Annotated in this window: 43 protein-coding genes and 2 pseudogenes (2 of these 45 cut by a window edge); 19 read left to right on the top strand and 26 right to left on the bottom strand. The window is 48.1% G+C overall.

The window, feature by feature from the left end; translation table 11 throughout:
• Positions 1 to 2,005, bottom strand: the 5' portion of a protein-coding gene (locus NBH07_RS03350) for an efflux RND transporter permease subunit (protein WP_009017267.1). Its footprint begins 1,037 nt before the window's first position; the window shows 2,005 of its 3,042 coding nt (coding positions 1-2,005); its start codon is at positions 2,003 to 2,005; its stop codon lies beyond the left edge, outside the window.
• Positions 2,006 to 2,010: 5 nt separating this feature from the next.
• Positions 2,011 to 3,051 carry an efflux RND transporter periplasmic adaptor subunit gene (locus NBH07_RS03345; RefSeq protein ID WP_009017268.1) on the bottom strand — a complete coding sequence of 347 codons (1,041 nt, stop codon included), beginning with the start codon at positions 3,049 to 3,051 and terminating at the stop codon, positions 2,011 to 2,013.
• A gap of 305 nt (positions 3,052 to 3,356) precedes the next feature.
• Here NBH07_RS03345 and NBH07_RS03340 point away from each other — a divergent pair, with 305 nt between their 5' ends.
• The 3 genes from NBH07_RS03340 to NBH07_RS03330 are packed head-to-tail and all read left to right on the top strand — an operon-like array spanning position 3,357 to position 5,151.
• Positions 3,357 to 3,947, top strand: a complete 591-nt coding sequence (locus NBH07_RS03340) for a thymidine kinase (RefSeq protein ID WP_009275066.1) — start codon at positions 3,357 to 3,359, stop codon at positions 3,945 to 3,947.
• 49 nt (positions 3,948 to 3,996) lie between these two features.
• Positions 3,997 to 4,743, top strand: coding sequence for a 23S rRNA (guanosine(2251)-2'-O)-methyltransferase RlmB (rlmB, locus tag NBH07_RS03335; RefSeq protein WP_008779732.1), 747 nt, complete (start codon positions 3,997 to 3,999; stop codon positions 4,741 to 4,743).
• Positions 4,744 to 4,770: 27 nt separating this feature from the next.
• Positions 4,771 to 5,151 carry a RidA family protein gene (locus tag NBH07_RS03330; RefSeq protein WP_005862903.1) on the top strand — a complete coding sequence of 127 codons (381 nt, stop codon included), beginning with the start codon at positions 4,771 to 4,773 and terminating at the stop codon, positions 5,149 to 5,151.
• Between the two features lie 126 nt (positions 5,152 to 5,277).
• On the opposite strand, the pseudogene NBH07_RS03325 reads toward NBH07_RS03330, so the two are convergent.
• Positions 5,278 to 7,127, bottom strand: a pseudogene (locus NBH07_RS03325) (YgiQ family radical SAM protein).
• Positions 7,128 to 7,281: 154 nt separating this feature from the next.
• Here NBH07_RS03325 and NBH07_RS03320 point away from each other — a divergent pair.
• Positions 7,282 to 8,283 carry a malate dehydrogenase gene (locus NBH07_RS03320; RefSeq protein ID WP_005857595.1) on the top strand — a complete coding sequence of 334 codons (1,002 nt, stop codon included), beginning with the start codon at positions 7,282 to 7,284 and terminating at the stop codon, positions 8,281 to 8,283.
• Between the two features lie 84 nt (positions 8,284 to 8,367).
• Here NBH07_RS03320 and NBH07_RS03315 read toward each other — a convergent pair whose 3' ends face one another.
• The 5 genes from NBH07_RS03315 to NBH07_RS03295 form a co-directional block, all read right to left on the bottom strand.
• A complete protein-coding gene (locus NBH07_RS03315; protein WP_022192200.1) occupies positions 8,368 to 9,522 on the bottom strand; it encodes a carboxymuconolactone decarboxylase family protein in 1,155 nt (384 codons plus the stop codon).
• 198 nt (positions 9,523 to 9,720) lie between these two features.
• Positions 9,721 to 12,213 (bottom strand): S9 family peptidase, encoded by a 2,493-nt coding sequence (locus NBH07_RS03310; protein WP_009017272.1) that lies wholly within the window; start codon positions 12,211 to 12,213, stop codon positions 9,721 to 9,723.
• Between the two features lie 11 nt (positions 12,214 to 12,224).
• Positions 12,225 to 12,806, bottom strand: coding sequence for a class I SAM-dependent methyltransferase (locus NBH07_RS03305; RefSeq protein ID WP_005857587.1), 582 nt, complete (start codon positions 12,804 to 12,806; stop codon positions 12,225 to 12,227).
• Complete coding sequence (ispE, locus tag NBH07_RS03300; protein WP_008779736.1) at positions 12,803 to 13,618, bottom strand: 4-(cytidine 5'-diphospho)-2-C-methyl-D-erythritol kinase; 816 nt, start codon at positions 13,616 to 13,618, stop codon at positions 12,803 to 12,805. The genes NBH07_RS03305 and ispE overlap by 4 nt, the downstream gene beginning before the upstream one ends.
• A gap of 636 nt (positions 13,619 to 14,254) precedes the next feature.
• The gene (locus NBH07_RS03295; protein WP_009017273.1) at positions 14,255 to 14,647 is read right to left on the bottom strand and encodes a helix-turn-helix domain-containing protein; all 393 of its coding nucleotides are present in this window, start codon (positions 14,645 to 14,647) and stop codon (positions 14,255 to 14,257) included.
• 127 nt (positions 14,648 to 14,774) lie between these two features.
• On the opposite strand from NBH07_RS03295, the gene NBH07_RS03290 reads away from it, so the two are divergent.
• Positions 14,775 to 15,092 (top strand): hypothetical protein, encoded by a 318-nt coding sequence (locus NBH07_RS03290; protein ID WP_172680042.1) that lies wholly within the window; start codon positions 14,775 to 14,777, stop codon positions 15,090 to 15,092.
• Between the two features lie 410 nt (positions 15,093 to 15,502).
• Here NBH07_RS03290 and NBH07_RS03285 read toward each other — a convergent pair whose 3' ends face one another.
• Entirely contained in the window at positions 15,503 to 16,918 is a 1,416-nt protein-coding gene (locus NBH07_RS03285; RefSeq protein WP_005857578.1) for an MFS transporter, read from the bottom strand.
• Between the two features lie 23 nt (positions 16,919 to 16,941).
• On the bottom strand, positions 16,942 to 18,261 hold the full coding sequence (locus NBH07_RS03280; RefSeq protein ID WP_009017275.1) for a bifunctional folylpolyglutamate synthase/dihydrofolate synthase: 1,320 nt from the start codon (positions 18,259 to 18,261) through the stop codon (positions 16,942 to 16,944).
• Between the two features lie 83 nt (positions 18,262 to 18,344).
• On the opposite strand from NBH07_RS03280, the gene NBH07_RS03275 reads away from it, so the two are divergent.
• The gene (locus NBH07_RS03275; RefSeq protein ID WP_005857574.1) at positions 18,345 to 18,602 is read left to right on the top strand and encodes a TIGR03905 family TSCPD domain-containing protein; all 258 of its coding nucleotides are present in this window, start codon (positions 18,345 to 18,347) and stop codon (positions 18,600 to 18,602) included.
• Here the strand turns inward: NBH07_RS03275 and NBH07_RS03270 are convergent.
• The 6 genes and pseudogenes from NBH07_RS03270 to NBH07_RS22555 all read right to left on the bottom strand — a co-directional run.
• Entirely contained in the window at positions 18,592 to 19,275 is a 684-nt protein-coding gene (locus NBH07_RS03270) for a response regulator transcription factor (RefSeq protein ID WP_005857572.1), read from the bottom strand. The two genes, NBH07_RS03275 and NBH07_RS03270, sit on opposite strands and share 11 nt — an antisense overlap.
• Positions 19,276 to 19,299: 24 nt before the next feature.
• Complete coding sequence (locus tag NBH07_RS03265) at positions 19,300 to 20,820, bottom strand: sensor histidine kinase (protein WP_005857570.1); 1,521 nt, start codon at positions 20,818 to 20,820, stop codon at positions 19,300 to 19,302.
• Between the two features lie 83 nt (positions 20,821 to 20,903).
• Positions 20,904 to 23,285 (bottom strand): hybrid sensor histidine kinase/response regulator, encoded by a 2,382-nt coding sequence (locus tag NBH07_RS03260; protein ID WP_005857568.1) that lies wholly within the window; start codon positions 23,283 to 23,285, stop codon positions 20,904 to 20,906.
• 95 nt (positions 23,286 to 23,380) lie between these two features.
• Positions 23,381 to 24,262, bottom strand: coding sequence for a helix-turn-helix domain-containing protein (locus tag NBH07_RS03255; protein ID WP_005857566.1), 882 nt, complete (start codon positions 24,260 to 24,262; stop codon positions 23,381 to 23,383).
• Between the two features lie 99 nt (positions 24,263 to 24,361).
• Positions 24,362 to 25,348, bottom strand: a complete 987-nt coding sequence (locus NBH07_RS03250; RefSeq protein WP_005857563.1) for a linear amide C-N hydrolase — start codon at positions 25,346 to 25,348, stop codon at positions 24,362 to 24,364.
• Between the two features lie 84 nt (positions 25,349 to 25,432).
• Positions 25,433 to 25,513, bottom strand: a pseudogene (locus tag NBH07_RS22555) (cysteine hydrolase); the annotation flags it as partial.
• A gap of 183 nt (positions 25,514 to 25,696) precedes the next feature.
• Here NBH07_RS22555 and NBH07_RS03245 point away from each other — a divergent pair.
• Entirely contained in the window at positions 25,697 to 28,063 is a 2,367-nt protein-coding gene (locus NBH07_RS03245) for an outer membrane beta-barrel family protein (RefSeq protein ID WP_009017276.1), read from the top strand.
• 76 nt (positions 28,064 to 28,139) lie between these two features.
• On the opposite strand, the gene NBH07_RS03240 is transcribed toward NBH07_RS03245, so the two are convergent.
• Entirely contained in the window at positions 28,140 to 28,751 is a 612-nt protein-coding gene (locus NBH07_RS03240; RefSeq protein WP_005857556.1) for a MarC family protein, read from the bottom strand.
• A 167-nt stretch (positions 28,752 to 28,918) separates the two neighbouring features.
• Here NBH07_RS03240 and NBH07_RS03235 point away from each other — a divergent pair, with 167 nt between their 5' ends.
• The gene (locus NBH07_RS03235) at positions 28,919 to 30,244 is read left to right on the top strand and encodes a PhoH family protein (protein WP_005857480.1); all 1,326 of its coding nucleotides are present in this window, start codon (positions 28,919 to 28,921) and stop codon (positions 30,242 to 30,244) included.
• A gap of 73 nt (positions 30,245 to 30,317) precedes the next feature.
• Here the strand turns inward: NBH07_RS03235 and NBH07_RS03230 are convergent, their stop codons facing one another.
• Positions 30,318 to 30,707: a putative quinol monooxygenase gene (locus NBH07_RS03230; protein ID WP_005857478.1), complete on the bottom strand. Its 390-nt coding sequence runs from the start codon at positions 30,705 to 30,707 to the stop codon at positions 30,318 to 30,320.
• Between the two features lie 163 nt (positions 30,708 to 30,870).
• Between NBH07_RS03230 and NBH07_RS03225 the strand changes: the two genes are divergently transcribed.
• Entirely contained in the window at positions 30,871 to 31,875 is a 1,005-nt protein-coding gene (locus tag NBH07_RS03225) for a DUF4925 domain-containing protein (protein WP_005857477.1), read from the top strand.
• A 91-nt stretch (positions 31,876 to 31,966) separates the two neighbouring features.
• Here NBH07_RS03225 and NBH07_RS03220 read toward each other — a convergent pair whose 3' ends face one another.
• Genes NBH07_RS03220 through NBH07_RS03205 form a run of 4 tightly spaced genes read right to left on the bottom strand, consistent with a single transcriptional unit; the run spans position 31,967 to position 36,769 of the window.
• Entirely contained in the window at positions 31,967 to 33,052 is a 1,086-nt protein-coding gene (locus tag NBH07_RS03220) for an LptF/LptG family permease (RefSeq protein ID WP_005857475.1), read from the bottom strand.
• A 12-nt stretch (positions 33,053 to 33,064) separates the two neighbouring features.
• Positions 33,065 to 34,195 carry a tRNA guanosine(34) transglycosylase Tgt gene (gene tgt / locus NBH07_RS03215; RefSeq protein ID WP_005857473.1) on the bottom strand — a complete coding sequence of 377 codons (1,131 nt, stop codon included), beginning with the start codon at positions 34,193 to 34,195 and terminating at the stop codon, positions 33,065 to 33,067.
• Positions 34,196 to 34,231: 36 nt separating this feature from the next.
• Positions 34,232 to 35,830 carry a 4Fe-4S dicluster domain-containing protein gene (locus NBH07_RS03210; protein ID WP_005857471.1) on the bottom strand — a complete coding sequence of 533 codons (1,599 nt, stop codon included), beginning with the start codon at positions 35,828 to 35,830 and terminating at the stop codon, positions 34,232 to 34,234.
• Between the two features lie 6 nt (positions 35,831 to 35,836).
• On the bottom strand, positions 35,837 to 36,769 hold the full coding sequence (locus tag NBH07_RS03205; protein WP_005857469.1) for a DUF362 domain-containing protein: 933 nt from the start codon (positions 36,767 to 36,769) through the stop codon (positions 35,837 to 35,839).
• 236 nt (positions 36,770 to 37,005) lie between these two features.
• Here NBH07_RS03205 and NBH07_RS03200 point away from each other — a divergent pair, with 236 nt between their 5' ends.
• Together NBH07_RS03200 and NBH07_RS03195 are read left to right on the top strand one after the other, a co-directional pair.
• A complete protein-coding gene (locus NBH07_RS03200; protein ID WP_005857467.1) occupies positions 37,006 to 37,785 on the top strand; it encodes a hypothetical protein in 780 nt (259 codons plus the stop codon).
• A 3-nt stretch (positions 37,786 to 37,788) separates the two neighbouring features.
• A complete protein-coding gene (locus tag NBH07_RS03195; protein ID WP_005857465.1) occupies positions 37,789 to 38,670 on the top strand; it encodes an aldose 1-epimerase family protein in 882 nt (293 codons plus the stop codon).
• A 69-nt stretch (positions 38,671 to 38,739) separates the two neighbouring features.
• Here the strand turns inward: NBH07_RS03195 and NBH07_RS03190 are convergent, their stop codons facing one another.
• Together NBH07_RS03190 and NBH07_RS03185 are read right to left on the bottom strand one after the other, a co-directional pair.
• A complete protein-coding gene (locus NBH07_RS03190; RefSeq protein ID WP_005857463.1) occupies positions 38,740 to 39,426 on the bottom strand; it encodes a potassium channel family protein in 687 nt (228 codons plus the stop codon).
• 12 nt (positions 39,427 to 39,438) lie between these two features.
• Positions 39,439 to 41,259, bottom strand: coding sequence for a TrkH family potassium uptake protein (locus NBH07_RS03185; protein ID WP_250833458.1), 1,821 nt, complete (start codon positions 41,257 to 41,259; stop codon positions 39,439 to 39,441).
• Between the two features lie 240 nt (positions 41,260 to 41,499).
• On the opposite strand from NBH07_RS03185, the gene NBH07_RS03180 reads away from it, so the two are divergent.
• The 4 genes from NBH07_RS03180 (at position 41,500) to xylE (ending at position 46,745) form a co-directional block, all read left to right on the top strand.
• Entirely contained in the window at positions 41,500 to 42,240 is a 741-nt protein-coding gene (locus NBH07_RS03180; protein WP_005862814.1) for an NUDIX hydrolase, read from the top strand.
• Between the two features lie 12 nt (positions 42,241 to 42,252).
• Entirely contained in the window at positions 42,253 to 43,737 is a 1,485-nt protein-coding gene (locus tag NBH07_RS03175; RefSeq protein ID WP_005857456.1) for a xylulokinase, read from the top strand.
• 35 nt (positions 43,738 to 43,772) lie between these two features.
• Complete coding sequence (gene xylA / locus NBH07_RS03170) at positions 43,773 to 45,101, top strand: xylose isomerase (protein ID WP_039848599.1); 1,329 nt, start codon at positions 43,773 to 43,775, stop codon at positions 45,099 to 45,101.
• Positions 45,102 to 45,197: 96 nt separating this feature from the next.
• Complete coding sequence (gene xylE, locus NBH07_RS03165; protein ID WP_009017279.1) at positions 45,198 to 46,745, top strand: D-xylose transporter XylE; 1,548 nt, start codon at positions 45,198 to 45,200, stop codon at positions 46,743 to 46,745.
• A 74-nt stretch (positions 46,746 to 46,819) separates the two neighbouring features.
• On the opposite strand, the gene NBH07_RS03160 is transcribed toward xylE, so the two are convergent.
• Positions 46,820 to 49,267: an ABC transporter permease gene (locus tag NBH07_RS03160; protein ID WP_156682373.1), complete on the bottom strand. Its 2,448-nt coding sequence runs from the start codon at positions 49,265 to 49,267 to the stop codon at positions 46,820 to 46,822.
• A gap of 345 nt (positions 49,268 to 49,612) precedes the next feature.
• Between NBH07_RS03160 and hypD the strand changes: the two genes are divergently transcribed.
• Together hypD and NBH07_RS03150 are read left to right on the top strand one after the other, a co-directional pair.
• Positions 49,613 to 52,045, top strand: a complete 2,433-nt coding sequence (gene hypD / locus NBH07_RS03155; protein ID WP_008772354.1) for a trans-4-hydroxy-L-proline dehydratase — start codon at positions 49,613 to 49,615, stop codon at positions 52,043 to 52,045.
• A gap of 3 nt (positions 52,046 to 52,048) precedes the next feature.
• A complete protein-coding gene (locus tag NBH07_RS03150; protein ID WP_009017281.1) occupies positions 52,049 to 52,954 on the top strand; it encodes a glycyl-radical enzyme activating protein in 906 nt (301 codons plus the stop codon).
• A 33-nt stretch (positions 52,955 to 52,987) separates the two neighbouring features.
• Here NBH07_RS03150 and NBH07_RS03145 read toward each other — a convergent pair whose 3' ends face one another.
• Positions 52,988 to 53,866 carry a helix-turn-helix domain-containing protein gene (locus NBH07_RS03145; RefSeq protein WP_005862798.1) on the bottom strand — a complete coding sequence of 293 codons (879 nt, stop codon included), beginning with the start codon at positions 53,864 to 53,866 and terminating at the stop codon, positions 52,988 to 52,990.
• Positions 53,867 to 54,011: 145 nt separating this feature from the next.
• On the opposite strand from NBH07_RS03145, the gene NBH07_RS03140 reads away from it, so the two are divergent.
• Both NBH07_RS03140 and NBH07_RS03135 read left to right on the top strand, forming a co-directional pair.
• Positions 54,012 to 55,043, top strand: a complete 1,032-nt coding sequence (locus NBH07_RS03140; RefSeq protein WP_039848600.1) for an efflux RND transporter periplasmic adaptor subunit — start codon at positions 54,012 to 54,014, stop codon at positions 55,041 to 55,043.
• On the top strand, positions 55,040 to 57,671 hold the 5' portion of the coding sequence (locus NBH07_RS03135) for an efflux RND transporter permease subunit (RefSeq protein WP_250833457.1). 449 nt of this gene lie beyond the right edge of the window; 2,632 of the gene's 3,081 nt are visible here — the first part of the coding sequence; the start codon lies at positions 55,040 to 55,042; its stop codon lies off the right edge, out of view. The genes NBH07_RS03140 and NBH07_RS03135 overlap by 4 nt, the downstream gene beginning before the upstream one ends.

Here is a 57,671-nt window from a genome sequence, read left to right as displayed (position 1 = left end):
GGAAACGGGCTTCTATCAAGGCTTCCGTAAGCGGGCTTAACTCAAACTTGTTCACATTGATGAGCGGTTCCGGATATTTTAAGCGAATTGAGTCTTGTAGCAAGGCATGCAATTCCCGGGCCTCTCCGGATGTCTTGCATTTTACCAATAATTGGGCATAGTTTGGTTGGGGACCGAAGCTAACGTTCGATAGATAATAACGGGGCGGTGTCCGTCCGATATAAGAGGAAACCATTTCCGTCTGCGAATATTCTTGGATGGATTCGGCCATATCGGTAGCGTATCGATCGGTTTCCTCGATGGCTGTACCTTCCGGTAGCCACATATCTAAAGTGAAATACTGCTTATCGAGCGAAGGCACGAACACTTTCGGGATAAACTGGAAACTCCATGCGGAGATAACCAATAGAACGGATAAGCTACCTACTGTAGCGTATCGGTATTTGATGACAAGGCGTAGGGAAGACCGAAAATAATCATAGTATTTTCCAGAGAATAATTCCCCTGTTAACTCGTCCGGTCTGGGGCGCCGTACAAACTCTTGGATGAAGAATGGGGTTTGCGTAAGTGCGAACACCCAGCTGAACATCAAGGATACTCCGATCACGATCACTAAGGATGAAAGTAATTCGCCCGTGATATGCGGTGAATAGTAAATGGGCAAGAACGTGAGGATCGCGATAGCCGTAGCCGCCAGTAGAGGCAGGGCGGTGGATGAGCAAGCCCTCATGATCGCGATACGTTTGCGCATGCCTCGTTGCATATTTACCAAGGCAGAGTCCGATACTACGATGGCGTTATCTACCAACATACCCATCGCGATGATGATAGCGGCAAGAGACATTCGTTGCAAGGCGATCCCGTTGGCGAACATGACAATTAAAGTGGCGAAGATAGAGAAAACCAATCCGCTACCGATCAAAAGGCCGTTTTTGAAACCGATAAAGAACAATAAGATCGCTACTACGGTCACGACGGAGATGATCAAGTTCAAGATAAATCCTTGGTTGGCCACGGCGGACTCATATCCTTGGTCGTATATGGAGGTGAGCTCAAAACCCTTGGGCATGGTCTCCGAAAATGATTGAATACGCTTTTTCACGGCCTTGGCCATATCGACCACGTTCCCGGTCGGTATGGTAGAGATAGCGATACCGACCGCTTGCTTGTTATTGATGCGCATGAAGTTTTGGGGCGGAGTCTGGTAACCCTCTTCGATACGGGCGATATCGCCTAGCCGGAAATGCTCGCCGGAATGAGATACGATCGTAAGGTTACGGATATCATCCAAGGAGTAAAAATTACCGGTGGATTCGATACGTATGCGAGTCTCCCCGTTGCGAATACTCCCGGCGTCTACCACTTTATTCTGTCCGTCGAACGCCCGTTTGATATCAGCTGTCGTAATACCCCGATTGGATAAGATCGTGGGGTTTATCCGGATATCGATTACGGGAGTTTGTATGCCGTAGATCTCTACCTTTGCCACGTCTTTTACTTTCAGTAAATCGTCTTTGATCAGTTTGGCTTGATCTTCCAGTTCCCGGTAGGTATAAGATTCTCCGGTCAATCCGTAGAAAACACCCAATACATCGCCAAAATCATCATTGACGATGGAGGTTCCCGCTCCGGAAGGTAATTTGCCTTGTACGTCGTTTACCTTTCGGCGTAGTTTATCCCATAACTGCTGCATCTCATCAGCCCGGATTTCCTTTTTCACGTAGACCGTGATTTTGGAAAGTCCAGCCCGGTTCTCTGTCTTCAGATAGTATAACTCGCCTAAGGATTGAATGGCTTCTTCCAGCACATCCGTCACTTGGGACTGAACTTCCGAGGGGGAGGCGCCGGGATAAGGGGTAAGTACCAAGGCTTGCTTGATCGTAAACGGGGCATCTTCCAGTTTTCCCATCTTTGCGTAAGAGAACAGCCCCCCTGCCAAGATCAGGACTAGCAGGAGCCATGTAACCGCTTTGTTTTTCAGGAAATATTTGATGAATTTTTGCATCTTACTTATTTTTGGATGGTTACGGTACTATTTTCGGAAAGGAAACGTTGCCTTGTCAATACGACAAGGTCATTTTCCGTGATTCCTTCCACGATCTCTATCTGGTTATTTCTTTGCTCACCGAGTTTGACGGGAACGGAGTTAACCTTGTCTCCTTTAACCACCCATACATAATCTCCTTTTTGGGGGCGATGACAGATAGCCGTTAAGGGAAGCCATAGATTTTGAGACCGCTCTTCTTTGGGTAGGTCGATCGAGAGGATTCCACTCATTCCGCCCAGCCATTCCATATCGGGGTTGGGGATAATGGCGGTCAGTAGATAAGAGAGGTTATTGTTTGTCGTACTTTTAGACACATATAAATCGGAAGGGGTGATTGTCCGTTCGGGAGCCGTATCGAAATGGATTCCTATTTGACATAGCTTCTGTTTTTCTTTATCATATAAGTGTAAGGCGACTTCCTCTGGTATATAGGTCTCGATCTTCAGCCTGTCCAGTTCTATGAAGGTAAGGATTGGCTCGGTCGCTTTCACGTCTTGGAAAGGTTCGATATGGATATTTTGGATATACCCGTCGTAAGGGGCGCTCAGATGGGTATCGCTTAGGGCGTTGACGGCGGTCTCGTAATTGGATTTGGCGACAAGGAAATCCGCTTTCGCCTTCTCATAATTACTTCCGGAGATGTTATTCTTTTTGTAAAGGGCCTCGATCCGTTTATACTCTTGGTTGGTTTGCGAGTAGAGCGCCTCTGTTTGCTGCTTGCGAATCAAGAAGTCACGGTTATCGATCGAGAGGATCGTACTGCCTTTGGAGAACGCTTGTCCGGGCCGTAAGTCGAAATTCAAGACGGGGCCATTGATGCGGAAAGATAGGACTGTCTCATTATAGGGCCTTGATAAAAAGGTGTATTCACGACTTCTGTCGGTCTCTGTCTTTTTTATTGGAGAGATAACCTCGACAGGTAAGTTCGTGCCTTCGGACTTTGTGTTCTTTTGGCATGCCGATAAAAGGATGCCCAGAAGCAGGATGTATGAAATTCTTCTCATAAGATATACCTAGTTATTTGTTACCGGGCAAAAATAGAGGCAATAGGTGAGGGAATAAGGCGGATTTTTACTGAACCGGAAGATACCGTCGCTCAACTGGAAAATAGACCGGCCCAACTTTAATTTATAACGAGGCGTGCGATCGATGCCTTACACCGATGGATTGTAGTCGTAATATTTACTGCAACCTGCCTCGCGGCATTACTGCAACCCGGGTTGCAGTGAAAGACAAACCGGGGATGGGGTGAATAAGCTTCCATGGTTCCGCTTTTTTTATGTACTTTTGCGGACAAAAAGAGAAAGTGATGACATTGCCTTCAGAAGAGCATATATTCCAGTATCCGGGACAAGGGCGGATCGAGGTGATTTGCGGTTCCATGTTTTCCGGTAAGACGGAGGAGCTTATCCGCCGTTTGAAGCGGGCTGAATTCGCCAAGCAGCGGGTGGAGATTTTCAAGCCTGCGATCGATACCCGCTATTCGCAGGATAACGTGGTCTCGCACGATAGTAATTCGATTCCTTCTACTCCGGTGGATTCTTCCTCCAGTATCCTATTGTTCACTTCCGAGATCGATGTGGTGGGGATAGACGAGGCCCAGTTTTTCGACGAGGGATTGGTAAACGTATGCAATCAATTGGCCGCTAACGGTATCCGGGTGATCGTGGCCGGGTTGGACATGGACTATAAGGGAGTTCCTTTCGGTCCTATGCCGGAGTTATGCGCTATCGCCGATGAGGTGACGAAAGTGCATGCCATCTGCGTGAAATGCGGACGTTTGGCTTACGTATCCCATCGTATCGTGGGAAATGATAAACGGGTCTTCTTAGGGGAACAATCCGAATACGAGCCTTTATGCCGGGAATGTTATGCGAAGGCTGAAGGTTTGAAGAATTGATTATTTATCCCTACATTTGTGAAATTAATAGTTTTGCGTTATATAAAGTATGAAAGAAAACGAAATGGTGTTCGGCATTCGTGCCGTGATTGAGGCTATACAGGCTGATAAGGAGGTAGATAAGATCCTTGTGAAAAGGGATTTACAAGGGGATCTATCCAAAGAGTTATTTGAGGTACTGAGAGGCCGTGAGATACCGGTACAACGTGTTCCGGCTGAACGCTTGGATCGTTTGACTCGAAAGAATCATCAGGGGGTGATCGCTTTTATGTCGGCGGTTACCTACCAGAGCTTGGAAGATATCATTCCTTTTGTGTATGAGCAAGGAAAAGATCCTTTCATCGTATTGCTGGATGGGGTTACGGACGTGCGTAATTTCGGCGCTATTGCCCGTACCTGCGAGTGTGCGGGAGTCGATACGATCGTGATTCCGGCAAAAGGAAGCGTTTCGGTAAACGCCGACGCGATCAAGACCTCTGCCGGTGCCTTGCATGTATTGCCGGTTTGTAAGGAGAAGAGTATCAACCAAGCGATCCGTTTCTTGCAGCAAAGCGGGGTGAAGGTATTTGCCGCCAGCGAGAAAGCGGCGGAGAATTATACGGCGGTGAAGTATGAAGGACCGGTAGCGATCGTGATGGGAGCGGAGGATACGGGTGTGTCTCCGGAGAACTTGCGCATCTGCGATAATATGGTAAAGATTCCGCAATTCGGAACGATCGGCTCCTTGAATGTATCTGTAGCCACTTCCATTCTGGTGTACGAGGTGGTTCGCCAACGTATGAACGAGCAACAATAATAATATGTATATAAACTAAAGAAGAAAATGAAGAAAGTTATCGCTACAAAAAACGCTCCCGCCGCTATCGGTCCGTATAGCCAAGCGGTGCAAGTAGGTAATATGCTGTTCGCTTCCGGACAACTGGGTATCGATCCTGCTACGGGACTTTTCGTTGAGGGATCCGTAAAGGAACAAACCGCCCAAGCGTTCAAGAATGTTCACGCTATCTTGGCAGAGGCAGGTTATAGCATCAATGATGTCGTAAAAACAACCGTATTTTTAGCGGATATGGGCGACTTCGCCGTTATGAACGAGGTATACGCCTCTCAGTTCGAAGGTGCGTTTCCCGCACGTTCGGCGGTAGCCGTTAAGACACTGCCGAAGAATGGTTTGGTAGAGATCGAGGTGATCGCCGTGAAAGAATAATCATAAGGAATAACGAGAGTAGTCTCATCGCTTGTCGAGACTACTCTCGTTATCCATCAAGACTACTCCCGTGATACGATGCGACTACTCTCGTAATTCATCGATACAGCTAATCTCAAAAGCCTATTATCTTCTTTTTCTGGGAGCGGGATTCATGTCACCCCTCTGTCCGAATAATTTCTCAATCAAATCCTTTCGTCCCATCTTTTGCAATACTTGCATGATCTGACGGCGTGACTCGGGTTTATACCAGAAGAAGAACTGGCGTTGTGCCAACTTTTGTTCTTTTGAGCGGGCCGTATATACTTTCTCCAACGTATAAGGATGATATCCGGTATAATACATCTCCGTAGCCAATGTCATCGGCGTAGGCGTGAAGTCTTGTACTTGCTCCAACTGGAAATGCAAGCTCTTGGTGATCACCGCCAGCTCCGCCATATCCGCCTCGGTACATCCCGGATGGCTGGAAATGAAATAGGGGATGAGTTGCTGGTTCAACCCGTATTGCCGGTTTACCTTATCGAATATCTTCTTGAACTGTCCGAATTGCGAGAAAGACGGTTTACGCATTTGTTTCAACACCTCGTCTTGCGTATGCTCCGGGGCCACTTTCAAACGGCCGGATACGTGGCGGGCGATTAATTCCTCGGTATAGGTTTGAGCTGCCTTGTTTAAAGACTCATCCGCATAACGGTGCAATAACAGGTCATAGCGTACGCCGCTTCCGATAAACGACTTCTTGATCTCGGGAAGTCTATCTACCGCTTTGTAGATATCCAGTAGCGGCGTATGGTCCGCGTTCAAGTTCTTGCAAACGACGGGGGAGATACAAGACGGTTTCTTGCATTTGGCGCAAATTCGCTCATCTTTCCCCTTCATACGGTACATATTGGCGGAAGGGCCTCCCAAATCGCTTAGATATCCTTTGAAATCGGGCATTTCGGTAATCGCTTTCACTTCCTTCAAGATCGATTCCTTGCTTCGGGAGGCGATGAACTTCCCTTGATGCGCCGATATGGTACAGAACGCGCATCCTCCGAAACAACCCCGGTGGATATTCACCGAGAACTTGATCATCTCGAAAGCCGGTATCACTTTCCCTTTGTATTTGGGATGCGGCAAGCGGGTATAGGGAAGGTCGTAGGAAGCATCTATCTCCGCTTCCGTCATTGGCGGGAAGGGAGGATTCACTACGATCATCTGTTTTCCTACCTTTTGCAAGATACGTGAGGCATTGTATTTGTTGGATTCCTCTTCGATATGCCGGAAATTCTTCGCTTGTTTCAATTTATCTTTTAGGCATTCCTCATGTGAGAAGAGCACGATATCGTCGTCTTTCGCATCCTCTTTGTCTGTCAGATAAACCGTTTGGCGGATGTCTTTGATCTCGTTGAAAGGAATGCCGGACTTTAGGCGGCGCACCAATTCCTTGATCGGCTTCTCGCCCATGCCGTAAATTAATAAATCGGCCGGGCTACTAGCAAGGATTCCCGGTAATAGCTTATCTTGCCAATAATCGTAATGCGTAAGCCGGCGTAATGAGGCCTCGATGCTACCCAATACGACGGGGACATCCGGATACAATTCTTTCAGTATTTTAGTATAGACGATGCTCGGATAGTCCGGACGCATTCCCGGACGTTGGTCCGGCGTATAGGCGTCGTCGCTGCGTAATCGCTTATTGGCAGTATAATGGTTGATCATTGAATCCATGGCACCGGCGGATACACCGAAGAAAAGCCGGGGAACGCCGAGCTTCTTGAAATCCCGGTAATCTCCCCGCCAATCCGGTTGCGGTACGATCGCTACCCGTAATCCTTCCGCTTCCAATACACGACCGATCACGGCCGCCCCGAAAGAGGGGTGATCCACATAGGCGTCTCCCGAGAAAAGGATCACGTCGAGGTAATCCCATCCCCGTGCCTCGACTTCTTTCTTCGTTGTGGCAACCAATTGTCTAGTTTAAATGTTTTCATACTACAAAGGTACGTGATAATCTTGGAATAATCATAGAGACGCTATTCATAACTTTTATTTATGGGGGATTCGTTTTTATGATTAGGACAAGAGTTCTCAATCTCGTATCTTTGTGTCGAAAAGAAAAATAAACATTTAAAAACAAGGTTTCTTATGAAAACACTCACAGACGAGAAGCTGACGATTGTCGGCGCAGCAGGTATGATCGGTTCTAATATGGCACAGACCGCTATTATGATGGGACTAACTTCTAACATTTGTTTGTACGACCCTTACGCACCGGGTTTGGAGGGAGTCGCCGAGGAATTATTCCATTGTGGTTTCGAGGGTGTAAACATCACTTTTACCTCAGACATCAAGGAGGCTTTGACTGGCGCTAAATATATCGTTAACTCCGGTGGTGCCGCAAGAAAGGCAGGTATGACCCGTGAGGATCTCCTAAAAGGAAACGCCGCTATCGCCGAGGAGTTCGGCAAGAACGTAAAGGCTTATTGCCCGGACGTAAAGCATATCGTGGTTATTTTTAACCCGGCGGATATTACCGGTTTGATTACCTTATTGTATTCCGGCTTGAAACCTTCTCAGGTTACGACGTTGGCCGCATTGGATTCAACTCGTTTACGCAGTGAGTTGGCAAAACATTTCGGTATCTCTATGGATCAGGTTGAGAATTGTCGTACGTATGGCGGTCATGGCGAGCAAATGGCTGTTTTCGCCTCTACCGCTAAGGTGGATGGCAAGCCTTTGACGGAACTTATCGGTACGGATGCCTTGACGAAAGATCAATGGGCGGAGATACAAACCAAGGTTACGAAGGGTGGCGCTAACATTATCGCTTTGCGGGGCCGTTCTTCCTTCCAAAGCCCGTCATATGTATCTATCGAGATGATCGCAGCTGCGATGGGTGGTAAACCGTTCCGTTGGCCGGCTGGCGCTTATGTATCAAACGGTAAGTTCGATCATATCATGATGGCTTGGGAGACCTCAATTACGAAAGACGGCGTAGCGTTGAAAGAGGTGCACGGTACACCGGAAGAAGAGGCTGCCTTGGAGAAGAGCTACAAGCACCTTTGCGCTTTACGTGACGAGGTGATCGCTATGGGCGTGCTTCCCGCTATTTCCGAATGGCATAAATTGAATCCGAATATCAAATGATCGAATAACAAGTCATTTAGATTTTCACGGATATATGAAATCCCCGCTTAGATGGCTTCGTGCCGGAAAGCGGGGATTCTTGTTTTATTTTATCTTTAGTCCGGGGATCAGGGGCGTGCTATCTACCAGCTCCAACTCTTGCACCATCTGTAATGTTCCTTGTTTGTATTTCTGGAAATGGGGCGTTTGGATATGGCTTTTATAAGCGTCTTGATCTGCGTAAATCTCTAGGATGGTTACTTTATTTGGATGTTCTTTCTCCGATACGGCATACAGTGTAAGAACACCCGGCTCTAGACGCATGGAAGCCTCGATCTCTTCTTCCAGAAAGGCGTTATAACGCTCCAACTGGGCGGGATCGACCGTGATCTTGGATAGGCGGACTAAGTTCTTCTTTGGGGCGGGCTGAGAGGATTCCTTAATGATTTTCAACGCTTTGATAGCGGAAGGGAAGCCGATATAAGGAAGACATTGTATAACCGCCGCCGTTAAGGTCTCCTTGCTATTGCCGGCCAGTAAGTTCCCTTCGAGATGCGAGTGTAGTTGGCTTTCGGCTTCAAGGGTCGTTAGTATGCAATAAGCCAGTAACTCCCGGGTTTTCAGGTCTAGCCCGTTGCGAGTATAGATATCTCCGAAGCAGAATTCGGTGAGGAATCGCTCTACTTCCGGACCCATATTTCCCGGGACGTTCCTCATGGCCTCTTTGATTCCCTCGCCGTAAAGCCGGCTTTGTATGGCTTGTCCTTTCTCGTGGCGATCTTCTTCCGTAACGGTAGCTTGTCTCTCCAGAGGCGAAGCGATGCCTTGTTGCTTAAAGACTTCGTTGATGGTATTTAAGGCATTCAATGTCTTCGGGAAACCGATAAACGGAGCGCATAGGTATATCGCCTCCCGTAGCTCGATGGGAGTGACGCCTACGTTTAGCGCCGCTTTGGCGTGGGCGTTCAGTTGGGGCAAGGTTTGCATCGTGGCTAATACGGTGCAAGTGATAAGCTCCCGGGTCTTTTTATCAAGATCTCCTGTGCGGAATACCTCCCCGAAGATGAATTTCTGGAGAATGTCCATCATTTCCGGATCTGTTCCTTGTCCGGTCAATGCCTCGCCTCCGAATAGCTCGGTGTAATTCTTTTTACAGCGTTCGATTCTGTCCATATTTTGTTCTGTTTTAGAAGTTGGGATATCTTGTGCGAAGGCTGGTATGAAGCCTAGCAGGAAGAGTGCGATTGCTTTTGTTTTCATAAGGATATCATTATTGTTTAACATTACAAAGATATTCGGATTTATCTCAGGCGCATGTATACATATTACGGATCTTTGTATCAAAATTACCGTTCGTAAACGGAGCTGATCCGGATGACAGCCGGGGTTGGGCAAACGAATAAAGCGCCTGCGATTCCCTCGCGGGAGACACAGGCGCTTTCGTTCAAATAAATATTCTTATAAAGTACGATCCGGATATAAGGCTTTCCACCATTCCGGCTCGTCTTTCAGCCATTTGGCGAACCATGCGTAGATGGTATTTTGCCAGCCTATACGCTTCTGATAACCTACGATACCATGATTCTCGCCATCCACCTGCACGAATTCCACGGTCTTTCCTAGGATCTTCAAGGCGGCGAACATCTGGATACTTTCCCCGATGGGTACGTTCGTATCGGCGTTGCCGTGAAGCAATAGGAGCGGGGTATTGATCTTATCGGCGTTGAACAACGGGCTTTGCTTGGTAAAGAACTCCGGGGCGTTCCAAGGATAAGTCCCGGCGTTCGCTACGGAGCAATAGCCATATCCCCAATAACCTTCTCCCCAATAGCTACTCAACGCGCTGATACCGGCATGGCTGATAGCGGCGGCGAAAATGTCCGTACGGGTTTGTAGGTATTGTGTCATGAATCCGCCGTAGCTGGCACCGATGCAACCGATTTTCTTCTCGTTCACGAACGAATGCTCCTTACAGAACAGCTTGGTACCTTGGATGATCTCATCGGCGGTCTTCAGGCCCCATGCGTTCACATGGCGGGCGGCGAATTCCTGTCCGAAGCCCGTTGTTCCACTCGGATTCAAGGTGTAGACCACGTATCCGAGAGCGGCGTACATATGCATGGAATAACGCATCTCCAGCGCACGGTTCGTCGGGGAAGTACCGCCATAGTAATAAACGATCATCGGATATTTCTTATTCGGATCGAAATGAGGCGGCAGGTAATAACGGCCTTGGATAGTCGTACCGTCATCCGACTTGAAGTTCCAGTCGTGTACCTCGCCTAAGGCGATATCTTTTAATTTATCTTGCGAGAGATCATACACCAAGCGGTTCTTTCCTCCTTTCAGGTCGTAAGCGTAAAGGCGGTTGGCGTTGGACGCGCTCTGTCCGTAATAGAAGAGAACCGGAGCGTTGTCGGCCAACGCATACGACATGATAATATCCTCGGAGGCGGCTACTTGCTTGATCTTCCCGTTTGCTGGGTCGCACGTATAGATCCGTTGATAATCCTCATCCTCGCAGAGGATATAGATTTGCCCGTTGAAGCGGTTCCATACGGCATCGATCACGTTCGGATTGAAGTCCTTGGTGAGAGGGGAGGCTTTACGGCTTGCCAGATCGTATAGGAATAACTGCCCGTCGTACGAGTTGGAGATCTGTCCTTGCTTGATATTTCGTCCGATCCCGTCGAAAGCGTCGCCTGCCCCAGCTACCAATAACTGTTTACCGTCGGGCGAGAAGGCGGCTTGGTTTACGTACGGGGCTTTCTCCCAGATCGTATCGATCGCCATGGTCTGCAAATCCAATTTATAAAGGGAGTTGCGGGAGTGCGGCAAGGAGGTGTACACCCGGTCGCTGGTGCTGAACAATAGATAGCGGCTATCAGCGCTGATATCATTGATATAAGTGTCCGTATGCCCGAAAGTAAGTTGCTCGTACAAACCTGTTTTTAAGTCATACCGCCAGATAAAGGAGCGGTCACGGAAACCCGGGATACGGTCTGCCGGCTCTAATACACGGATCAAGTCCGTCCCTTCCTTGGGACCTTCCTCTTCTACGGTATAGAGAAGCGTGGACTCATCGGGGGTGAATACGAACCGCCCTTTCGGAAGGTTCGGGACTAATACCGTTTGTTGGTAGGTAGACGGATCTACGGTTACCAACTCCGTACCGTCCAGACCGGTGCGGGTGTAATACAATCGATTGCTTTTAGGCATCCATTTGGCGGTTGTCAAGAAACCTCCGTCTTGCAATAAGACCCGTCCCGTAGCGGCATCCATCAATTGCCCGTACGATTCGCTCTTGCTCTCCGGGAACCGGTTGACGTATTTTACCAAGGCATACTTTCCGTTCGGGGAGACACTTACGCCTTGGAAATCCTTTCCTTCTAGGATATTCAGAAGGGTGTAGCGTTTCTCCGGGTTCAAGGAAGCTACGACTTTCGCTTCCGCCTCGCTCTTGAAGGTAGCCTTTAGGCTGGGAGGACAAGTGTCTGTTTCCGCTGTCAGGTATTTAACGACTACTTGATAGCGGCGGGGTTCCATCACCAACTCGGAGGAGGCTCCGACCGGTTTATCATTGACGAATACTTCGAACGCCCCGGGACCCGATATATCGAGCGTGCCTTTTACGTACCGGTCGCTGTTCAAGAAGAAAGAGAATAGATGCAGGGCATATCCTTTTCGCGGGGCAGCGAAGGTGATTGCGCCTGCCGTGTCAGCGTCGAGTACCGTGGCGTTCGCAAGCGTTTGCTCGAACGGTAAGGTCGCTTTTAATAGATTCTTCGCCTCGAAAGGCTTGCCATTTACGTTGAGGCTGTCCGCTAGGATCGGCTTGTTGACCGTGAACGGGCCTGCGTGCTGGAATTGCGTTACTTTCACGTCTTCCATGGCGTAAAGCGAAAGGGCGGAAAGAAGCAATGCCGGAATTAAGTTAGTTTTTCTGTCCATATATAATTAGTTTAGGATAAACGTTTTCCGCAAACGATGTAAAGCTGTTCGGTATCCTCTACGACGAGCGGAAGAAGATAAGGCTCCATCAATGCCGCCACCTCTCGGGCCGGGGGCAAGGGCAGCGATAATCGATCGGCGTGCCGATGGTGGTGCGTATTGATCTTTTCCTTGCTCTCGCTGTGGCAGATAACCAATTTACCGCCGGGCGCGAGCAAGCCGCTCATATGCTCGATCAACCGTTCCGGCCGCATGAAATGCGGGTAAGCGCTATATAGGATAATATAGTCGAATCCTTTCCCCTCGTAGCTCATAGCGTCCTCTTGGAGGAACTCGATGAGCGGATGATCCGGATATTTCATGCGTGCTTTCTCGATCATTTGGCCCGCTATATCGATAGCTACGATTTGGCGGGGTTCGTACGGCAGCAGGTAACTTTCCAATATCCCCGTGCCGCAACCGACATCGAGGATGCGGGCGTTCTGCCGCAGGTTGGTACGATCCAATATCGTCCGGATCTTTCCCGGATCATGTACGCAGACAGCGTCCCAGCGTTCCGCCATCGTATCAAAAAAAGTCTCTATTTGATTCATGATAATTGTCCTTCCCATAGAAAACAATCGCTGAACAGGGATTGTTCCTTGAAATGGGTTGGTTTTTCGAACAAACCGAACACGGACGATCCGGAGCCGGACATGGCGGCATATAAGGCGCCTCCCTCGTATAAGGTATCCTTGATCCGCTCGATCACGGGATGTCTCGGGAATACGCTTCGCTCGAAATCGTTCACCATCCGCTCTTTCCATTCGGATACCGGTAGCCGGATGATCTCTTTCAAGGAGGTCTCGGGCGCGGCGGGTGTTACCATCGAATAGGCTTCGGGGGTGGAGACGGCTACATCCGGTTTTACCAAGCATAGATAATAATCCTTCAAGGACAAGTCCACGGGCTCGAATTGGTTTCCCGTGCCGGTCGCGAATACCGGCGTGTTACGGATAAAGAACGGGCAATCGGCTCCGATGGTGGACGCTATCGCCTCCAACTCATCCGGGTGAATATCCAAACCGCAGAAATCATTGACCAGCTTCAACATAAAAGCGGCATCGGCGGAACCTCCTCCAAGCCCGGCGCCAAAAGGTATCGCTTTCAACAAATGGATCTCTAGCGGGGGAATCTCGTATCTCGTCTTTAGGGCGTTCAGTGCTTTTATGACGAGGTTCTTCTCTTGGGGAGCGTCTACCGGGATTCCGGTTTGCGTGAAACAGGTCCGATCCGAGGCGACGATCTCGAGGGCATCCCTCACGGGGATCGGATAGAAGATGGTCTCTATATTATGATAACCGTCCGGACGTTTGCTTACCACGTTCAGACCTAGGTTTATCTTGGCATTCGGGAAACAGATCATAGTATTTAATGTTTGTTTTATGTGATACGCGAAGATAAGAAGATATCCTTATAAACGTTCTGTTTTATCGGGTGAACTATATATGGCTTTAATAAGGGGCCCACGATGGGCATCACGCGTAAAAGAGTAGGTTTGACGTTTTGACATTCTGTAATCTAAACTCCCGGAGAAGCGTTTTTTCCGGGCTAAGGTACGCCTTGCTTCCGAAAATGGCATAGAATAATAGCATCTGGTTGTCTTGTAGTGTTTTATGGAAATAGGCCTTTTTATTCTAGCGAGATTAATTCATCGTATCTCATATTTTTAGGTGAAAATAGCCATTTTATACGGGTGTATCGATCAATTCTATAGGATGCGAGGGCTGTTTCTTCCGTATGTATCGCCTAATACATACGGTTGCGTTACCTAATACATACGGTCGTGTTGCCTAATACAGCCTTTTGTGTTACCTAACTCTATTACTTTTGAGTCCAAACAGGGGTGTTTAGGCAAGAAAATGAGGGAAAACGTAGATTTCATCATAGGTCTCTCCCTCTTTTTCTCTATTTGTAAAAAGGTCTTGACATCGTTATTCTGTTATTTCGATCATAATGTCAAGATTATCTCATTTTCGCTTACGGTCTCTATAATCGATACTTATTTATCCTTTATGATTTCATGGAGCATGGCAACCTTTTCTTGCTCGGCCTTTAGTAATCGTTCGTAAAGCTCGACTATTTTATCGATGGGATTGAAAGTTTGATTTTGAATGCTTCCGGCTGCAGTTGCGTTATCTTGCCATGTGCCAGAATAAATATTGATAAGCGCTCCTTCATTAAGCTCCGTGATCGCCTCTATCGGAATGTCCAAAGCTTTAGTTATCTTTTCCAATACTTCAGGTTCCAATTCGTCTTTTTTCTCGTAGCCAGATAAGGTGGCTTGTGATACCCCTATTTTGTCGGCTAGCACTTCTTGTTTGATGCCTCTCCATTCTCTCCAACGTTTTAAGTTGGCTCCATGACTATTTCTTTTGGTAAATGTTGTTTCCATGTCAGTTTTTATTGATCCTGTCACAAAAATAAGTATTAAATCTGAGTTATCTTACTATCATGTCAGATATCCGGGGTAACCGCACCCAATTTTATTCATAGCCAGAGAAACATAAATTCATCGTAATTTGTTAGGTGTCTATCATGATGATCCTGCATTACCGACAATACGTAGTCAGATATATCATTTATCCCTGTCATCTGATAATATTAGTCGTGACATTGATATTTTATCAGGGGGATTGATGGTATATCAGCAGGCGGTAAGCTTATTTTGTCTGCGAATGATAAACACAGAAATCAATGGAAACTCAAAATCAATATCCTCAAAAGGATTATTCCGAGATAATAAGCTTATCCCATCAAGTAATTGGTTTGCCGGTAAGGAAAGCGCAGATGTTATTGAAGAATCTGGATTTATGTACGATCACTTATACGTGGAATGATGTAAGCCAGATTACATTGGAAGTCGTGTTCAAAACCTCCACGCTCACTTGCCTTTTTAATCAAAACGACATTTGTGAAGCTGTATATCTATTCTTAACTGATAATAAGGATCTAATGAAATATATAAGCCACTGCGTTAAGACCTATACATATGATTTCCTTTTGGATGGCTGGACCACGGATAAATGCCACATTTCAATATGCCGTTCCGAAAATCAAGGGTGTTTTTTATTAATATTACCGCTAAAAAAGATTTTATGAATAAGGCATATTGTAGTTGTTTCGCTACTTCTCTTTTTCAAACGAACTTTTTGTGTGTTCCAATGACGATGGTTTTCAGTCATCAAAAAGAAAGACGCTGTAAACTTGGTTTACAGCGCCTTCCATTTATTTAGGGTTATGAGCTTTATTAAGGCTCCGCGATCATCTCTTTAGCGATTATCTCGGCCTCGGCTTTATCGGCGTCCTTTTGGATGTTCGGCAATTCAAGGCCGTAGCCTTTGATCCGGTCCTCACGTTTCAACATCAAGGCGATGAAGAGGGCGAGTACACCGAAGCAGGTGAAGACTGCCATCGGTATCGTATAGTCGTAAGCCGGTTTGCCCGTACCATTGTCGATCTTGCAATACGTATCCAATATCCAGCCGATTAATAAGGGAACCATACTCAGACCGATATTCTGTACCCAGAAAATCAAGGCATAAGCCGTGCCTAATTGCTTCTCCGGGATAATCTTCGGAACAGATGGCCACATCGCCGATGGGACCAAGGAGAAAGCGATACCCAATACGATCATCACGATCGTGGCGAACCACCACTGATTCAAGATCGGAAGCGTGAATAATAAATGCACGCCGATCAACATCAAGGCGCCAAAGATCATGATCGTCGCCCCTTTACCCTTGCGGTCGTATAAGTTACCGAAGAACGGAGTCAGAAGAATCGTGCCGAAAGGTAAGATAGCCGGAATGTTTCCCGCCAACTCCGGATCTACGTTATATTTATTGACCATCAAGTCCGTAGCGTATTTCAAGAAGGGGAATACGGCCGAATAGAATAATACGCAAAGCAGAGCGATCAACCAGAAACCCTTATTAGTAACGATCAATAAGATATCTTTCAAACGGAAAGGCTCTTCCTCCTCGGCTTGCTCGATAGCGTCCATCGAAGCGTCCAGCTTGCGATCCATCACGCAAAATACGAGGAAGGCGATCAAACCGATACACAACATACAAAGACAAAGCAAGATAGGAGCGGAGATGCTACCGAAGTACTTGGCGGCGGGAACCGTGATAGATAAAGCCAAGGCCGTACCCAAACGAGCCGTAGCCATCTCCAAGCCCATAGCCAACGCCATCTCTTTTCCCTTGAACCACCGTACGATAATCTTAGATACCGTGATACCGGCGGTCTCCACGCCGACACCGAAGATCGCGTATCCGAGGGCGGCCACCATCACTTGCGCTTTCCATCCGAAAAGCTCTCCTTCCATCGTAAACGCATCCGAGATGGCGTAATATTTAATGGAACAACCGATAATCATCAAGATACAGGAAGCGACACCCGTGAAACGGACACCCATCTTATCCAGAACGATACCACCAATGATCAACATGAAGAGAAATACGTTGAACCAGCCGTAAGCGCTGGTGAACCAACCATATTCCGTACTCGTCCAGCTTAGCTGTTCTTCCAACATCGGTTTAAGCGGAGCCATTACATCCGTAAGGAAGTATCCGCAAAGCATCGTGAATGCCGCCAAAGCGAGTACACTCCAGCGTGCGACTTTCGAGTCGCTTAGTTTCTGATGAATTTTTTCTATCATGATATTTGTTTTATAGAGTTATATTATTTGTATTCGTCTTCTTTCATGAACAAGGGGAGAGCGTCCGCTACGATAAACGTACTGCCTCCGATAAAGATCAGGTCGTTCTCACGAGCCCTTCTTAACGCTTTCTCGACAGCGTCTTGCACCGTATCGCAAAGGGTACCGGACAGTCCGTGACGCATGGCTTTCACGGCGAAATCCTCTACGGGCATTGCTCTCTCCACGGAGGCTTGCGTGAAGAAATAAAAAGCGTCTTGCGGCATCAAGGATAATACGCCGTCGATATCCTTGTCGTTTACCATGCCGACGATCATATAGATCTGCCCGCAATATTGACGCAAGACTTTCAGATGCTCCGCTAGATGCTCCCAGCCTCCTACATTATGCCCCGTGTCGCAAATGACGGTCGGTTTGGATTGCAAGGTTTGCCAACGTCCCATCAATCCCGTCAGTTTCGTTACGTGGGCGAAACCCTCGTGTACCGCTTCCGGGATGATATCTATACCCAATTCCGTTCGTAATATATGGATGGCGGATAATACGGTGACAGCATTTCTTACCTGCACCTCACCGCCAAGTTCTCCTTGGATTTCTCCATATTCAACGGAAGGGAAGAACCATTTGCCACCGACCGTCAGCCTGCACTCGTCTTTTACCATGTCCATTCGTTGGGCGTAGTAGAAAGGTGCGCCAACTTCTTCCGCCTTGTTTTTGAAAACGTCGTAAACCGATTGTTTCTCGGCTTCCCCAAGAAGTGCCGGTACGCCTTTCTTGATAATGCCGGCTTTCTCCGCCGCTATCTTCTCCTCCGTATCTCCCAAGAATTGCGTATGATCCAGACTGATATTCGTGATAATACTCAAGATCGGAGTGATAATGTTCGTACTGTCCAAACGACCGCCAAGCCCGACCTCGATAACCGCGTAATCTACCTGCTGGTCGCGGAAATACTCAAAAGCCATGCTGGACGTTAACTCGAAGAAAGAAGGATGGAGAGGCTCGAAGAAAGAACGATGACGCTCGACGAAATCAACCACGTAATCTTGGGAGATCTTTTTCCCGTTCACCCGGATGCGTTCCCGGAAGTCCACTAAGTGGGGAGAGGTATAAAGCCCGACCTTGAAACCGGATTGCCGGAGAATGGCCGCCAATAGATGGCTGACCGAGCCTTTGCCGTTTGTCCCGGCTACATGGATGGTCTTATAGGCTTTATGCGGATTTCCCAGATAATCATCTAGGGCGATACTTGTACCAAGACCGGGTTTGTAAGCGGAAGCTCCGCTGTGTTGGAAGACCGGGATGCTGGTATATAGATAGTGTAGCGTTTCCTCGTATGTCATGTTTTTGTAAATTAGATGCTACAAATGTAGTTAATTTTATTTATACCTTTGCGACTCGTTTATAAAAAGGAGAGAAAAAGAAAATGGAAACACGACGTATAACCTATACGCCTCAAGGAGGTGTTTGTTCTAAGTTGATGGTGATCGACGCGAAGGATGGCGTGATCGAGAATGTGCAGATTGTAGGAGGTTGCCACGGTAACGGGCAAGGCATGTGCGCCTTATTGAAAGGTATGCGCATCGAAGACGCTATCGGTCGTTTGTCTGGCATCGATTGTCATGGAAGGGGAACTTCATGCCCGGACCAGATGGCACAGGCATTGAAGCAATTCAATCAATGATCAGTTTATATCCGATTCCCCGGATATTCAAAATCTTGATAGACTCGTCTTTCGATAACTTATGACGTAGCTTGGTGATAAAGACATGCAGGCTGCGTGCGTTGAAGAAAGAATCATCCCCCCAAAGGTCTATCAAGATCCCTTTCATCGGTAATACTTGGTCCTTATTGTCGCAAAGGCGCTTCAATATCTCGGATTCCCGGTTGCTGAGGAGTTGTTTCTCTCCCCGGTAGACCAATGTCTGCGTGATGGAATCGAACGTATAAAGCCCGATACGGAAAGAGGTGGCTTCCGGTCTTTGGACGGACACCTTATGCAGTAACGCCTTGATGCGCACGATCAATTCCGCCATGCCGAAAGGCTTTTTCAAGTAATCGTTGCCGCCCAGCTCGAAGCCCTCTACCACGTCGTTGGCCGCGGAACGGGCCGATAGGAATAGGACAGGGGTATGCGTATCCGTCTTACGGATCAACTTGACCATCGTGAAACCATCCATCTTAGGCATCATGATATCCGCTACGATAATATCCGGCTTGATCTCCGCGTAACGGGAGAGGCCCTCCTCGCCATTCGCAGCTAGGGTGATATCGAACTCGTTCCCATCCAGCGTATCCTTGATGATCATGGCCAATGTAGGCTCGTCTTCTACTAGTAGTACTTTTATCTTTTCCATATTTGATACTTTATTTTCGGATTATTATTTAAAATGCAGGGTAAAGGTGGAGCCTTTGCCGGGGACGCTTTCCACACGGGCTGTTCCTCCATGTTTACCCATCATGTCTTTTACGTAATATAATCCTAGGCCATAACCTTTCACGTTGTGGATATTCCCGCTGGGAACCCGGAAGAACTTGTCGAATATCTGCCGCTGGTTGGCTTCGCTGATACCCGGGCCGTTATCGGTTATGGAGATTGTCGTTTCGTGATTGTCTTGCCGGGCTGTCGCTTCGATGCGGCAAGGTTCCTTGTCGGCGTATTTGATCGCGTTATCGATAAGGTTGCTCAACATATTATATAGGTGGGTACGATCGGCCACCAATTCTATATCCTCGGGGATGGAGCAAGTAAACTCCACGGGTTTGCTCGCTTTCAGTTTGTATTGCTCGATGAGGGAGTTCACCAACTCGTTTAATGAGATGGTTTCGGGGCGCAAGCGGAAGGTACTGCGGTTCTCTACGGCGAGTGTCAAGATTTGTTCCACCAATCCGGTAAGATGGATAAGTTGGTCTTTAACGATCGTCAGGTATTTCTTCTGTTTCTCGTTGACGGGATCGCTAAAGTTCAATAATGCGTCTACGGCGGCATAGCTGACGCTGATCGGGGTTTTCAGCTCATGCGTCATATTGTTGGTGAAATCGGTCTTCAATTCTTCCACGGTCTTTTGCTTTAAGATGGTGCGGAGTAAGTATATGAAAGCGCAAATGATCAGCAAAAGTAATAGGAAGGAGGAGATCAGGATGCCTTTCATCTGGGTGAGTATCACGCTGGCCGGCGATTTGAGGAACAGGCGATATTGTAACGTGCTCTCGTTATGGAGCGGGTAATCGAAATGCACGGGGTTTTTCCACGTAGTGAATCGTTCCGGCTTGTCCAGATGCATCCAACCCTTCTCGTCCCCGTTGTTTGGTTTATAAATCGTTACCAGCTCATGTTCCGTTACGATGTTTCTTGCCTCCAGCTCCGAGGTTAATAATTTGTTGTAGGTCTTGAAATCAATTGGTTTTATAGAATCTATATTTGCGTGCATCGCTTGCTGCACCATGTCCTCCACCTCGCCGATTACATATAGGTAATCCGTTAGGGTAGAGTCTATCGAGCTAAAGTCCTCCTCATCCCCGTAATCGATATGTAGTTTCATGTGTGAGTCGGGATTTGCCGTCTTGAAGATATCTTCCCGGTTAAGGTCAGGATCTTCTTTCTGCGGATGGATCGAAGCTTTTGCGTCCATCTTCTGCTTATTAGACGGATCTAGCTCTGAGCTGAAGTACACATCTTGGGTTTGAGGTCCCAGCGCTCCCTGTTCTTTTTTGATAGATCGGATGCGCAGGAACAACTCCTTATAGTCGGCGATCTTCATCGCTTCCTCTATATTGATCTCCATCTGTTTATATAATGTATCATATAAACCTTTCAGCCAGTATCCTTGGAAAACCAAAAGCCCGGCCAGCGATAGGACGATCAACAAAGCGATTAACTTAAAACGAAGTCTGATGTTCATGAAGTCTCTTTATGCTTATAATCGAATTGATCGCTAAAAATAGACAATTTTATTACATGAACTTTTAATACGCAAGATAAACTTTATGCGGGCGCTTGTAAATATTTACTAAGGATGCCCATCAACGCCCCAATATCAATCGGTTTAGCCAAATGATAATTCATGCCCGCTTTGATAGCGTTTGTCACGTCTTCGGAAAAAGCGTTGGCGGTCATGGCTATAATTGGCATATGTGCGATATCCCTTCGTTGGAGGGAACGAATCTGCCGGGTCGCCTCATAACCGTCCATGATAGGCATCTGGATATCCATCAGTATTATCTGGTAAAATCCTTCTTCCGATTGGGCGACTTTATGTACGGCGTCGAGCCCATTTATCGCCGTATCGATAGTGATACCGGTGCTGCCGATGATCTCTACGGCGATCTCACGATTTAACTCGTTATCCTCCACCAGCAAGATGCGCTTGCCGGAATAATCGACGTTTGATAACTTGAATGGGCGGATCGGTTCCGGCTGGTCTCCTTCGTCAAGGAAAGATCTCAATACTTGGAGTAGCTTGGACTTATAGAGAGGCTTGGTGATGAATCCATTGGCCTTAACCTCCTTAGCCTCTGCCTCATATTCCTCAAGATCGTATGCGGAGAGAATGATGATCGGTACGTCCGCTCCCACGAAACGTCTGATTTGCCGGGTTGTTTCAATGCCGTTCATTTGAGGCATCTTCAAGTCAATGATCACGGCGAAATACTCTTTCTCCGCTAAATGATGCTGTCGTACTTTTTCTATAGCTTCGCTACCTGAATATACGCATTCACTGTTTATCCCGATCTCTCGCAAACAGCTAGACGTGTTTAGACAAGCGATCTTATCATCATCTACCACAAGAACCTCTAAACCTTCTACCTCTATCTTATCATCGGGCTTCTGATCCCGACAAACCAATGGCATGTCGATGGTGAAGCGGGAACCTTTGCCATATTCACTCTCCACCTTGATATCTCCTCCCATCATCTGAATGATCTTATGGCTGATCGACATCCCGAGGCCAGTGCCTTGTATCCTCTTGATCTCATCATCGCTCGCACGCTCGAAAGGCTCGAAAATCTTATCCAGAAACTCCGGTTTCATACCTCTTCCGTTATCCTCAAACACGAATTGATAATTTCCGATGCCGTTATGAGGGTCCTTCTCGTAGATTTCTATCGTGATTCGCCCATTCTCCGGCGTATACTTAATTGCGTTCGAGAGGATATTCATCAATACCTGTTTGATACGCTGCGTATCGCCTTTTACATTCTCATGCCTAAGGTTCTTGACGTGTATATTTAAAGTTTGTTGTTTGTTTTTGATCTCCGGTTGCATCATAACGACCAAGTCTTGCAAGAGCTCACCCACATTGAACTCATCCTCCGAAAGAATTAACCTGCCACTTTCGATCTTGGACATATCGAGAACCTCATTAATCAGACTCAATAATAATTTAGAGGCTCCATTGATTTTTTCCATACAATCTAATATTCTTTCACGTTCATCTACATGGGCTTTGGCTATAGTCGCCATTCCCATGATGGCGTTCATGGGTGTACGGATATCGTGGCTCATGCGGGCGAGAAAATCAGATTTGGCTTGGTTGGCTTGTTCCGCCGACTTTAGTGCTTCTTTAAGTTGCTTTGACTGTTTCTCCAGTTTCTTTTGCAACTCCCTCTGTTCGGTAATGTCGGTGATATTGATGTAAACGATAAGATAGATAGGCTCGTCACCTTCCCAGCCGATACATTCCCCGTTCAACTGTAGCCAAGCGCCGTTGCCGTTTTTGTCTTTCGACTGGATAACGAAATGTACAGGTTCCCCTTTTAGCATACAGGGGATATGTGCGTTCATCGTATTACGGCTTGTTTCATCTAAACGGGAGAAAGGACTGAAAGATAAAAAAGAATTTTTATCGATACCAGAGAAGTCCATATATTTATCATTTGCCTCCAGCAATGTAAAACTGCCGTCTTTATGTACCTTATGCTTGGATATGAAGCCGGGGATATTATCATAAGTGATCGTTTGCTCGATCCGCCTTCGCATTACGTCCTCTACATCGGTCATTACCGTATAGGAGATAGGGATGCCGTCTTGTAGTTGGTCGGTAAACGTTGAGGTGATTTTAGTCCATCTTTTCCCTTTTCTCGTTGGCATCTGGATAACGGTTTCGTAACCGCTGGCTTTATTAGCTATCGTCTCGTAAACATTCTTGGATAATATATTCCAAGCTTCATCATAACCTTTAAAATACAAATCGGGTTTATTGTGGAAAAGAGCTTCATATTCTTCTTTGGGGTAACCTATCATATCGTAATAGAAGTCATTTGCCCATAAAAGTGTGAAATGCTCATCCAATAAATGTTTGCTGACGCTAGCTCCCGTAAGCCCCATCAATAAGTTGTATTCTAGATCCGTCTCTCGCCCTTCCATCGTATGTCTTTTTATATTATTCTACAAAAGTAAAAATTATAAAAGGTACCCTTGAAATTCTTCTTTTTGATAATATGTTCCGTTTTTGCTTTCGGCTAGTCGGATGTTTTCTGGTAACAAGAATAGGTATACGATTTACCCCTGTATTCTTGTGGAGTCATGCCTACATTTCGACGGAAGAACTTATTAAAGAACGATAGATTATTAAAGCCGAGGTCCATCGCTATGTTTTTGATTTCTTGGTTAGTCCCTTTTAACTGTGTCTTAGCGTCTATGATTATTGTTTGCGTGAGGATCTCTTGGGGAGTCTCGCCGATCGCTTTTTTGATGGATGTCGAGAAATAGGAGAACGTGAGGCCCAACTTCTCGGCATAAAACGATACGTTATGCTCTTTTGTATAGTATCTTAATACCATATTTAGGAACTCTTGATAGATTTGTAACGGACGTGTAAGTTCCTGTTTCTCTAATGGGTAATTTTTACTGTATATTTCTGCGATACCTTGACTACACATCATGAAAATGGCCTTTATCATCTCTTTATTGTTCAAGATATCGGGATATACGGCATATTGATAGAGAAGCTCGTAGAAGTTCGTGATCAGGTTGGCCCTGTTTTGGGATATTTTTATAATCGGATACCTGTAAATCATAAGTAGATAACCCATCGTGCTCTTGATAAAATTTGCGTAACACATAAAATCGAAAGAGAACGCTATGAAATAGATCAAGATGTCGGGGGATATCTCATGTATTTGTATGCGACTATTGGGCAATAGCGTTACAACATTGAGTTTCGAGGTGGTCAATTCTGACATATTGATAGTTGAGCGTATTTGCCCTTCCATGCAAAGGATAAAGACCCCGGCTTTTATCTTACAAGGAATATTTATAAACTCCTTGAGTTCATCGGCGGATATGTATTTACCAACCATAAAGTCTGTAGGTGAATCAAGGCAGAGGAACTGTTTATCCATATTGTAAGATTTTTGACGTCAAATATAAATATTAATTGAAACTCAAATGTTGTAAAAGGAAATATGGAACATATTATCCCAAAAAATAGTTAGCCAAGACTAAATAAGATCCTTTACACCCATAAACTTGAATGGTTGTGCCGGCTTAAAGTCTTTTGAAGTGTTGCCATGATAGGTCTCACCGTTGGCGATGGATAGTTTAAGTACCGGCGCACCCTCCGATAAGTCCATGTCTCTCAGTCGTACCCAGAAAGTGTTCGGGGTCAGGCTCGACTCAAAGAAATAAATCAGGTTCTTGCTTTCGGATACCGTTCTCCATTGCGTGGTGGATATCTCCGGACTCTCGGGAGTCGATATGCCATAAGGGACAGAGGCGTTACGGATCACGCTGAATACACAGGCGATAGCTATCTTCTCATCGTCCGTCTTAAGTACGGCATCTATATAAAAACTAGCTCTGGCAAAACGGTCGGATGCACGGTTGGTACCCGGAAGGAAACTCAGCCCTCCGATCGATTTCCAATATTCACAAAGAGCCAACTGTTTATTATAAGTAGGGGAGTTAGTCATCACCTTGTATTCCTTACTGTGATAAACGGTCAGTTTACCTCCTATGTATTCGAAGATAGCGCAATCACCGGTTGCGTCGGAAATCGATAAATGTAAGGTCGCCAAGCGGGAACCGTCCGGCATCTTATCCGATACTACTTGAAACGTATCTTCGTTGATAAAAGAGACCGCTTCTTCCACCGTAGCGAAATTATCCAACATATATTGTACCCATATCGTTATGGCAAGGCCCGGCTTATTCTTATCTCTGGCCGGATATTGGGCTTCGGGTAACCAGAGCAAATTAGCTACCAAACCTTTCTCGTTCATTCCGTCCGTACTGGCTATCTCGAAAGCGGAGGTGATGATGCTGCCGTATTTGGATTTCCACTTTAAAGAATCCTTTCCTGTCTCCCCGTTTCTCTCCATCCCCCTAGGAAACACCCATAGGTTACTATGCATATCGGTCTTCCAGTCCATCGTGCGACCAGTCGCTACCATCCCGTTTGTTCCCGAATAAACTACTCTTGTACACATGATTTTCAACTTTTAATAGGTTATCTTCAAATATTTGATTGATATATCAACAGTTAGAACCTCTTAATGTTCAGTTTACGTTTTCGCATCAAAGAGTACGGCGGCCTCGAAACCTTTTTCCTGCAATTCCCTTAGGTGAGATTTAGCACAAAGGATACCATTCATACTACTTTTCTGAAGGTGTTTTCCAGATTATCTTGTTCCTCTTTGTTGGGTTTGATAATTGGCGATAAGACTAAATAACATTCCTGATAAGACAAGGTAAGACTTCGTAAGTGAGTGGTAACATAGTTTCTTTTAAGAATACGTTTCTTTTGTATGAACGAAAAATGATAAAAACAAACCGATATGAAACGTACTATTTACTACATGATTTTATGCTTGCTGATGAGTCTCGGTGAGATTATGGCACAAGGTATTTCCGGAAAAGTGATGGATGGCAAGGAACAACCGATAGATGGAGTGGCGGTGATTTTACAGACCCTTGACTCTGTATATGTGGATGCCGTGGTTACCGATACGCTTGGGGATTTTCGATTGAATCATCCGCTAGACCAGTCGTATCGACTTATTTTCCAGCACATCTTATATAATACGATAGGGAAAAAGATAACTACCGCCAACGTAGGTACGGTGGTGCTGGAGGAGAAAGATTATCAGTTAGCCGAGATTACCGTAAAGGGAGAACGCCCGCAAGTGAAACTGGAGGGAGGCAAGCTGACCTATGATATCCCTCAACTGATGAAGGATAAGACTGCCACGAACGCTTTTGAGATCATCAAGGACTTACCGGGGCTTATCGAGCGGAATGATAATCTGGAACTGGTAGGGGCCAGTCGTTTGAATATAATCTTGAATGGGCAGTTGACGACAATGTCGGCAGATCAATTAATCCAGTTACTGAAAACTATGCCAGCCTCAAGGGTCGAAAAGGCTGAGGTGATGTATAACGCTCCAGCTAAATATAATGTCAAGGGGGCGTTACTCAATGTCGTATTAAGTAAGAATGAGTCCGAGACTCCTTCTTGGCAAGGTGAAACGGGTGTGGATTACACCCAATATCGCCATGCGGGGGGAGATGCGCATGTGAATTTACTTTATACGAATAAGAGCTTTAGCTTAGATTTCCTGTTGAATGGTAATAAGAGACGGGATGTGATGGGGGAGGATATGTTGGCCCGCCATACATTAAATAGTGGTATGACGGAAATAAGCCAACATAATCGGGCCCTTGTCCATGTAAATAGAGGAACGGTTCGTCTGGGAATGGATTATACGTTCGCGAATGAGGATAAACTCTCTTTGGCATATTATCTGAAGGGAGATAAAGTCTTATCGGACCGTGATGCCTTTACCTCATATCTGGATCTGTCGAAGCCGGAAAATAAAAGTGAGAGTACGAGCTTGGTCCGTGACGACGGGCACTCCGCTATCCATAATATACGTTTACAGTATGACGGACATGCCGGGATATCGGCAGGAGCGGATTTTACTCGTTATCATTCGCCCTCGGTACTTGATTACCATGATACGAATACGAATGGTTCCCGGACTGATATGATAAATAATACGAGACAGGATGTATCCCGCTGGTCCGTATTCCTAAATAAGACACATAGTTTCGCTTCCGGGTGGGGATTGAATTACGGCGTGCATGGAGGTTACGCCTCGTCGAAAAACTATTCGGAGTATTTATATGAGCAAGGTGCTGGCTATGAGATGGACGAGGAAGCGTTGGAGGATAATACACAAAAGGAATACATCGCTGATATTTTCGCAGAGGTATCGAAAAGCTTCGGAGAGCGTTTCTCTGCTACGGTTGGGCTGAAAGGGGAGTATTTTAAGTCTGACTACACCTCTAGCCGGGAAAATATGAACCTATGGAATGAGGGGGCGTTGTTTCCTACCGTATCCCTGAGCTATACGTTTTCTCCCCGCCATATTTTACAGTTCGATATAAGTAGCGATAAGACCTACCCCGGTTATTGGCAAGTCTCCCCGCAAGTAACGCCTCTAAACTCTTACTCGGAGGTGGCGGGAAATCCCTTGTTGAAACCTTATCGCACGTATGAGGGGCAGATGGTCTATATCTTCCGCCAAAAGTATATGCTGGTAGCGTTCTGTGAATACACGCCGGATTATTTCGCCCAACTTCCTTATCAAAGCGATACGGAACTGAAGACCGTTTTTCGTTTCGAGAATATGGATTATAGTCTGGAAACGGGATTGGCGGTGATCATTCCTTTTAATGTGGGTCGTTTTTGGAATAGCCGCATCACACTGCGAGGTTGGAGGATGCAAGAAAAGAATGATAACTTCCACGGCATCTCATATAACCGTGAGGCTTATCTAGGATTAGCGCATATGAGTAACACATTTAACCTATGTGATAAACCGAATTTAAAAATGACGATAGACGGCCAATACGTGACTCCCGGTGCTATCCAAGGTATATACGACTTGGGTTCCATGTATGAGATATCCGCTGGATTAAAATGGACTTTCTTGAATGACCGTGCCAGCTTGACACTTAAAGGAGACGATATTTTCGCCAGCAGCATTCCACGTACCATCAAGATAAACCAAGGCAATCAATGGAGCCGGATGAGGAAATTGAATGATGAGAGATGTCTGAAATTATCTTTTGTCTGGAAGTTTGGTGGTTACAAGGAGAAGGAACATGATTCGATAGACACATCTCGTTTCGGAAAATAATAGATGCCTTGTAGTTTCATCCTAATGAACTCTTTGTTTCAATAGGATGAAACTGGATGCTCTTTTAAAGGAAATCCTATATTGCTTTCGTACTCGCTTCTATCTGTTCCATTAGCAGGGTGATATTGCTCATGAATAATTTTACGGATATCGCCAATAAAATGATACCGAAGAATTTACGGATCAAGTAAATACCGCCTTTTCCTAAAACCCTTTCCACCTTCCGTGTCATACGAACCACGAAATATACCCATAGCATATTCAATATTAACGCCACGATAATATTCACGCTGGCATATTCCGCACGGAGCGATAATAAAGTGGTGAACGATCCCGCTCCGGCTAGCAACGGGAATACCAGCGGCACCAACGTAGCCTCCTTGATTGGCCCTTGATTCTTGAAAATCTCTATGTCGAGAATCATCTCTAAAGATAGGAGGAAGATCACAAAAGCGCCGGCCACGGCAAACGACTCGATGTCCACATGGAAAAGCCTGAGCAATATATCCCCGGCGTAGAAGAACCCTAATAACAATAGAAAAGAGATTAGGGTTGCCTTCAACGCATTGACATCCTTGCCTTTATCCTTTAGGTCTATGATGATGGGAATAGCTCCGATTATATCGATAACAGCGAATAATACGATAAAGGCGCTAAGTATTTGCTGGAAATTGAAATTTGTGAACATGATGTTATCCTCCTGTGTTTTTTAATCCTCGTAAAGATACATATTTTCTTTGAATTGGTCAATATGACGAAATTATTGGTGTGTGTAACTAATTTTAGCAGGCCTGAACTATCAACGTGTCAGAATTGTTCTTATATTAGAAGCAATAATCATTAAATCGAAAGGCCATGGGAGCAAAGAAGAATTTTGTGTTGGACACGAATGTCATATTACATGACTATAAGTGCATCGAGAACTTTCAGGAAAATGATATCTATCTACCCATCGTGGTATTAGAAGAGTTGGACAAGTTCAAGAAGGGGAGTGAGCAGATCAATTATAATGCCCGTGAGTTTGTTCGGGAGCTAGACTTATTGACCAGTAATGACCTGTTCTTGAAAGGCGCCTCACTAGGACCGGGAAAAGGTACACTCTATATCGTGACCGGTGATAAGTACCAGGAGAAAATAGCGCATTCTTTTCCGGATAAAACTCCAGATCACCGTATCTTGTCTTGTGCGTTGACGATCGCCGAGAAGAATCCGAAGATCAAGACAACCTTGGTCAGCAAGGATGTGAACCTTCGTATGAAGGCTCGTTCTTTGGGTATTCCCGTTGAGGATTATATCACGGATAAGGTCGTGAATGTAGATATTTTCGAGCGTGCGCAAGAGACCTATGAGAATATAGACCCCGATTTGATCGACAAGATCTACAGCTCTCCGGAAGGCGTGGACGCAGATTCGTTGGATATCAAGTCTAAGCTCGACCCGAACGAATGCTTTATCTTGAAAAGCGTACGTAATAGTGTATTGGCTCGCTACAATCCGTTTACGGATAAGATCAAGAAGGTGGATAAAGGCACGAACTTTGGTATCCAGCCCCGTAATGCCGAGCAGAGTTTCGCTTTCGAGGTGTTGAACGATCCGAATATCAAGCTGGTGGGGTTGACCGGAAAGGCCGGTACCGGAAAGACGTTGTTGGCGTTGGCCTCTGCCTTGAAACAAGCCGGCACGTATAAACAGATACTTTTGGCCCGTCCGATCGTCGCTTTGGCGAATAAGGATCTCGGTTTCCTTCCGGGTGACGAGAAGCAAAAGGTCGCTCCTTATATGCAACCTCTATTCGATAACCTGAACGTGATCAAGACTCAGTTTGCCCCGGGTAATCCCGATGTCCGTAAGATCGACGATATGCAGAAGAACAACCAGTTGGTGATCGAGGCGTTGGCCTTTATCCGGGGGCGTAGCTTGTCCGAGACTTATTGTATCATCGATGAGGCCCAGAACCTCACGCCGCATGAGATCAAGACGATTATCACCCGTGCGGGAGAGGGAACGAAGATGGTCTTCACGGGAGATATCCAACAGATTGACTCCCCGTATCTAGACGCCCAAAGTAATGGCTTGGCCTATATGATCGACAAGATGAAAGGACAGGACTTGTTCGCCCATATCAACTTGATAAAAGGCGAGCGAAGCGAGTTATCTGAATTGGCGTCAGATCTTTTGTAATTAAATATAGGGAATTGAAGATTAAAAATCAAGCTTCACGAAGCGTTTATTTTCAATCTTCAATTCTTAACGATTAATCGTTTACACTCGGGCAGACATAAATCTTCCGGAAACTACCTTTATAGGAAGGATCTCCCATATCTTTGATCTCATTCAGATGTTGTTTAAGATGGGCGGTTTCGCCGTGCTTTTGTAATTCCCCGTCGTTTTTCCAAGTCTCGGCGATAAAGAATTCGGTGCTATCGGTGAGGGACTGGTACATGCCATAGTCGATACATCCCGGTTCTAGCAACGTGCTTTCCTTGCATTTCAAGAATGATTCCTTTAAGGCGGAGACACATTCGGGTTTTACTTTCCGTTTGATATTCAGTACGACTTCCATGGATTCTTTATTGCTTCCTCCATTCGTGCAACCGGATAGAGCGATTAATACGCAGGCCATTGAGATAAACACTTTCTTCATGATAGATTGTTTTTAAGTATTTGATACGACAAAAGTAATGAATTTTTGATCTAAACACAGGAATCGAACATCTGATATTAAATTATTGTTGTTAGTGGAAGTTGGAATGGATATATTTGTGATAATATTAATAGCTATTTATGTTAAATTTAAAACAAGAGTCATGAGAAAGAGTTTGTTGTATGTATTTGCCGTGATTTGCACGATGGGTTTTTTTACGGCATGTGGTGATGATGACGATTCAAGTTCTTCCGGTAACTGGCAAGATCTGTCGAAAACGTACGAGGGTAAGAGCGTTAATCTGGTAATGGGTGAAGTGACAGTCCCTGTTGACGGTAAATCGGTCGTGATTGCCGCTTCCTCTGCGGAGAAGGCATCCGTAACCTTGAACAATATCATCCCCGAAAATAAGTCGGTCGCTATCGATGCCGCGTTGAAGGAAGCGGATGGCACTTATACGTTTACCGGCGAGAGTACGGTTGGCGATTGCGTGGTATCAGTAAATGGTACGGTGAAAGGGGGCGTAGCTTCTGTTGTTTATACTCGTAAATTAACTTCTTCTATCGTAGGTAATTGGAGTTTGAAAGTGGGCGTGGAAGCTATCTATGCGAATATCGTTACCGGAAATTCTACGATCGATGATCTCGTGCGTATGATAAAGCCTGCTATCAGTAACTTGATTTGGGGCAAAGTAAGCGCTGTAAATGTTAACTTACCGGAAGATGGAATCTTCGATGTTTCTTGGAGACCTATAGGGGCTTCTGAGGATAAAGGAATCGGTGAGATCACAAAAATGGCAAGTATCCAATATTGTGTGGTAGACGGGAAATTTATGGTGGCTGTGGATAAAAATTATGTGACAGTCTTGACTACTTTATTACAACAGGCTGCTGGTGACAAATTGGAGGCCGCTGGTATCTCTATTGACGAGATCATGAAGCTTTTGGTTGATTTAGGAGGTTATTATGGTCTACCTCTTAACATGAAGGTGGATGGAAGTGAGGCTACTTTTTATGCGGATAAGGATTTAATCGTACCGGTTTTGACCATGATAGCTCCTATCTTGAAACCGATGGTTCCGGAGAATTATCAGCAAATGGTAGATATGGTATTGCAACTACTTCCGAACGCAAAAACGTTAGAGTTTGGACTTAATTTCACGAAATAATTGAAAATCCTAGGTTGTAGAGACGGAGTACACACCGTCTCTACAACTGGATGAAATTTGGCAGGGTTATACCAATATAGGAGTTAATCAATTACCTTGGTGCTTTCTGATATAAGAATATCGCTATAAATGTATAAACTATATTCGGTATCCAAGCTGCTACGGCAGGACTCACATAACCATTAATAGCGAAGGTGGAAGTAACCGTCATAAACAGGATGTAAGAAAAACTCAACGCCAATCCGATACCAATATTCATACCCATACCTCCCTTTATTTTCCGGGAAGACAACGACGCTCCGATAGAAGTCAAGATAAACGCCGCCATGATCGTGGCGAAGCGCTTATGATACTCGATCTGGAAGGTCTGTATATTCCCGATACCTCTTTTTTTCTGCCGGTTGATATACGTATTTAGCTCGGGCGTTGTCATCGTCTCGCAATCATTCACGGAAATCAGGAAGTCCGAGGGCACGATGGTCAAGGTCGTATCCTTACGGGAGCCTTGGGAAATATGTTCCCGCATGCCATCGAAATCACGGATCATATAATCGATAACGGTCCATTGATAAAGCGAGTCGTATTTGATCGACTTGGCGGTCAGACGGGAGATCAATTTTTTATCCTCGAAATGCTCCAGAGAGAAACGGTATCCCATGTTCGAGCGAGCGTCATAGCTATCGAAATAAGCGATAACACCCGGCTCGATCTCCAATTGGGCGTTCTTCACGTAATCCACCTTCTTGTTACGGATATATTTGTTCTGGAAATCGATACGAGTCTCATTCGCCGGGGGAATGATGTAAGCGTTCAGGATAAACGTCACGATAGCGATAATCGTAGCCGAGACCGCATAAGGAAGCATTAACCTACGGAAACTCATACCGCTGGCAAGCATCGCTATGATCTCCGAACGATCCGCTAGCTTCGACGTGAAAAAGATCACGGCGATAAATGTGAACAACGGACTGAACAAATTGGCGAAATAGGGGATAAAGTTCAAGTAATAATCCACGATGATCGCTTTTAAGGGGACATCCGGATTCAAGAACTTATCGATCTTCTCGTTTATATCGAAAACGACGGAGATAGAGATAATCAAGGCGATAGCGAACACGTACGTGCCCAGAAACTGCTTGATGATATACCAATCGATCCGTTTTAGTTTAAATTTCATCTGTCTCGTTTTTTATAACCGGTTCGCTAATTGACGGACCATACCACTTTTCCATGTAGTAAAATCGCCAGCGATGATATGTGCCCTCGCTTCTTTCACCAACCATAGGTAGAAGGCGAGGTTATGGATAGAAGCGATCTGTAAGCCAAGCATTTCTTTCGCCTTGATCAAGTGGTGCAGATAAGCCTTGCTATATAAGGTATCCACGTAGGAATGTCCGTCCGGATCGACCGGCGAGAAATCGTTCTCCCATTTCTTGTTACGCATATTGATAGTACCGAAACGCGTGAAAAGTTGGCCGTTGCGCCCGTTGCGGGTTGGCATGATACAGTCGAACATATCGATGCCTCGTTCGATCCCTTCCAGTAAATTGATCGGGGTACCTACGCCCATCAAGTAACGAGGTTTATCTTTCGGTAAGATATCGTTTACGACCTCGATCATCTCATACATCTTATCGGTAGGCTCGCCAACGGCCAGTCCCCCGATAGCGTTTCCATCGGCGCCTTTTCGGGCCACGTTCTCCGCCGCCCTCTGCCGCAAGTCCGTATAGACGCATCCCTGTACGATCGGGAAGAGACTTTGCCGGTAGCCGTATTTCGGCTCCGTGCTGTTGAAGCGGGCGAAACAACGATCCAGCCAACGCTCGGTCAGGCCCAGTGATTGCTTGGCGTAATTGTAGTCGGCATCTCCCGGGCAACACTCATCGAAGGCCATGATGATATCCGCACCGATAGAGCGTTCGATATCCATCACCTTCTCCGGCGTGAACATATGCTTGGAGCCGTCGAGATGCGAGCGGAACTCGGCTCCCTCTTCATGCAGCTTACGATTGTCGGAAAGAGAGAATACCTGAAACCCCCCGCTATCGGTCAATATCGGGCGATCCCATGTATTAAACTTATGCAAGCCTCCGGCCTGCTCCAAGATCTGGATACCGGGACGAAGATACAGATGGTACGTATTCCCCAAAATGATTTGTGCCTTGGTATCTTCCTTTAGCTCGGTCATATGTACACCCTTTACCGTACCTTGCGTACCCACGGGCATAAAAATAGGCGTCTCGATTACCCCGTGATCGGTGGTAATCAAGCCCGCCCTAGCGTTCGATTTCGTATCGTTATACTGTAATTCAAATGTCATGTATCAAAAATTTGTGACAAAGGTAGCATTTTTCTCTTAGAATCCGAAGTCATCTATTTCTACCTTTTTCACCTCTTCCTCTTTAGGCTTCTCCACGAACTTGTGTACTTCGTTCGCCTTGATGATGATCGCTCTCATCGGGCGTACGGGACAGATCGATTCGCAGCCGCCACAACCGATGCAAAGATCGGGGTTTACTTGCGGGATGGTCAGCGTGCCCTCGTAAGGAACCATATGCACGGCTTGGGTAGGGCAGTGCTCCGAACAAGCCCCGCAATCCGTCCCCTCCGTCTTTACGATACAACGGTTGATGAAGAAGGTGGCGATGCCCACTTGTGTAGTCGCTTTCTCTTCCTTGGTAAGCGGCTTTATAGCGTGCGTGGGGCAAACCTCCGAGCAGACCGTGCATTCGTAATTGCAATAACTGTCGATGTAAGCGATACGGGGTTTCAACATATAATCAAAGCCATACTCCAATCCCGTGGGACGTAGTACATGACTCGGGCATTGAGTCACGCAAATCTGGCATCCGGTACATACATCCTTGAAACGTTCTAAGCTGATCGCTCCCGGCGGTACGATAGGGGGCCATTTATTGCCGTGCTTACCTTGCCCGTGCTGCCCTTTGCCATGCCCTTTTTCCATTCCTTGGGCAATGGTGGATACGATCGGGAGGGAGACCGCGACGGTAGCCCCTGCCGAGAGAAATGTACGGCGGCTGTTCGGAGCGGTAGCCTGTTGGATCACGTCCGTTTGTGCGCGAGCTGTTTCGGCTTCTTTCTTGAAGGAAGGCTTGAAACGGTATTGCAATCCTCCTTTAGCGCACGAGGACACGCAGTTGAAGCAATCTACGCAACGGGAGGTATCTACGGTGAGGTTCTTGCTGTCGATCGCCTCCGCCTTACAAGTATGCTCGCAATTACCACAATGCGTACAAGCTTCTTTGTCAAAGGAGATCCGGAAAAACGAATACCGGGAGATCAGGCTCAACAGCGTTCCTACCGGGCAAAGCGTATTGCAGAACAACCTTCCCCGGAATACGACCATGAGGATGAATACGAGCAACGCGACCAAAGCGGATATCACGCCGAATACCGTCACGTTGCTAATCGTGACGTGATAAAGCGTATAGTTATCCATCCGTGCCAATCCGTCGGCCAGCAGGTTATTGACCCACATGACGACCGGACGGAACAGGTTGTTCGCTATACGGCCGAAGTTACTGTACGGATCTAGCAACGTACATAATTCGATCATCCCGAAAACAGCCAATACGAATGTAAGCCCGAGAATTGAGTACCGTAAGATATTCATGGGCTTATGATAGCTGAACCTGCGTACTCCTTTCTTTTTCTTCTTCCCGATACAGAAAACCCGGTTGATAATATCTTGCAATACGCCCGCCGGGCAAATAACCGAGCAATAGATCCGGCCGAACAATAAAGCCAATACGAATTGGAAGACTACCAACCCCGCCATCCCCCCTAAAATAGCGGGCATGATCTGGAGATGCAACAACGTGTGCAGGTTGTCCGGCAATACATCGGCGAAATCAACGAAGAATAAAAGTATGGGTACGAAAATGAGGATCGCGAGTACGACCCGCAATCCTTTTAAGTAATTAGGCTTCTTCATCCTCGATTATATCTTAATACGTTTGATCGTGACATTATCCAGATTCGTCGTACCTAGCTTTAAAGCCTCGCCTTTACCGATATGACCTACGGCGGCCATATCCAGCTTCTTCACTTGGTTGAACAGGCGAAGGGCAGCGGTGTCGATAGCGACGATATTCGGGGAAGCGATCAAGGATTTCAAGGTAGCCACATCGGCAGCGCTCTTTCCTTGTGGGCCGTTTTGGTGCATGATACGATAAGCGTCCACGATGTTCAATACCGGTTTCTTTTGCCAAGTGCAAATATCGGCGATGCATTGTTGCAAATCATTTTGATGGAAGAAACGGCGATCCCATACGATTCCCATATAGTTCTTCATGGCGCAAGTCATCTTCGCCCCACCATGGTTCTTCAATACGGGGACGTTGATCCATGCGTCCGCCTCGATCAGGGCCTCATGGATCTTGGCGCTTTTCAGGTTCACGCCACCCGGAATGGATACTTCCTTAAAATATTTCTCATCGTTGGCAGGCATGATGATACCTCCGGCCTCTTTTACGGCCTCGGCGATCCCGCTTGTCTCGTAGCATTTCTGCCAGTTATCGCAGGTGTGGTCGAATACGGTCACTTTAGAGGCGCCGGCCTCCAAGCATTTTTTGACCAAGGCTTTCACTAATTTGGGGTTCGTATTACCTGCCAATTCAGGAGAGCGGTCCCAGCCGATATTCGGCTTGATCACGATCTTTTGTCCTTTCTTCACGAAGTTTCCGATACCGCCAAGGGCTTCCAAGGCTTTATCTAGCATCACCTCCGGCTCTCCACCCATAACTGCTACCATATCGGGAGCCTTCTCTACGGCTACGGTGTTCGTGGAAAGGGCCGCTTGCAGACCTTCAAAATTTAAGGATAGAGCCGCACTAGCGATGACACTGGTCTTTAAAAAATCACGACGTTTCATAATTGTATACTATATTGGTTTATATTTGATTTACGGTACGGTCTTTTTTATTCGCTTGTTATTCCGAACAAAGATAATGATTATTTTGATATGCGAGTCAACTCCTTTTACAAAGTAGAACTGCTTTTTACTGCAACCCGGGTTGCAGTGATCTTGCGTAATAAGATAATTTCTTGTCGGAAGGCATATCGGTTCTGATAATATTTTTCTACCTTGCGAGGCAAAAAACAGATTGTATGGTTTTATATTGTAGAGTATCATTGAACGCTTTTGTCGAAAGCTTTCGGAATACCTCGGGGCCTGATTCCTTTTTCACGCTTCCGGCGAAGGGGTTGATGCATATCGTGCCGCAGGAGGAGATCGAGTATGGGCTTTCCTTGCTTAGGGAGTCTATCGGCTTGTATGAGGAACGCAAAGGGATACCTGTGGAAAAGAGCAAGAAGGCGATGCCCTTTTTCAGACAGGACAGCCGGATGCTGGTGGGGCCGGAGATAGGCATGTACGTGATCCCTTTGTATGAGAAACCCGGTGAGCCGGCCCGGTCTGCCGAGCCTTCTCTGGTCCTTGAGCTGGACTATCAGTCGTTGGGCGAGCTTTGCCTGTTCGAGAATTATTCCCTGTTGTCCTGCAAGTATGAGAAGGAGCCTATCTTGAACCATTTTACGGCACAATTGGAAAAGGAATACGATACCTTCTTTTTTGATGAGGAGCACACGGGCTTTACGCCTGATTCCCGCTTTTTCTCGATGCTGTGTAACGCCTGTCTGGAGGTGAAGCAGCCTTCCTCGGTGGGGGATAAGGAATGGCGGTTGGCCTCGCTGCAAGCTACGGATGAGGTGCTCTATCGTTATGAGCATGGAAACTTGATCCCATACGTTCCGATATCGATGCCGGTAGACTGCCTGAAACGGGTTTATCTGGAAGATTTCCGGCGACAGCCCTTATTATTCGGTACTTTGAACGGTTTCTTGAAAAGCAAGGGACTTCCCGCCGAACAATTACTAAACTTATCATAAGGAATGAAGACAGTATCAAATCAAGAACTAACGATCCGTGTCTCCGAACATGGAGCGGAGTTGAGTAGTATCGTAGCGAACGCTACGGGAAAGGAGTATCTCTGGCAAGCGGACCCCGCTTTCTGGAAACGTCATTCCCCGGTATTGTTCCCGATCGTCGGGAGCGTATGGAAGGCCGAGTATCGGAACGAGGGAACCGTGTATCCGCTGTCGCAGCACGGCTTTGCGCGGGATATGGATTTTACGTTGATCGATGAGGCGGAGAACGAGTTGCGTTTTGCGCTGGAAAGTACCCCGGACACGCTGAGAGCCTATCCGTTCCCTTTCCTTCTGGAGATCGGGTATCGTTTGGAGGGCAATAAGGTGGAGGTGCTTTGGCGTGTGAAGAATACGGGAGATAAGACGATGCATTTCCAGATCGGCGCTCATCCGGCTTTCCTGTACCCGAATTATGAGGTGGATCAACCGGATCGAGGGTATTTCGCTTTCGATGTGAAAAAAGATCTCGTATACCGTGCGCTGGTGGAGAAAGGGTGCGTAGGGGATGTGGTTCGTCCGGTACCTTTGGATGCGGACGGCTTGCTGCCGTTGAATATCCATACGTTCGATATCGATACGTTTATCTTGGAGGACAGCCAGATTAAGCGGGTGGACTTATTGGATGTGGAGAAACGCCCGTACCTTTCGCTCACCTTTACGGCTCCGGTGGTCGGTTTATGGTCTCCGCCTACGAGAAACGCTCCGTTTGTCTGTATCGAACCTTGGTATGGACGTTGCGACCGGGTGGATTATACGGGTGAGTATAAAGACCGGGATTGGGTATGGCATTTGGAACCGGGAGAGCTCTTCGATGCCTCCTATACGATAGAGATAGCGGGGGCTTGATCGCTTCGTTGATATTTGCCGTAGGCAGACGACGCTGATTATATCGTGATCGTCTGCCTATGTTTTGTTTTAGATGTTGGCTATTTTATTCAATAGCTCCATCTTCCCGAATAAGATCAGCAGATCATCCGCCTCGATCATCAATTCCTCGGTGATACGGCTGATAACCTTGTATTCTGTCTGTGTGAGCCCGATCAGGTTCTTTTTCTCGTAAGGACGTTCGATCGCTACCAGATGGATGCCGAAATTCTCCTCGAAATCGATGTTCTTGATGGTTTGCCCGACAAGAGTGGCCGGTGTCTTGATCTTATAGAGATGTTCAGTGTCGGTTACTTTATACCAATGCCGGAACAGGCCGCCTAAAGACGCTTGGGAGGTGTACATCGTAGAGAAATCCTTTTCCGGGGTAATAATCTCGCTTACCCCGATCGCACGGATCACCGTCTCATGGATCGAGGAGATCGCCCGCACGATCAGTTTGCCCGCATCCTGACTTTTCAATAAAGCGACGGTCTGAACGGAAGTCCCGAAATCCTTACCGAATGTTACGATAATGGCATCCATTTCACTCAATGGCAGGGTGCTCAATGCCTCTTTGTCCGTAGAGTCCAAGGCGACCGCCCCCGCTATGTCGTTCTTCAGCATATCGACACGATGCAGATCCATGTCTACGCCGATCACCTCATTGCCGACACGTGTCAAGTCTTTCGCTATCGCACGTCCTAAATTCCCTAATCCGATTACTAAATATTTCATGCTATCTTATTTTTACATTAATATATTTTCTTGTGGATATGTATAGTCCTTTTTCGTGTATTCCTTGCAGAAACTTACGAGGAAGGCCAATACCCCGATACGCCCGACCAGCATCGTGCTGATAATGATGATTTTCCCGATAGGGGTGAGGTGAGGGGTATAATCGATGCTCAAGCCTACGGTACTCAAGGCGGAAACAACCTCGAACAATAGGGAGAACAGCGGCGCCCCTTTTTCCGTATAGGATAATACCCACGTAGCGATCGCCACCCACATGAAATACATCATGATGATAGCGAATGCCCGGCGGATGGCGAATGGGGCGATCTCCCGTTTTCTCACTTCCACTTTATCTTTCTCGCGTGCGGCGTTCAGGGTCGTAACCAAAGCTACGAAAACGGTGGTCACTTTCAATCCGCCGCCGGTGGACATAGGGGCGGCTCCGATTACCATAAGAATCAACGTCAGCATTAAGGTCGGAGGGGCCAATGTAGCCATATCCGCTACGTTGAATCCTGCCGTTCTAGGCGTGACGGCGCCTAGGAACGCATTTGCCAGTTTCCCCCGCAGGGGAAGGTCGCCCAAGGTATTGTCATACTCGAAAAAGAGGTAGAAAGCCGTTCCGGTAATTAACAGGATCAAGGTAGATATAACAACAATGTACGTATGTACATTAATAATACGGGGCGTATGGATATAATGCTTTTGCTTACCGATCAATATCTTGATACCATTCATCAGCAAGTGATGCAAGAGTTTCAGGTAATTGAAGACGATCGGGAAGCCCAAGCCTCCGAATATAATCAGCATGGCTATCCAGAAATGGAGGTTGTACTTATCCGCCACTAACGGATCGTACATATTGCCGCTCAAGGTAGAGATCCCTGCGTTACAAAAAGCGGACACGGCATGAAACATTGCGTAGAATAATTCCTGCTGCGTACCTCCCGGCAGGCTTCCCCGTACGTCCATATAAATAAAATAGGCGCCGATCCCCTCGATAAACAAGGTCACGAAAAGAATGTTTAAGATGACCCGGAACAACCCTCCCGTCCGATCTTCGTTCAACATATCTTTCAGCATCATCTTGCTCGTAAAAGAGGATTTCCCCATGAAGGAGAGAGCGAAGAAAGAGGTAAATGTCATGACCCCGATACCGCCGATCTGTATTAAAATCATGATGATAATATGCCCGATATGCGTGAAACTAGTGGCTACGTCGACGGTGGTTAGTCCGGTTACGCATACCGAGGTCGTGGAGATAAACAAAGCGTCGATAAACGGGATCCGGTGCGTAGTGGCGTTCGGCAACGATAGCAACCCGGCCCCGACCAATATCACGAACACGAAACTGAGCAAGAAAAGCAACGAGGGCTTGATCCGTGTCTGCATCAGCGTGAACGTCTGCCGGGATAAGTGAATCGTGCTAAGCAGCAATAATAAGACATATACGAAGAGAGGTTTCGTAAGGAAAGACAAATAAGGCAAAGAGTGCGCTATGGCATCCTTGAAAAATATCTTGCTGGATAATACGGCGAATAAAAGGAAATAGATGCTGATATCGAGATACAACATTTTCTCCTGTATGATTTCTTGGAACCTCACCACGTACCGGAGTGTTATGCCCGTGAAAAAAGCTAGCAGGATGAATGGGTGGGAGCGCTCTAGGATATGGACGGAATCGGGTGTCTGTACAAAGCCGAATTGGTAGATCAATACGAAGAAAGAGGCTAAGGAGGCGAGTAGGATGATCGCTTCCGCTATCCCGTTCAGCAATCCCTTCATTTTACCCCAATAAATCAGCCAAGAGAAGTATATGTTTTTTAGATTCATGTCCGATGTTTTATAAATATAACAAATGTAGGAAATAAAAGTTAGAGGTACGTGAAAGCGCCTTCATTATTTGTTCTCGTACTAATTGTTTTACTTACATTATGTGTTGTATAGCATATTGTATGATGTACGATACTGAAATATCAGAAAAATAATCAATTAGGATGTGCAAAAAAGACCTTTTGTAATTGCTTTGTTTAGAAAAATACTTATATTTGCGCAAATCTAATTACTGATATCATGGATACACAAAACGAGAATAGAGAGATGCTTTCCCCCTATGTTTCCGTAGACTGCGTTCTTCTCGGCATCAATGATGACAAGCTCACCGTGCTGTTGGCGGAGCGGAAAAGTGAGGAAGGCGAGTTGATCGGCTATAAATTACCCGGCAGCCTGATCTATGAGAACGAGGATTTAGATGACGCCGCCTATCGGATACTGAATGATTCGACCGGCTTGAAGCGTGTCCAATTGAAACAATTCCGTTGTTTCGGTTCCCCCGCCCGTACCTCGAACCGGTTGGACGTGATGTGGCTGGAGGCGACTTCCAAGGTGAAGATCGGACGGTTGATCACGGTCGCTTATCTCGCCTTGTGCAAAAATAGCAGGAAGACGTGTCCGGCCGATAAATCCGACTCGATCCGTTGGTGCCCTATCGACGATCTTCCTCGCTTGCCATTCGATCATAAAGAGATTATCGAGGCTGCCATACAGGAGATCCGTAATTGGGTAGAGAAGGAGCCCGCCATCATTTTCGACTATATGCCGATGAAGTTCACGGCGTTCCAGCTTAGGCGCACGTACGAGGTGATCTATAACCGTGAGATGGACGTGCGCAATTTTCATAAGAAGATGAATTCCTTGGATTACGTGGTGCCCACGGAGGATATGCAAGATGGGGTCGCCCATCGTGCCGCCCGGTATTATCGGTTTGATAAGGTGAAATATAATCAACAACGTTCGAAGTTTAATAAGATATAAAACCATACGATTATGTGTTTGTTAGGATGTGATATTGGAAGTTCTTCCATCAAGGTCTCTATCGTCGATGAGGAGACCGGGTTAACAATAGGTGCGGATTTTTATCCCAAAGAAGAGGCCCCGATCAAGGCGTTGCGTCCGGGGTGGGCGGAGCAAAATCCGGAGGATTGGTGGTCGTACGTGAAGATCGCTATGAAAGGTGCCATGAGCAAGGCGAAGGTGAAAGGCGAGGATATCAAGGCGATCGGTATCTCGTACCAGATGCATGGCTTGGTGGTGGTGGACAAGAAGATGGAGGTGCTTCGTCCATCTATTATCTGGTGCGATAGCCGTGCCGTTCCTTATGGCGAGCGTGCGTTTAAGAATATAGGCGAGAAGCGATGCCTTTCCCACCTATTGAACTCGCCGGGTAATTTTACCGCTTCTAAGCTGGCTTGGATCAAGGAGTACGAGCCGGATATCTACGACCGTATCCATAAGATCATGTTGCCGGGAGATTTCATCGCTATGCGTCTGACGGGGGATATCGTGACTACGGTTTCCGGTTTGTCGGAGGGGATTTTCTGGGACTTCAAGAATAATGCCTTATCGGAGGAGTTGATGAATTATTATGGATTCAGTAAGGATCTGATCGCCGATATCCGTCCGACGTTCGGTTTGCAGGGCGAGGTTACCGCCTCGGTTGCGGCCGAGTTGGGACTGAAGAAAGGTACGCCGGTTACCTATCGTGCGGGTGATCAGCCGAATAACGCTTTATCATTGAATGTATTGAATCCGGGCGAGATAGCGGCTACCGGTGGGACTTCCGGAGTGGTGTATGGCGTGAACGGCAAGGTGAATTACGATACGCTTTCCCGTGTGAATACGTTCGCCCACGTGAATCATACGATGGAGCAGACCCGCTTGGGTGTCTTGTTGTGCATCAACGGGGTCGGTATCCTTAATTCTTGGATCAAACGGAATATAGCGCCGGAAGGCATCAACTATAATGAGTTGAATGATTTGGCGGCTACGGTTCCCATCGGTTGCGACGGCCTTTCGATCTTGCCGTTCGGAAACGGGGCGGAGCGTATGTTGCAGAATAAGCAGATCGATTGCTCGGTTCATGGATTGAACTTCAACATACATACCAAGGCGCATATGGCTAGGGCGGCGCAAGAAGGTATCGTGTTCGCCTTTAAATACGGTATGGATATCATGAATGAGATGGGGATCGATATTCAGGTAATCCGTGCGGGGAACGCGAACTTGTTCTTAAGCCCGATCTTCCGGGATGCTTTGGCGGGCGTGACGGGTACGGTGATCGAACTGTATGATACGAACGGTGCGGTAGGGGCGGCCAAGGGTGCCGGTATGGGTGCCGGTATTTACAAGAATGCGGAAGAAGCGTTCGCTTCCTTGAAGAAGATCAACGTGATCGAGCCGGACGGTTTCAAGGCGAATGCTTATTGCGGGGCGTTCGAGATTTGGAAGGAACGATTGGAACAATCTATTTAACGGCTGAATTATTTACATTTTTAATATATATTATTATGAGTTACTTTAAAGGAGAGAAAGAATTTTTCCCGGGAATCGGACAGATTCAGTTTGAGGGACGTGAGTCAAAAAATCCGTTGGCATTTCATTATTATGACGCGGATAAGGTAGTAATGGGTAAGACGCTAAAGGATCATTTACGCTTCGCTATGGCTTATTGGCATACTTTATGTGCCGAGGGAGGCGATCAGTTTGGTGGTGGAACCAAGTCATTCCCTTGGAACGACGGCACGGACGCTATCACCCGCGCGAAGTACAAGATGGACGCCGCTTTCGAGTTTATGACCAAATGTAATATTCCTTACTATTGCTTCCACGACGTGGACGTGGTGGACGAGGCTCCTACGCTGGGCGAGTTCGAGAAACGTTTGCAGACGATGGTGGAACATGCCAAGGAGCATCAAGCCGCTACCGGAAAGAAACTGCTATGGTCTACCGCTAACGTGTTCGGACATAAGCGTTATATGAACGGTGCCGCTACGAACCCTTATTTCCCGACCGTGGCATGCGCCGGCACGCAGATCAAGAACGCTATTGACGCTTGTATCGCCTTAGGGGGCGAGAACTACGTGTTCTGGGGCGGCCGTGAGGGGTATATGAGCCTATTGAATACGAACATGAAACGTGAGAAGGATCATTTAGCCATGATGTTGACGATGGCCCGTGATTATGGCCGCAAGAACGGTTTCAAGGGTACGTTCCTGATCGAGCCGAAACCGATGGAACCGACGAAACATCAATATGACGTGGATTCGGAGACCGTGATCGGCTTCCTTCGCCATTATGGATTGGACAAGGATTTCGCCTTGAATATCGAGGTGAACCACGCTACCTTGGCCGGACATACATTCGAGCATGAGTTGCAAGCCGCCGCCGACGCCGGCATGTTGTGCAGTATCGACGCGAACCGTGGCGATTACCAGAATGGTTGGGATACGGATCAATTCCCGATGGATATCTATGAGCTGGCACAGGCTTGGCTGGTCATCCTTGAGGGAGGTGGCTTGACTACTGGAGGTACGAACTTCGACGCCAAGACCCGCCGTAATTCTACGGACTTGGAGGATATCTTCATCGCTCATATCGGTGGTATGGACGCTTTCGCCCGTGCCTTGATGATCGCCGCCGATATCCTTGAGAACTCAGACTACCGCAAGATGCGTGCCGAGCGTTACGCTAGTTTCGATGCCGGCGAGGGCAAGGCATTCGAGGATGGCAAGCTTACGCTGGAAGATCTTCGTACGATCGCTTTGCGTGACGGCGAGCCGAAACAGATCAGCGGTAAGCAGGAATTATACGAGATGATTGTAAATCTGCATATCTAAATAATTGAAAATCGAGAATTGGGAATTGAAAATTATCGTGCGTAAGCCCTAGTTTTCAGCTCTCAATTCTCAGTTTTTAATGAATAAATCTATTCCATGAAAAATAACAACACTTATATTTTCGCTCTTACCTTGGTCGCTACCTTGGGAGGTCTGCTGTTCGGGTATGACACGGCGGTGATCTCCGGTACGGTAGAGTCTTTGCGTAAGTTCTTCATCGAGCCGCAAGGACTTCCGTTGGATCAGGCGAACGCCTTGGAGGGATTCGTGGTAAGTAGCGCGTTGATCGGATGTATCCTCGGCGCCTCGTTCGCCGGGTGGATCAGCCAGCGTTACGGCAGGAAGCCTACGTTGATACTGGCCGCTATCCTTTTCTTGCTTTCCGCTATCGGCTCGGCTTGGCCGGAGCTGTTTATCGGCATGCCCGGAAGTGGTGATCATACGTTTATGTACGCGTTCGTGGCTTATCGTATTCTGGGAGGTATCGGCGTGGGGCTGGCCTCCATGGTATCGCCGATGTATATCGCCGAGGTGGCTCCGGCCGATCGCCGGGGGAATCTGGTGGCATGGAATCAGTTTGCCATTATCTTTGGTATGCTGGTGGTCTATTTCGTGAATTATACGATCGCCCTTCAAGGAGATGCCGCTTGGCTGAATACGATCGGCTGGCGTTGGATGTTTGCTTCTGAGATTATTCCGGCGGTATTGTTCCTCTCGTTCTTGATGTTCGTGCCGGAGACGCCTCGTTACCTCGTGATGCGCGGGCGTACGGAGCAGGCGTTGGCTATCTTGAACCGTTTGACGGATTTGGAGACCGCTGGGTATGAGCTGGAGGAGATACAGGAGAGTTTCAAGGCGAAAGCTCCGTCGATGAAGCCTTACTTCCGGTTTATGGGGACTTGGCTGGCGCTGTTCTTGGCCGGCTACGGGTTGTTGTCGTGGGCAGGTAATACGAATGCGTTGGAGATCGCCTTGTTGGCTAGTTTCTGTATCGCCTTGCTGTTCCCGATCCGGTCGTTTGGCGTGCTGATCATCTTGGTGGGCGTGTTGCTCTCCGGTTTCCAGCAATTCGTGGGGATCAACGTGGTGCTTTACTATGCCCCGGAGATCTTCAAGACGATGGGAGCGGCCACGGACGCCGCCCTTTTGCAACAGATCGTGGTAGGGGCGGTGAACCTGTCGTTTACCGTATTGGCTATTTTCACGGTGGATAAGTTCGGACGCCGTCCGTTGATGATTATCGGGGCGCTCGTCATGGCGGTATCTATGTTGATCTTGGGAACTACTTTCTATACCCATTCGGTGGGTATGGGATCATTGGTCTGCATGCTGGTTTATACGGCGGGATTCGCTATGTCGTGGGGCCCGGTCTGCTGGGTGCTGCTGGCCGAGATCTTCCCGAACTCGATTCGCTCCACGGTGATGAGTATCGCCGTAGCGGCGCAATGGATCGCCAACTTCTTGGTGTCATGGACCTTCCCGATGCTGGATAAGAATCAATACTTGACCGATACGTTCAATCACGGTATGGCCTATTGGATCTATGGCGTGATGGGTATATTGGCGGCGTTGTTCATCTGGAAATTTGTCCCCGAGACGAAAGGAAAGACGCTGGAGGAGATGGAAGGTTATTGGAAACGGTAACCAAACCTGAGACAAGATAATATATGAGTAAAAAAGGACGGATCAATCTACCCGTCCTTTTTTCGTAATGAACCTTAATGTCCCAATTTAGACGCCGGGTTCGCCATCGCCGCCCGATAGCTCTGGAAAGTAACCGTAGATACGGTCAGTGTCATTATGATTACCAAAGCCACTAAAAATACCCATACGTAGATCGGCGTTTTATAAGCGAAGCTTCGTAACCAAATATGCACCCCATAGTAAGCAAGCGGGATCGAGATAATAAAACAGACGAGCGTGATCCGGAGGAAAGACGAGTTCAGCATCCAAAGGATTTGCCGGACCGTGGACCCATGTACTTTCCGCACGGCTATCTCCTTTTCCCGTCCCTGTAGCTCAAAGATAACCAGTCCGAATACTCCCACGAGGGATAAGAAGACGGCCATCAGGCAAAGGGCGGTAATCAGCGCTCCCTGCCGCCCACTTTTACTGTAAAGCTCCTCCAGCGCCGTATCAAAGAAATGGATATCGGCCGGATAACCCGGGATCAATTCATCCGTTACCTTCCGGATATGCTCGATAGCCGTCCGGGGATTTCCGCCGGGGATCTTGACATAAGCGTATCTTTCCGGCACCGAACGGCGGTAATGATTCTTAGCCGAGGTCCAAAGTCCCATCGGGCGTAACTCTTTATATAGGGATTCATAATGGACATCCTCAAAGATACCGACAATCCGTACCGGTATATCATTATCCGTGATGCTTGTTCCTACCAAGTCCGATAGGTCGTCCGGTTTCTCGGGGGAAAGGCCCGAGACGATCTCCCTCGCTGCCGTCTCGCTAAGGAGGCAAACGGCCTGTGTGTTATCCGCCGCCTCATCCGTCGGCCGGAACTTCCTTCCGGCGATCATCTTTACATCCATTAGCTCCGGGAAATTGGCGGATACTCCCAGCCAGCTCATATAATAATGTTGGCCTTTGTAATTATACCCGATGAAAGAACGTGATTCGTCCGAGACAAATTTGAACTCGCTAAAGGAAACATCACGGATAGCGGGGCTTTCCAAGAGACGTGCCTTGAACAATTCGCCCTTTTTCAAGGCCGCCCCCATGCTTAGTCTTACCTCCAGTACGTTTTCTTTGTTAAACCCCAAGTCCACGTTCCCTATATATCTGTTTTGCAAGGAGACGAACAACGCTCCGACAATCAGCGTGATCGAGATAACGAACTGGAACCCTATAAGTAACTTGCGAGTGTTCTTGGCCCGGTCGCTAAGGGTAAAAGACTTGTTCAGCGCCATGACAGGAGGAAACGAGGTGATATAGAAAGCAGGATACAAACCGGCCAGTATACCGCCGCCTGCGACAAGGAAGAATGTGTACGCCGGAATCTTCCAGTTGGCATACAGGTTCAACGGATGCCCCACCATATTCGTGACCCATTGCACGTTATTCAAAAATAACAGGAAAAGCAAGGCGAGGAAGAAGGCGACAACCGAGATTCCCAAGGACTCCAAGACCAGATACTTCCGTAGCGTGGTGTCCGAGCTTCCCAGCACTTTCTGGATGGTGATCGACTTGGTGCGTATCGGCGCCAAGGCTATCGACAGGTTGATATAATTGACCAAGGCGATGCCTATGATCAGGATGGCGATAAAGAATAACATATTCGTCCGTAGCTTATTACCGATGGGAGCGGCGTCCGCTCGGACCGGCTGGCCGAAATAGAGATCAGACAAGGGCCGGAGGCGCATATCCTCGATCGTGAAACTTTTCAGGAAAGCCCGGCTATCGGCCATATAGGTCTCGGTAGTGACAGAGGCGGATTCCGGCGTCGACATCAGCAGATAACAATAGTAAAGGCCGGTATGCCAGTTTTCCATCATCTCTTTCTCCATGATCGGGATATACAGGGCATTCTTCACCCGGGTGTTTTCCGGGAAATCGCGAAAGACGCCTCCCACGATATATGCCGGCTCAAAACTAAGCCCATATATAATCGAGCCTTCGGCCCCGGCGAACTCCGACAGATAAACCGGCTTCCCGATAGGATTTTCCTCGCCGAAGAGTTTCCGGGCCATGCTCTCTGGGATCAGCGTCCCTTCCGGACGTTTCAGGCAATCCGTATCGCCGGCCACCAGTTCGAAGCCAAAGACCTTGGTATATCCCGGGGTGATCCGTTCCACCTGCTCCATATAGCTCCGTGCGTCGGGCCCTTCACTGGCTGATATCCCAAAACGTACGGAGGAGTAAACAAGGTTGTTTGTGATAGCGGCCGCTTCTATATAAGGGGAGGCGGCGATGAAACGCTCGAGTTGTGGACGTGCGAAATTAGCCTCCCATATCCCGTCATCCCGCTTGTTTTCTAACTGAAAGATCCTTTCCCTGTTCAAGAGGGAAGCGTCGAAGCTATATTCATGACCGACATGTATGCTTATCAGCATGAATAACAGGAAAGCGAAGCTAAGTCCTAAAAGATTAGTGACCGTCGCTAATTTATAATGTCTCAAGACATAAAGCAGGTTCTTGAATGTACTTTGCATGGTATAAGTTCTTTTAATTTTAAACCCTTTGATCTGGAAATACAAAGCAAAGCTATTTCTTTATTTACGTTCCTGTGTTATTTTTTTGACAAACGGTTACTTTCTGTTGATGAATTGTGATATTATCAATAATTTCCTTATTTTTGCCATCATACTTCAAAAAGAAACAAGCGCTATGTTACACAAAGGCTATCGGATGCTTTTCAACTGCCTGATGTTTTATCTCTAGCAGATACTCTCCCTATATAAACTCATGGGGGCGGGGATGCCCGTCCTGTGTAACAATAAAAAATAACCTTGATGAGGGCGGATAGATCCTACCTCTACGATAAAACATATAATTTTATGAATACAACCCATCACACACATTCATGCGTACATGATACCGTCTCTTCCGTGGGAGCGAACAATTTCGGGATGAACGACCGTATCAAACGTCTGCGCCGGCAGACCTTCGAGGCCCAACCTTCCCTCTCCATCGAGCGGGCCTTGATCGAGACCCGTTTCTATCAGGAGAATTACGGGAAGTATCCAATCCCTATCCTGCGTGCCCTGAACTTCTTGGAGATCTGCAAGCGGAAGACGATCTATATCGGCGAGGACGAGTTGATCGTCGGCGAGCGGGGGCCCCGTCCCAAGGCCGTGCCTACCTTCCCGGAACTTACCTGCCATAGCGTGGAGGACTTGCATATATTGAATACCCGGGAGCTGCAACGTTACACCATCAGTCAAGAAGATATCGATACCTACGAGCGGGAGGTGATCCCGTACTGGAAAGGCCGTACCCAGCGGGAACGCATCTTCAGCCACGTCCCCAAGGAATGGAAAGAGGCGTACGAGGTGGGTATGTTCACCGAGTTCATGGAGCAACGTGCCCCCGGGCATACCGCTTTGGACGGCAAGGTCTACCAATATGGCCTGCTGGACTTGAAGAAACGTATCGAGGGGGAACTAAGCGCCTTGGATTTCATGAACGACCCCGAGGCCACGGACAAGCAGGAGGAGCTGACGGCCATGTCTATCTCCTGCGACGCCGCTATCCTGCTGGCCGAGCGACACGCGGACTTGGCTGACGAGATGTCTCTCACCGAGAAAGATCCCCGCCGTGCCGCTGAGCTGAGGAAGATCGCCGAGGTATGCCGCTGGGTTCCCGCCCACGCTCCCCGTACCTATTGGGAAGCGATCCAGATGTACTGGTTTGTCCACCTCGGTACGATCACGGAGCTGAATGGTTGGGATGCCATGAACCCCGGTCATTTCGACCAGCATCTGGCGCCTTTCTACGAGAAAGAAATCGCCGCCGGAACCTTGACCCGTGACGAGGCGAAAGAGTTGATGTCTTGCTTCTTCATCAAGGTAAACAATCATACCGCCCCGCCGAAAGTGGGTATCACGGCGAAGGAGAGCGGAACCTATAACGATTTCACGAACCTGAACATCGGCGGCATCCGGGCGGACGGTAGCGATGGCGTAAGCGAGGTCTCCTATATCATGTTGGAGACGATCGAGGAGCTGCATATCCTCCAGCCCGGCAGCGCCATCCACGTCAGTGCCCGTACGCCGGAGCGTTTCCTTCGTGCTGGGTGCAAGGTGATCCGCCAAGGCCATGGCTACCCGTCGGTATTCAACCCGGATGTGTACGTGCAGGAGTTGATGCGGCAAGGCAAGTCGCTGCGTGACGCCCGCGAGGGAGGTTGCAGCGGTTGCATCGAGGTAGGCGCTTTCGGGAAGGAGGCGTACGTGTTGACCGGTTATCTGAACGTGCCGAAGATATTGGAGGTGACGCTGCATAACGGCGTAGATCCGGTAAGCGGTCGCAAGGTCGGTCTGGAGACCGGCGATCCCCGTGGTTTCCGGACGTATGAGGAGCTTTACGCGGCATTCATGCGCCAGATCCATTATTTCGTGGACATGAAGGTGCGGGTCAGCAACTATATCGACCGCATGTTCGCCAAGTACGCCCCCGCCACGTTCCTCTCCCTGTTTATCGATGATTGTATAGCGAAGGGTAAGGATTACTACAATTGCGGGCCTCGTTACAACACCACTTATATCCAGTGTACCGGATTAGGCACGATAACCGATAGCCTTTCCTCTTTGCGGAAACACGTCTTCGAGGATAAGACCTTCACAATGGAAGCCTTGTTGGATGCGATGGCGGATAATTTCGAGGGACATGAGCCGATGCGCCAAATGATCCTGAACCGTACGCCTTTCTTTGGCAACGATGATCCGTACGCCGACCAGATCGCCGTCCGTGTCTTCGACGATTTATATGACGCGATCGAGGGCAAGCCGAATACGAAAGGGGAGTGTTTCCATTTGAATATGTTATCCACCACTTGCCATGTCTACTTCGGCAAGGTGATGGGAGCCACCCCGAACGGTCGCTTGGCCGGGCGTGCCATCTCCGATGGTACCTCGCCCTCGCATGGGGCGGATATCCACGGGCCGTCCGCCGTGATCAAGTCGCTTGGCAAACTGGATCAGGTGAAGAGCGGCGGCACGCTGCTGAACCAACGCTTCCTGCCCAGCCTGCTCTGGAGGGAGGAGGATATCTCGAAGCTGGCCTCCTTGATCCGTAGCTACTTCGCCTTGGGTGGCCATCATATCCAATTCAATATCGTGGATACGGAAACGCTTTACGCCGCCCAGAAGTGTCCGGAGGACTACCGGGATCTGCTGGTCCGTGTAGCGGGCTATAGCGACTATTTCAACGATATGAACGCCGATTTGCAAGCGGACGTGATCGCACGTACGGAGCAAGAGACTTTCTGAGCCATGCTGTTATTCGATATCAAACGATACGCCATAAACGACGGGCCGGGCATTCGTGTCACGATCTTCATGAAAGGATGCCCGCTTGCCTGCGTATGGTGCCATAACCCGGAAGGCATCTCGCCCCGGGCGGAGAAGCTGTATACGAGAAAGAAGTGCATAGGTTGCGGGGCCTGCGTGAATGCCTGCCCCACCGGGGCGTTGACCTTGACGGAGGCGGGTATCGTCACGGATCGGTCTCTGTGCCGGACATGCGGTAGATGCGCCGAGGTTTGTCCCACCTTGGCGATGGAGATGTCCGGCCGTGAGTATTCTATCGACGAGGTCATGCGTGAGATCGAGAAAGAGACGGTCTTTATGGATCGCTCCGAGGGAGGCGTTACCTTCTGCGGGGGAGAGCCGTTGTCGCATCCATCGGACTTGGTTGCCCTGCTGGATCGTTGCGGAGCGTTGGGAATCCATCGTGCGGTGGATACGACCTTGTTCGCCTCGCCGGATACCGTCCGGAGCGTAATGGAGCGCACGGATCTTTTTCTGGTGGATTTAAAGCATATGGATTCCGGTAGCCATCGTCGTTTCACGGGTGTCCCGAACGAGCGTATCCTCTCCAATCTTCGGATGATCGCCGAGGCCGGCATAGACTTCCTCATTCGCGTCCCCTTGATCGAGGGCGTCAATGCGGACGAGGAGAATATATCCCGCTCTGCCACCTTCCTAGCCTCCTTGCCGTGGAAACGCAAAGTCGTCAATCTCCTCCCGTACCACGACATCGGAAAAGGTAAGCACGATAAGCGAGGAACCCTCTACAACCCCGGGCACCTTCCGCTATCCACCCCTTCCGAGGCAGTCCTGCAAAGGTGTATCGATCAATTCGCCTCTTGCGGGATAACCGCGTTGATCGGAGGATAATTAGAATAGGGGTGGAAACTGCTCGCCCTCATTTTACCATTTCTTCCGATACTCCGTAGGCGATATCCCGACGTGTTGCTTGAAGTATTTACCGAAGAAGGATTGGTTGGCGAAGTTTAGCCGGTCTGATATCTCTTGGATGGAAAGGGTGGAGGAGGATAATAACGCCTTCGCCTCCAAGACAACGTAATTATCGATCCATTCCCCGGCCGTACGGTTGCTGACGTTCTTTACCAAAAGGGATAAATATTTGGGAGTGACACATAATTTCCCGGCGTAGAAAGCTACCGACCGTTCCTGCTTATGATGTAAGGCGAGCGTTTGTATGAACGCTGCGAACAACTCCTCTTGCCGGCTCTTCTTCACCTCGATCGGCATATGATTCTTAAACATGCCGTAAACCTCGTGGAATACCGCCAGCAATAAGCTCTGGGCAATCTCTTTCCGGTAAGGATGCCCTTTCGCTTTCACTTTCTTCCAGAGAAAAGAATGATATTCCTTGATACAACCTATCTCCTCGGCATTCAACTCAGTGACCGGATGCTCCTTGATGTAGAAGAACGCCGGCAAGGTATTCTGTATATGAGGAATGATCTCCTCCATGAAATTCTTGGAGATGACGATGAAGATCCCGGCCACGTCCTCGCTACGTTCCACGTGTTGGATGATCTGATCGGGCAGGGACAATACGAGATGGTTTTCCCCTACGACATATTCCTCCATATTGATCCGTATACGCATGAAGCCTTTCGTGCAAAGCGCGAATACGACGGCGTCTATTCGCATCGGATGGTCGAGCGAGGGAATATCGTCGATGTTATCGAATATGGCGAAATCCTCGTCGATAAAGTCTATGCCGGGTACGTTCTCGATAAGAGAGATACAAGCTTGAGGTAGATCTGTTACGTTCATAATTTATTCTTGTTTGGGCGATAAAATTAGTGAAATAATAGAATAATCCAATTGAAATGTGTCAAATAGGACAATTTGGTTGCAAAACGGAACTTCTTTGGAGTGGATAAACTCATCATCTTCGCGGTATAATAAATCATACGATATGAAAAGGATGAAAGGCATTGTTTATGGAGGATTATTATCCGTCGTGTTCGTGATGTCCGGATGCTCGGGCAGTCAAAAAGAGGGACGGGATAGCAAAGAGATCCCGGTGGAGATCGTGAAGGTAGCGAAGACCGTTCCGGCGGATACAAGGAATTATGTGGGAACGGTAGAGGAGGTCGTATCTTCCTCGATTAGTTTTCAGGTGATGGGTAATGTAGAGCGAGTATTGGTGGGCGAGGGGCAGAAGGTCCGTGAGGGCCAACTACTAGCGGTGTTAGACAAGGCGACGCTGGAAAACGCCTATAACGTCTCGGCAGCTTCCTTGCGACAAGCGGAGGACGCCTATGCCCGCATGAGAACCTTGCACGAGAATAAGAGCCTGCCGGATATGAAATGGGTAGAGGTGGAGAGCAAATTGGAACAGGCCCGTTCCATGGAGCGAATCTCGAGGAAAAACCTTGAGGACCGGAACCTGTATGCCCCGTTCGGCGGCGTTATCGGCAAGCGCATGGTTGAGGCGGGAGAGAACGTGCAGCCCGGGCAACCGGTTTTCTCCTTGTTAAGGATAGAGACGGTAAACGTGAAGATCGCCGTCCCGGAGAACGAGGTCGCCACGCTAGGCGATCAAGCCGCCATGATAAAGGTAGCCGCTCTGGGCGGACAATGTTTTGAGGGGAAAGTGACGGAGAAAGGCATCGTGGCCAACCCTATCTCCCACACGTACGAGGCGAAGATCCGGCTGGAGAACCCGTCTGGCGCTTTGTTGCCCGGCATGGTTTGCGATGTACGCCTGTCGGGAGAGGAATCCGTGCCGGCTATCGCCTTGCCGAACAACGCCGTGCTGATAGCGAACGACGGGGGGCGTTTCGTCTGGAAGGTCGTAGACGGAAAGGCGAAAGCTACGCCCGTACGGACGGGCGACTTGACGGAGCAAGGCTTGTTTATTCTGGAAGGGTTGAACGAGGGGGATATCGTCGTGATAGGCGGTTACCAGAAAATCAGTGAGGGCATGAGAGTGCGTGCGTTATGAGAGAACGTAAAAACGGAGTGATCGAATGGACCATGCGTCATTACCAGATCACGTTGCTGGTGATTACCGTGCTGGTCGGGTTGGGTATTTTGGGTTTGGTGGACATGCCGAAACAGGAGTTTCCGGAGTTCACCATCCGCCAAGGCGTGGTAGTGGGTGTTTACCCCGGGGCGACTTCAGGAGAGGTGGAGGAGCAGTTGGCCAAGCCTTTGGAGAGATACCTGTTTACCTTCAAGGAGGTAAAGAAGAAAAAGACGTACTCCATGTCAAGGGATGGAATGGTGTACGTGATGGTGGAGCTGAACGACGACGTGAACAATAAAGACGAGGTCTGGTCGAAGATCAAGCTCGGCTTGCAGAACTTCAAGTCGCAACTGCCCTCGGGCGTACTCGCCGTCATCGCGAATGATGATTTCGGCGATACTTCCGCCTTATTGATCACCTTGGAATCGGAAGACAAGACCTACCGGGAATTGCAGCGATACATGGAGACGCTGGAAGACCGCCTGCGCCGGATCGAGTCCGTATCCAACCTGCGCCGTTACGGGGTACAAAACGAGCAGATCTCGGTCTACTTGGATCCAGACAAGCTAGCCGCTTACGGCCTAAATACCCGTATGCTGATGACAACCTTGTTCACCCAAGGCTTTACCACCGCCTCCGGCTCCTTGGAGAATGGCGGCTTGGACATTCCCATCCACCTTTCCGTGACCTATCCCTCGGAGCGGGAAGTAGGCGAGCAGATCCTGCTGGCCGATGCCGACGGGCATATGATCCGCTTGAAAGACGTGGCCCGTATCGTGCGGGAATATCCCGAGCCGGATAGCTATATAACGAACAACGGCAAGAAAGCGATCATCCTTTCCATGGAGATGCGTGAGGGCCATAATATCGTACGATACGGAAAGGAGGTAGACGAGGTATTGCACGCTTTCGAGCGGGATCTTCCCGAGAGTGTCTCGATCCGCCGGATTGCCGACCAGCCGAAGGTGGTGGGAGACTCGGTAAGTTCCTTCGTGCGGGATTTGTTTGTGTCCATCGTGGTCGTGATCTTGGTGATGATGGTATTGTTCCCGTTCCGCTCGGCATTGGTGGCGGCTACCTCCATCCCGATCAGTGTCTTTATCTCGATCGGTGTCATGTACGCTTGCGGCATCCCGCTGAATACGGTGACACTGGCCGCCTTGATCGTGGTATTGGGCATGATCGTGGATAACTCCATCATCGTGATAGACGCCTATCTGGAATATCTGGACAAGGGCTATTCCCGTTGGTACGCCGCCGTCTATAGCGCCAAGAACTATTTCAGCTCGATCTTGTTGGCTACGCTGTGTATCTGCGTGATCTTTTTCCCGTTGCTTTTCACGATGACGGGGCAGATGTTGGATTTCGTGACCTTCTTCCCTTGGACGCTTTCCATCTCCCTCATGGTGTCGCTGGCGGTGGCGATGGTCTTTATCCCGCTGCTGGAGCGGGTCTTGATCAAGAAGGGATTGAAGTCCGGGCGGGAGAATACGGGCAAGAAGAGGTTCAATCTGCTGGATACCGTACAGGCCGTCTATACGAGGGCACTGACGTGGACTTTCCGTTTCCCGAAAACCACGATCGGTCTGGGCGTCTTGACGGTTGCCTTGGCGATCCTGATGATCACCCAACTGAGCCAGCGTATGATGCCGATAGCCGACCGGGATCAGTTCGCCGTCGAGATCTATCTCCCGCAGGGAACCTCGCTGGACCGTACCGCCGCCGTGAGCGATAGTCTCTATAAGCTGTTGTCGGAAGATGAGCGCATCCTGTCCGTCACCTCCTTTATCGGAACTTCCTCGCCCCGTTTCCAAGCTACCTACGCCCCTAACTTGGCCGGGAAGAATTACGCCCAGTTCATTGTCAACACCGCCTCGATAGAGGCCACCCGTAGCGTGTTGGATGATTATACGGACCGGTACGCCGATTATTTCCCCGACGCCTACGTGAAGTTTAAGCAACTGGATTACCAAAACATATCCTCTCCTTTAGAGATCCGTTTCATGGGAGACGATATCGCCCGGTTGAAGCAGGCTGGGGATTCCTTGATGGCCGTGTTGCGTGAGATGGACGGCTTGGTCTGGGTACACATCAATTACGAGGAGGCCTTGCCCGACGTACGGGTTCGATTGGACCCGGTGGAAGCCTCCCGCCTCGGGATCACGAAGGCGATGGCCTCGGCCGATCTGGCGATCCGTTACGACGGTCTCTCGGTTGGCTCCCTCTGGGAAGGCGATTACGCTTTGCCGATCCAGCTGAGATCCGATAAGAAAGGGGAGGGTGACGCGTTCGATAAGGTCGGCGACCAGTATCTTCCCACCATCGTCCCCGGCGTGAGCGTCCCGCTCCGGCAAGTCTCCACGATCGAGGGAGGCTGGAATGAGGGGCAGATCGTCCGTCGCAACGGCGTGCGTACCTTGAGCGTCTTCGCCGAGGTAACCCGGGGGACCAACCAGAACGCTATGCAGAAACGGATCGAGCGAGTCATGGAAAGCCGTATTATCCCGACCTTGCCCGAGGGCGTGACGTACGAGTACGGTGGAGCCAAGGAGCTGGATTTCGAGACGATGAATCCGCTGATGCAGGGCTTGGCGATCGCCGTGA

The organism is Parabacteroides sp. B2-S-102 (assembly GCF_023656665.1).
GTDB lineage: Bacteria > Bacteroidota > Bacteroidia > Bacteroidales > Tannerellaceae > Parabacteroides > Parabacteroides distasonis.
The sequence above is the reverse complement of the archived record's forward strand: the minus strand, read 5'-3'. Positions and strand labels throughout refer to the sequence as shown.

Coding starts and splice junctions, on each gene's coding strand:
- NBH07_RS03345 (WP_009017268.1), bottom strand. CDS start 3,051: ATGAGAAGAATTTCATACATCCTGCTTCTGGGCATCCTTTTATCGGCA.
- NBH07_RS03340 (WP_009275066.1), top strand. CDS start 3,357: ATGACATTGCCTTCAGAAGAGCATATATTCCAGTATCCGGGACAAGGG.
- rlmB (WP_008779732.1), top strand. CDS start 3,997: ATGAAAGAAAACGAAATGGTGTTCGGCATTCGTGCCGTGATTGAGGCT.
- NBH07_RS03330 (WP_005862903.1), top strand. CDS start 4,771: ATGAAGAAAGTTATCGCTACAAAAAACGCTCCCGCCGCTATCGGTCCG.
- NBH07_RS03320 (WP_005857595.1), top strand. CDS start 7,282: ATGAAAACACTCACAGACGAGAAGCTGACGATTGTCGGCGCAGCAGGT.
- NBH07_RS03315 (WP_022192200.1), bottom strand. CDS start 9,522: ATGAAAACAAAAGCAATCGCACTCTTCCTGCTAGGCTTCATACCAGCC.
- NBH07_RS03310 (WP_009017272.1), bottom strand. CDS start 12,213: ATGGACAGAAAAACTAACTTAATTCCGGCATTGCTTCTTTCCGCCCTT.
- NBH07_RS03305 (WP_005857587.1), bottom strand. CDS start 12,806: ATGAATCAAATAGAGACTTTTTTTGATACGATGGCGGAACGCTGGGAC.
- ispE (WP_008779736.1), bottom strand. CDS start 13,618: ATGATCTGTTTCCCGAATGCCAAGATAAACCTAGGTCTGAACGTGGTA.
- NBH07_RS03295 (WP_009017273.1), bottom strand. CDS start 14,647: ATGGAAACAACATTTACCAAAAGAAATAGTCATGGAGCCAACTTAAAA.
- NBH07_RS03285 (WP_005857578.1), bottom strand. CDS start 16,918: ATGATAGAAAAAATTCATCAGAAACTAAGCGACTCGAAAGTCGCACGC.
- NBH07_RS03280 (WP_009017275.1), bottom strand. CDS start 18,261: ATGACATACGAGGAAACGCTACACTATCTATATACCAGCATCCCGGTC.
- NBH07_RS03275 (WP_005857574.1), top strand. CDS start 18,345: ATGGAAACACGACGTATAACCTATACGCCTCAAGGAGGTGTTTGTTCT.
- NBH07_RS03270 (WP_005857572.1), bottom strand. CDS start 19,275: ATGGAAAAGATAAAAGTACTACTAGTAGAAGACGAGCCTACATTGGCC.
- NBH07_RS03265 (WP_005857570.1), bottom strand. CDS start 20,820: ATGAACATCAGACTTCGTTTTAAGTTAATCGCTTTGTTGATCGTCCTA.
- NBH07_RS03260 (WP_005857568.1), bottom strand. CDS start 23,285: ATGGAAGGGCGAGAGACGGATCTAGAATACAACTTATTGATGGGGCTT.
- NBH07_RS03255 (WP_005857566.1), bottom strand. CDS start 24,262: ATGGATAAACAGTTCCTCTGCCTTGATTCACCTACAGACTTTATGGTT.
- NBH07_RS03250 (WP_005857563.1), bottom strand. CDS start 25,348: ATGTGTACAAGAGTAGTTTATTCGGGAACAAACGGGATGGTAGCGACT.
- NBH07_RS03245 (WP_009017276.1), top strand. CDS start 25,697: ATGAAACGTACTATTTACTACATGATTTTATGCTTGCTGATGAGTCTC.
- NBH07_RS03240 (WP_005857556.1), bottom strand. CDS start 28,751: ATGTTCACAAATTTCAATTTCCAGCAAATACTTAGCGCCTTTATCGTA.
- NBH07_RS03235 (WP_005857480.1), top strand. CDS start 28,919: ATGGGAGCAAAGAAGAATTTTGTGTTGGACACGAATGTCATATTACAT.
- NBH07_RS03230 (WP_005857478.1), bottom strand. CDS start 30,707: ATGAAGAAAGTGTTTATCTCAATGGCCTGCGTATTAATCGCTCTATCC.
- NBH07_RS03225 (WP_005857477.1), top strand. CDS start 30,871: ATGAGAAAGAGTTTGTTGTATGTATTTGCCGTGATTTGCACGATGGGT.
- NBH07_RS03220 (WP_005857475.1), bottom strand. CDS start 33,052: ATGAAATTTAAACTAAAACGGATCGATTGGTATATCATCAAGCAGTTT.
- tgt (WP_005857473.1), bottom strand. CDS start 34,195: ATGACATTTGAATTACAGTATAACGATACGAAATCGAACGCTAGGGCG.
- NBH07_RS03210 (WP_005857471.1), bottom strand. CDS start 35,830: ATGAAGAAGCCTAATTACTTAAAAGGATTGCGGGTCGTACTCGCGATC.
- NBH07_RS03205 (WP_005857469.1), bottom strand. CDS start 36,769: ATGAAACGTCGTGATTTTTTAAAGACCAGTGTCATCGCTAGTGCGGCT.
- NBH07_RS03200 (WP_005857467.1), top strand. CDS start 37,006: ATGGTTTTATATTGTAGAGTATCATTGAACGCTTTTGTCGAAAGCTTT.
- NBH07_RS03195 (WP_005857465.1), top strand. CDS start 37,789: ATGAAGACAGTATCAAATCAAGAACTAACGATCCGTGTCTCCGAACAT.
- NBH07_RS03190 (WP_005857463.1), bottom strand. CDS start 39,426: ATGAAATATTTAGTAATCGGATTAGGGAATTTAGGACGTGCGATAGCG.
- NBH07_RS03185 (WP_250833458.1), bottom strand. CDS start 41,259: ATGAATCTAAAAAACATATACTTCTCTTGGCTGATTTATTGGGGTAAA.
- NBH07_RS03180 (WP_005862814.1), top strand. CDS start 41,500: ATGGATACACAAAACGAGAATAGAGAGATGCTTTCCCCCTATGTTTCC.
- NBH07_RS03175 (WP_005857456.1), top strand. CDS start 42,253: ATGTGTTTGTTAGGATGTGATATTGGAAGTTCTTCCATCAAGGTCTCT.
- xylA (WP_039848599.1), top strand. CDS start 43,773: ATGAGTTACTTTAAAGGAGAGAAAGAATTTTTCCCGGGAATCGGACAG.
- xylE (WP_009017279.1), top strand. CDS start 45,198: ATGAAAAATAACAACACTTATATTTTCGCTCTTACCTTGGTCGCTACC.
- NBH07_RS03160 (WP_156682373.1), bottom strand. CDS start 49,267: ATGCAAAGTACATTCAAGAACCTGCTTTATGTCTTGAGACATTATAAA.
- hypD (WP_008772354.1), top strand. CDS start 49,613: ATGAATACAACCCATCACACACATTCATGCGTACATGATACCGTCTCT.
- NBH07_RS03150 (WP_009017281.1), top strand. CDS start 52,049: ATGCTGTTATTCGATATCAAACGATACGCCATAAACGACGGGCCGGGC.
- NBH07_RS03145 (WP_005862798.1), bottom strand. CDS start 53,866: ATGAACGTAACAGATCTACCTCAAGCTTGTATCTCTCTTATCGAGAAC.
- NBH07_RS03140 (WP_039848600.1), top strand. CDS start 54,012: ATGAAAAGGATGAAAGGCATTGTTTATGGAGGATTATTATCCGTCGTG.